The sequence below is a fragment of the Bradyrhizobium sp. BRP20 genome, from assembly GCF_020194215.1.
GTDB classification, from domain to species: domain Bacteria; phylum Pseudomonadota; class Alphaproteobacteria; order Rhizobiales; family Xanthobacteraceae; genus Bradyrhizobium; species Bradyrhizobium yuanmingense.
The window spans coordinates 1-51,623 of the sequence record NZ_JADYVY010000030.1 but is presented as its reverse complement, the minus strand read 5'-3'; the positions used below and the strand labels follow the sequence as shown (position 1 = coordinate 51,623).

The 51,623-nt window shown below is 62.4% G+C and carries 50 protein-coding genes and 1 pseudogene; 7 read left to right on the top strand and 44 right to left on the bottom strand.

The features are described 5' to 3' along the window. The 5 genes from I6F33_RS35865 to mdeB all read right to left on the bottom strand — a co-directional run. On the bottom strand, nucleotides 1–628 hold a 628-nt coding region (locus I6F33_RS35865), incomplete at its 3' end, for a biotin carboxylase N-terminal domain-containing protein (protein ID WP_225145643.1). Nucleotides 629–636: 8 nt separating this feature from the next. Beyond that, on the bottom strand, nucleotides 637–2,166 hold the full coding sequence (locus I6F33_RS35860) for an acyl-CoA carboxylase subunit beta (RefSeq protein ID WP_225145642.1): 1,530 nt from the start codon (nucleotides 2,164–2,166) through the stop codon (nucleotides 637–639). A gap of 17 nt (nucleotides 2,167–2,183) precedes the next feature. After that, nucleotides 2,184–3,899 (bottom strand): dihydrolipoyl dehydrogenase, encoded by a 1,716-nt coding sequence (gene lpdA / locus I6F33_RS35855; protein WP_225145641.1) that lies wholly within the window; start codon nucleotides 3,897–3,899, stop codon nucleotides 2,184–2,186. 8 nt (nucleotides 3,900–3,907) lie between these two features. After that, nucleotides 3,908–5,188, bottom strand: coding sequence for a 2-oxo acid dehydrogenase subunit E2 (locus I6F33_RS35850; RefSeq protein WP_225145640.1), 1,281 nt, complete (start codon nucleotides 5,186–5,188; stop codon nucleotides 3,908–3,910). A gap of 17 nt (nucleotides 5,189–5,205) precedes the next feature. Then, nucleotides 5,206–7,884 (bottom strand): alpha-ketoglutarate dehydrogenase, encoded by a 2,679-nt coding sequence (gene mdeB / locus I6F33_RS35845; protein WP_225145639.1) that lies wholly within the window; start codon nucleotides 7,882–7,884, stop codon nucleotides 5,206–5,208. Nucleotides 7,885–8,220: 336 nt separating this feature from the next. On the opposite strand from mdeB, the gene I6F33_RS35840 reads away from it, so the two are divergent. Next, nucleotides 8,221–9,081, top strand: a complete 861-nt coding sequence (locus I6F33_RS35840) for a helix-turn-helix domain-containing protein (protein ID WP_225145638.1) — start codon at nucleotides 8,221–8,223, stop codon at nucleotides 9,079–9,081. Between the two features lie 72 nt (nucleotides 9,082–9,153). Here the strand turns inward: I6F33_RS35840 and I6F33_RS35835 are convergent, their stop codons facing one another. From I6F33_RS35835 to I6F33_RS35780, 12 genes are all read right to left on the bottom strand, one after another. Next, nucleotides 9,154–10,377 carry an ABC transporter substrate-binding protein gene (locus tag I6F33_RS35835; RefSeq protein WP_225145637.1) on the bottom strand — a complete coding sequence of 408 codons (1,224 nt, stop codon included), beginning with the start codon at nucleotides 10,375–10,377 and terminating at the stop codon, nucleotides 9,154–9,156. 76 nt (nucleotides 10,378–10,453) lie between these two features. Next, nucleotides 10,454–12,319 (bottom strand): long-chain fatty acid--CoA ligase, encoded by a 1,866-nt coding sequence (locus I6F33_RS35830; RefSeq protein WP_225145636.1) that lies wholly within the window; start codon nucleotides 12,317–12,319, stop codon nucleotides 10,454–10,456. A gap of 1 nt (nucleotide 12,320) precedes the next feature. Further along, nucleotides 12,321–13,100 carry an enoyl-CoA hydratase/isomerase family protein gene (locus tag I6F33_RS35825; RefSeq protein WP_225145635.1) on the bottom strand — a complete coding sequence of 260 codons (780 nt, stop codon included), beginning with the start codon at nucleotides 13,098–13,100 and terminating at the stop codon, nucleotides 12,321–12,323. A 16-nt stretch (nucleotides 13,101–13,116) separates the two neighbouring features. Continuing rightward, complete coding sequence (locus I6F33_RS35820) at nucleotides 13,117–14,250, bottom strand: LLM class flavin-dependent oxidoreductase (protein ID WP_225145634.1); 1,134 nt, start codon at nucleotides 14,248–14,250, stop codon at nucleotides 13,117–13,119. A 168-nt stretch (nucleotides 14,251–14,418) separates the two neighbouring features. Next, entirely contained in the window at nucleotides 14,419–15,204 is a 786-nt protein-coding gene (locus I6F33_RS35815) for a creatininase family protein (RefSeq protein WP_225145633.1), read from the bottom strand. A 4-nt stretch (nucleotides 15,205–15,208) separates the two neighbouring features. Beyond that, nucleotides 15,209–15,973, bottom strand: coding sequence for an enoyl-CoA hydratase/isomerase family protein (locus I6F33_RS35810; protein WP_225145632.1), 765 nt, complete (start codon nucleotides 15,971–15,973; stop codon nucleotides 15,209–15,211). 101 nt (nucleotides 15,974–16,074) lie between these two features. Next, entirely contained in the window at nucleotides 16,075–16,794 is a 720-nt protein-coding gene (locus I6F33_RS35805) for an ABC transporter ATP-binding protein (protein ID WP_225145631.1), read from the bottom strand. After that, nucleotides 16,787–17,512, bottom strand: a complete 726-nt coding sequence (locus I6F33_RS35800; protein WP_225145630.1) for an ABC transporter ATP-binding protein — start codon at nucleotides 17,510–17,512, stop codon at nucleotides 16,787–16,789. The genes I6F33_RS35805 and I6F33_RS35800 overlap by 8 nt, the downstream gene beginning before the upstream one ends. After that, nucleotides 17,509–18,540: a branched-chain amino acid ABC transporter permease gene (locus I6F33_RS35795; protein WP_225145629.1), complete on the bottom strand. Its 1,032-nt coding sequence runs from the start codon at nucleotides 18,538–18,540 to the stop codon at nucleotides 17,509–17,511. The genes I6F33_RS35800 and I6F33_RS35795 overlap by 4 nt, the downstream gene beginning before the upstream one ends. Then, entirely contained in the window at nucleotides 18,524–19,393 is an 870-nt protein-coding gene (locus I6F33_RS35790) for a branched-chain amino acid ABC transporter permease (protein ID WP_225145628.1), read from the bottom strand. Before I6F33_RS35790 ends, I6F33_RS35795 begins: the two co-directional genes overlap by 17 nt. A 114-nt stretch (nucleotides 19,394–19,507) precedes the next feature. Further along, nucleotides 19,508–20,032 carry a flavin reductase family protein gene (locus I6F33_RS35785; RefSeq protein WP_225145627.1) on the bottom strand — a complete coding sequence of 175 codons (525 nt, stop codon included), beginning with the start codon at nucleotides 20,030–20,032 and terminating at the stop codon, nucleotides 19,508–19,510. Between the two features lie 90 nt (nucleotides 20,033–20,122). Continuing rightward, on the bottom strand, nucleotides 20,123–20,467 hold the full coding sequence (locus I6F33_RS35780; RefSeq protein ID WP_225145626.1) for a VOC family protein: 345 nt from the start codon (nucleotides 20,465–20,467) through the stop codon (nucleotides 20,123–20,125). 635 nt (nucleotides 20,468–21,102) lie between these two features. Between I6F33_RS35780 and I6F33_RS35775 the strand changes: the two genes are divergently transcribed. The 5 genes and pseudogenes from I6F33_RS35775 (at nucleotide 21,103) to I6F33_RS35755 (ending at nucleotide 24,938) form a co-directional block, all read left to right on the top strand. Continuing rightward, nucleotides 21,103–21,726: an Lrp/AsnC family transcriptional regulator gene (locus I6F33_RS35775; protein WP_028140604.1), complete on the top strand. Its 624-nt coding sequence runs from the start codon at nucleotides 21,103–21,105 to the stop codon at nucleotides 21,724–21,726. A gap of 144 nt (nucleotides 21,727–21,870) precedes the next feature. Then, nucleotides 21,871–22,083: pseudogene (locus tag I6F33_RS35770) on the top strand (3,4-dihydroxy-2-butanone-4-phosphate synthase); the annotation flags it as partial. A gap of 366 nt (nucleotides 22,084–22,449) precedes the next feature. Further along, nucleotides 22,450–23,178, top strand: coding sequence for a LuxR family transcriptional regulator (locus I6F33_RS35765; RefSeq protein WP_225145625.1), 729 nt, complete (start codon nucleotides 22,450–22,452; stop codon nucleotides 23,176–23,178). 84 nt (nucleotides 23,179–23,262) lie between these two features. Beyond that, complete coding sequence (locus I6F33_RS35760; RefSeq protein ID WP_225145624.1) at nucleotides 23,263–23,895, top strand: acyl-homoserine-lactone synthase; 633 nt, start codon at nucleotides 23,263–23,265, stop codon at nucleotides 23,893–23,895. An 83-nt stretch (nucleotides 23,896–23,978) separates the two neighbouring features. Then, nucleotides 23,979–24,938, top strand: a complete 960-nt coding sequence (locus tag I6F33_RS35755) for a LysR family transcriptional regulator (RefSeq protein WP_225145623.1) — start codon at nucleotides 23,979–23,981, stop codon at nucleotides 24,936–24,938. Here the strand turns inward: I6F33_RS35755 and I6F33_RS35750 are convergent. The 22 genes from I6F33_RS35750 to I6F33_RS35645 all read right to left on the bottom strand — a co-directional run bounded on the left by I6F33_RS35750 (nucleotide 24,905) and on the right by I6F33_RS35645 (nucleotide 43,936). After that, complete coding sequence (locus tag I6F33_RS35750; RefSeq protein ID WP_225145622.1) at nucleotides 24,905–25,150, bottom strand: DUF2274 domain-containing protein; 246 nt, start codon at nucleotides 25,148–25,150, stop codon at nucleotides 24,905–24,907. The genes I6F33_RS35755 and I6F33_RS35750 overlap by 34 nt on opposite strands. Nucleotides 25,151–25,153: 3 nt before the next feature. Next, nucleotides 25,154–26,359, bottom strand: a complete 1,206-nt coding sequence (locus I6F33_RS35745; RefSeq protein ID WP_225145621.1) for a TrbI/VirB10 family protein — start codon at nucleotides 26,357–26,359, stop codon at nucleotides 25,154–25,156. After that, entirely contained in the window at nucleotides 26,356–27,390 is a 1,035-nt protein-coding gene (trbG, locus tag I6F33_RS35740; RefSeq protein WP_225145620.1) for a P-type conjugative transfer protein TrbG, read from the bottom strand. The genes I6F33_RS35745 and trbG overlap by 4 nt, the downstream gene beginning before the upstream one ends. After that, the gene (gene trbF, locus I6F33_RS35735; RefSeq protein WP_225145619.1) at nucleotides 27,387–28,070 is read right to left on the bottom strand and encodes a conjugal transfer protein TrbF; all 684 of its coding nucleotides are present in this window, start codon (nucleotides 28,068–28,070) and stop codon (nucleotides 27,387–27,389) included. Before trbF ends, trbG begins: the two co-directional genes overlap by 4 nt. A 93-nt stretch (nucleotides 28,071–28,163) precedes the next feature. Continuing rightward, a complete protein-coding gene (gene trbL, locus I6F33_RS35730; protein ID WP_225145618.1) occupies nucleotides 28,164–29,390 on the bottom strand; it encodes a P-type conjugative transfer protein TrbL in 1,227 nt (408 codons plus the stop codon). After that, nucleotides 29,387–29,755, bottom strand: coding sequence for a putative entry exclusion protein TrbK-alt (gene trbK-alt / locus I6F33_RS35725; RefSeq protein ID WP_225145617.1), 369 nt, complete (start codon nucleotides 29,753–29,755; stop codon nucleotides 29,387–29,389). Before trbK-alt ends, trbL begins: the two co-directional genes overlap by 4 nt. Continuing rightward, on the bottom strand, nucleotides 29,755–30,486 hold the full coding sequence (gene trbJ, locus I6F33_RS35720) for a P-type conjugative transfer protein TrbJ (RefSeq protein WP_225145616.1): 732 nt from the start codon (nucleotides 30,484–30,486) through the stop codon (nucleotides 29,755–29,757). The genes trbK-alt and trbJ overlap by 1 nt, the downstream gene beginning before the upstream one ends. Continuing rightward, the gene (gene trbE / locus I6F33_RS35715; protein ID WP_225145615.1) at nucleotides 30,483–32,924 is read right to left on the bottom strand and encodes a conjugal transfer protein TrbE; all 2,442 of its coding nucleotides are present in this window, start codon (nucleotides 32,922–32,924) and stop codon (nucleotides 30,483–30,485) included. The genes trbJ and trbE overlap by 4 nt, the downstream gene beginning before the upstream one ends. A 10-nt stretch (nucleotides 32,925–32,934) precedes the next feature. Further along, complete coding sequence (locus I6F33_RS35710; protein WP_225145614.1) at nucleotides 32,935–33,198, bottom strand: VirB3 family type IV secretion system protein; 264 nt, start codon at nucleotides 33,196–33,198, stop codon at nucleotides 32,935–32,937. Continuing rightward, complete coding sequence (locus I6F33_RS35705) at nucleotides 33,198–33,524, bottom strand: TrbC/VirB2 family protein (protein ID WP_225145613.1); 327 nt, start codon at nucleotides 33,522–33,524, stop codon at nucleotides 33,198–33,200. Before I6F33_RS35705 ends, I6F33_RS35710 begins: the two co-directional genes overlap by 1 nt. 1 nt (nucleotide 33,525) lies before the next feature. Further along, nucleotides 33,526–34,440, bottom strand: a complete 915-nt coding sequence (gene trbB / locus I6F33_RS35700; protein ID WP_225145646.1) for a P-type conjugative transfer ATPase TrbB — start codon at nucleotides 34,438–34,440, stop codon at nucleotides 33,526–33,528. A gap of 200 nt (nucleotides 34,441–34,640) precedes the next feature. Then, nucleotides 34,641–35,066 carry a CopG family transcriptional regulator gene (locus I6F33_RS35695; protein ID WP_225145612.1) on the bottom strand — a complete coding sequence of 142 codons (426 nt, stop codon included), beginning with the start codon at nucleotides 35,064–35,066 and terminating at the stop codon, nucleotides 34,641–34,643. Nucleotides 35,067–35,073: 7 nt separating this feature from the next. Continuing rightward, the gene (locus tag I6F33_RS35690) at nucleotides 35,074–37,062 is read right to left on the bottom strand and encodes a conjugal transfer protein TraG (protein ID WP_225145611.1); all 1,989 of its coding nucleotides are present in this window, start codon (nucleotides 37,060–37,062) and stop codon (nucleotides 35,074–35,076) included. Between the two features lie 36 nt (nucleotides 37,063–37,098). Then, nucleotides 37,099–38,862, bottom strand: a complete 1,764-nt coding sequence (locus tag I6F33_RS35685; protein WP_225145610.1) for a DUF3363 domain-containing protein — start codon at nucleotides 38,860–38,862, stop codon at nucleotides 37,099–37,101. A gap of 385 nt (nucleotides 38,863–39,247) precedes the next feature. Beyond that, nucleotides 39,248–40,147 carry a lytic transglycosylase domain-containing protein gene (locus I6F33_RS35680; protein ID WP_225145609.1) on the bottom strand — a complete coding sequence of 300 codons (900 nt, stop codon included), beginning with the start codon at nucleotides 40,145–40,147 and terminating at the stop codon, nucleotides 39,248–39,250. Further along, nucleotides 40,144–40,656 carry a S26 family signal peptidase gene (locus I6F33_RS35675; RefSeq protein WP_225145608.1) on the bottom strand — a complete coding sequence of 171 codons (513 nt, stop codon included), beginning with the start codon at nucleotides 40,654–40,656 and terminating at the stop codon, nucleotides 40,144–40,146. Before I6F33_RS35675 ends, I6F33_RS35680 begins: the two co-directional genes overlap by 4 nt. Continuing rightward, entirely contained in the window at nucleotides 40,653–41,117 is a 465-nt protein-coding gene (locus I6F33_RS35670) for a DUF2840 domain-containing protein (protein WP_225145607.1), read from the bottom strand. Before I6F33_RS35670 ends, I6F33_RS35675 begins: the two co-directional genes overlap by 4 nt. A gap of 289 nt (nucleotides 41,118–41,406) precedes the next feature. Next, nucleotides 41,407–42,198, bottom strand: a complete 792-nt coding sequence (locus tag I6F33_RS35665; protein WP_249790046.1) for a replication initiator protein A — start codon at nucleotides 42,196–42,198, stop codon at nucleotides 41,407–41,409. Between the two features lie 114 nt (nucleotides 42,199–42,312). After that, nucleotides 42,313–42,594, bottom strand: coding sequence for an AlpA family transcriptional regulator (locus I6F33_RS35660; RefSeq protein ID WP_008561544.1), 282 nt, complete (start codon nucleotides 42,592–42,594; stop codon nucleotides 42,313–42,315). A gap of 132 nt (nucleotides 42,595–42,726) precedes the next feature. Beyond that, a complete protein-coding gene (locus tag I6F33_RS35655; protein ID WP_346657230.1) occupies nucleotides 42,727–43,203 on the bottom strand; it encodes a DUF2285 domain-containing protein in 477 nt (158 codons plus the stop codon). Nucleotides 43,204–43,303: 100 nt separating this feature from the next. Beyond that, nucleotides 43,304–43,498, bottom strand: a complete 195-nt coding sequence (locus I6F33_RS35650) for a DUF6499 domain-containing protein (RefSeq protein ID WP_225145606.1) — start codon at nucleotides 43,496–43,498, stop codon at nucleotides 43,304–43,306. A 165-nt stretch (nucleotides 43,499–43,663) separates the two neighbouring features. Then, nucleotides 43,664–43,936, bottom strand: a complete 273-nt coding sequence (locus I6F33_RS35645; RefSeq protein WP_172789212.1) for a DUF2285 domain-containing protein — start codon at nucleotides 43,934–43,936, stop codon at nucleotides 43,664–43,666. Between the two features lie 146 nt (nucleotides 43,937–44,082). Between I6F33_RS35645 and I6F33_RS35640 the strand changes: the two genes are divergently transcribed. After that, on the top strand, nucleotides 44,083–44,331 hold the full coding sequence (locus tag I6F33_RS35640; protein WP_172789211.1) for a helix-turn-helix domain-containing protein: 249 nt from the start codon (nucleotides 44,083–44,085) through the stop codon (nucleotides 44,329–44,331). Nucleotides 44,332–44,435: 104 nt separating this feature from the next. On the opposite strand, the gene I6F33_RS35635 is transcribed toward I6F33_RS35640, so the two are convergent. The 5 genes from I6F33_RS35635 to I6F33_RS35615 form a co-directional block, all read right to left on the bottom strand. Then, nucleotides 44,436–44,756: a DUF736 domain-containing protein gene (locus tag I6F33_RS35635; RefSeq protein ID WP_006018714.1), complete on the bottom strand. Its 321-nt coding sequence runs from the start codon at nucleotides 44,754–44,756 to the stop codon at nucleotides 44,436–44,438. 547 nt (nucleotides 44,757–45,303) lie between these two features. Continuing rightward, entirely contained in the window at nucleotides 45,304–45,786 is a 483-nt protein-coding gene (locus I6F33_RS35630) for a hypothetical protein (protein WP_225145605.1), read from the bottom strand. Between the two features lie 140 nt (nucleotides 45,787–45,926). After that, a complete protein-coding gene (locus I6F33_RS35625; RefSeq protein ID WP_225145604.1) occupies nucleotides 45,927–46,850 on the bottom strand; it encodes a DUF2493 domain-containing protein in 924 nt (307 codons plus the stop codon). Between the two features lie 333 nt (nucleotides 46,851–47,183). Further along, nucleotides 47,184–48,245, bottom strand: a complete 1,062-nt coding sequence (locus I6F33_RS35620) for a toprim domain-containing protein (protein WP_225145603.1) — start codon at nucleotides 48,243–48,245, stop codon at nucleotides 47,184–47,186. Beyond that, the coding region (locus I6F33_RS35615) for a strawberry notch family protein (protein WP_225145602.1) at nucleotides 48,245–51,623 on the bottom strand (3,379 nt) is incomplete at its 5' end. The genes I6F33_RS35615 and I6F33_RS35620, both read right to left, overlap by 1 nt.

Sequence of the window (51,623 nt, the reverse complement as noted above, 5' to 3'; positions counted from 1 at the left end):
CGATGTGGCGGGGATCGACGATGAACTTTTCGACGAAGACGCGGTCGTCGCCGAACGAGGCCTTTGCCTCCGCCTTGGCGAGGTTGAAGCCCTCGGCAACCTCGGCTTTGGAATGGGCGATGCGCATGCCCTTGCCGCCGCCGCCGGCGGAGGCCTTGATCATGACGGGGTAGCCGATCTCGTCGGCGATCCGCACCGCGTGCTTGTCGTCCTCGATGACGCCGAGATAGCCCGGCACGGTCGAGACCTTGGCCTTGGCGGCCGCCTTCTTCGACTCGATCTTGTCGCCCATCGCCGCGATCGCGCCCGGGTTCGGGCCGATGAAGACGATGCCGGCGGCCTCCAGCGCGCGCGGAAACGCCTCGCGCTCGGACAGGAAGCCGTAGCCGGGATGGACGGCCTGTGCGCCGGTCTGCTTGCAGGCCTCGACGATCTTCTCGATCACCAGATAGCTCTCGGCCGCGGCCGGGGGACCGATCAGCACGGCCTCGTCGGCCATCTCGACATGGAGGGCATCGCGGTCGGCCTCGGAATAGACCGCAACCGTCTCGATACCCATCAGGCGCGCGGTCTTGATGACCCGGCAGGCGATCTCGCCACGGTTGGCGATCAGAATCTTCTTGAACACAGCTCTTCCTACAACGGCATGTTGTCGTGCTTCTTGGCCGGAACTTCCATCTTCTTGTCACCCAGCATGGCCAGCGCCCGCGCGATGCGGCGCCTCGTTGCATGCGGCATGATGACGTCGTCGATGTAGCCTCGCTCGGCGGCGACGAACGGCGACAGGAAGCGGTCCTCGTATTCCTTGCTGCGGGCGGCGATCTTGTCGGGGTCGCCGATATCGCTGCGGAAGATGATCTCGACCGCACCCTTGGCGCCCATCACCGCGATCTGGGCGGTCGGCCAGGCGTAGTTCATGTCGGCGCCGATTTCCTTCGAGGCCATGACGTCGAAGGCGCCGCCATAGGCCTTGCGGGTGATGACGGTGACGAGCGGTACGGTGCACTGCGAATAGGCGAACAGCAGCTTCGCGCCGTGCTTGATCAGGCCGCCATATTCTTGGCTCGTGCCCGGCAGGAAGCCCGGGACGTCGACGAAGGTGACGATCGGGATGTTGAACGAGTCGCAGAACCGCACGAAGCGCGCCGCCTTGCGCGAGGCGTCGGAGTCGAGCACGCCCGCCAGCACCATCGGCTGGTTGGCGACGAAGCCGACGGTGCGCCCCGCAATGCGGCCGAAGCCGATGACGATGTTCTTGGCGAAGGCTTCCGCGATCTCGAAGAAGTCGCCCTCGTCGACGACCTTCAGGATCAGCTCCTTCATGTCGTACGGCTTGTTCGGATTGTCGGGGATCAGCGTGTCGAGCGAAAAATCCTCGCGCTCGATGTCGTCGAAGCTCGGCCATTCCGGCACGCCTTCGCTGCTGTTGGCCGGCAGATAGTCGAGCAGCCGGCGCATCTGCAGCAGTGTCTCGACGTCGTTCTCGAAGGCGCCGTCGGCGATCGAGGAGCGCGTGGCGTGCACCGAGGCGCCGCCGAGTTCTTCCGGCGTCACCACCTCGTTGGTCACCGTCTTCACCACATCGGGTCCGGTGACGAACATGTAGCTGGTGTTCTTCACCATGAAGATGAAGTCGGTCATCGCCGGGGCGTAGACGTCGCCGCCGGCGCAGGGGCCCATGATGACGGAGATCTGCGGGATCACGCCGGAGGCCTGCACCACGCGGCGGAACACGTAGGAGTAGCCGGCGAGCGCCGCGACGCCCTCCTGGATGCGCGCCCCGCCGGCGTCGTACAGGCCGATGATCGGCGCCCGCGCCTTCAGCGCCATGTCCTGCAGCTTGGTGATCTTGGCCGCGTGGGTCTCGGACAGCGAGCCCCCGAACACGGTGAAATCCTTGGCGAACACGAACACCTTGCGGCCGTTGACGGTGCCCCAGCCGGTGACCACGCCGTCTCCCGGAATTTTGGTGTTCTCCATCCCGAATTCGGTCGAGCGGTGCTGGACGAACATGTCCATCTCCTCGAACGAATGCTTGTCGAGCAGCAGGTCGATCCGCTCCCGCGCGGTGAGGCGGCCGCGCGCATGCTGCGCGTCGATGCGCTTCTCGCCGCCGCCGAGTTTGGCACCGGCGCGACGTTGTTCAAGGGCTTCGATAACGGACATTGATTGGGCCAACTGATCTACCGGTTTCTGGCGATTGGAGGCAGGTCGGTGCAAATGCCCTCATGGACTTCGGCAGCCATGCCGATCGTTTCGCCGAGGGTCGGATGGGGGTGAATGGTCTTGCCGATATCGATCGCGTCAGCCCCCATTTCGATCGCGAGACAGATTTCCCCGATCATATCGCCGGCATGCGGTCCGACGATCACGCCCCCGACGATGCGACCGGTTTCGACGTCGAACAACAGCTTCGTCAAGCCATAGGACGCGCCCGACGCGATGGCCCGGCCGGACGCGGCCCATGGGAATTTTGCCGAACGGATCTTCCCGCCGGATTCGGCGACATCACGCACGGACTTGCCGACCCAGGCGATCTCAGGATCGGTGTAGGCGACATTGGGGACGATCTTCGCCGTAAAGGCCGCCGGCTTCCCGGCAGCTACTTCCGCGGCGACGTGCCCCTCGTGAACGGCCTTGTGGGCCAACATCGAACCGCCGACGACGTCGCCGATGGCGAAGACGTTGCGCGCCGTCGTTCTCATCTGCTCGTCGACCTGAATGAAGCCGTTCGGATCGATTGCAACGCCGATCCGTTCGAGGCCGAGTTCGCCGCTGTTGGGAACGCGGCCCGCAGATTGCAGCACGAGATCGTAGGATCGTGTCTCAACTGACGCGCCCGTGATAGCAACCGTTACGCCGTCGGGCGTCACCGCGGCAGTCGATACGCTGCTGTCAAGGTCGATATGCTCGAAGCGATGCGCGTTGCGCGAACGCCAGATCTTCACCGCATCGGCATCCACGCCCGCCAGGATATCGGAAAGCCTTTCGACAAGATCGATCTTGGCCCCGAGCGCGCTGTAAACGGTCGCCATCTCCAGCCCGATGATCCCCGCTCCGATCACGAGCATGCGGCCCGGAATGCTTCGCAGCGAGAGCGCGCCGGTCGAGGTCACGATCCGCCCGTCCTTGGGAAGCACCGCCAACTGCACCGCGCGCGAGCCCGTCGCGATGATACATTGTCCGAAATCGATCTGCTGCGAGCTTGCCCCTTCGCCGGCAACCTCGAGCCGCGTGGCGGAGACGAATTTCGCGGTGCCGCGGATCACCGTGACGCGGCGCGCCGCCGCCATCTGGTTCAGCCCATCCGTCAGCCTCGTGACGGTGCCGTCCTTGAAGGCACGCAACGCCTGCAGATCGATCTGCGGCGCGCCGAAGCGAATGCCCATGTCGGCGATCCGCTCGGCTTCCTCTCTGACGGCCGCAACATGAAGCAGCGCCTTCGACGGGATACATCCGACATTCAGGCAAACTCCGCCCAAGGTGCCGTAGCGTTCGACGATCGCGGTCCTCAGTCCAATATCTGCGGCCCGAAACGCTGCTGAATAGCCGCCCGGCCCGCCTCCGATCACGACAAGATCGTAGCGTGTATGATCTGTTGCGCGCTGGCCAGCATCGGCCTGATCCGCCGAGACCGTCTCGCCTTGCGCGCCCGCTTCCTCCGACGCCGACGCCGTGCCAATCATGGAGCCTTGAGACACCTTGTCTCCAACGCGCAGCGAAATGCTCGTGATCACCCCTGCGATCGGCGACGGAATCTCCAGCGTCGCCTTGTCGGATTCCACGGTGATCAACGCCTGCTCTCGCCCGACGACGTCGCCCGCCCTGACGTGGACCTCGACGACTTCGACGTCTCGGAAATCCCCGATGTCGGGGACCCGGATCTCCTCTGTCCGCATCTGCGTCCTCACAATGCGAAGCGCCGCAGATCGGAGAGAACCGACGCGACGAAGCCCAGGAACCGGGCCCCGGCCACGCCGTCGACGACCCGGTGATCCCACGACAGACTCAGGAGAAGGACGAGCCGCGGTTCGAATTCGCGTCCATTCCAGACTGCCTCGGTGGCGGCACGACCGGCTCCGAGGATTGCCACCTCGGGCGCGTTGATGATGGGCGTAAATCCCTGACCGCCGACGCCTCCCAGAGACGACACCGAGAAACAGCCGCCCTGCATGTCGCCCGACGCAAGCTGCCCCGCGAGCGCCTTGTCGGCGAGCGAGCGCATCTCCGCGGCGATCTGCCGAAGGCCCTTCTTATCGCAGTCCCGGATCACCGGCACAACCAGACCTTTCGGCGTGTCGACGGCGAAGCCGATGTGGACGTAGTGCTTGAGGATCAGCTCATCGCGATCGAGCGACGAATTGAAGCGCGGGTATTTCTGCAGCGCCAAGGCCGCGGCCTTGATCAGCAGCGACACCATGGTGAGCTTCGCCGTGTCCTTCGCGGCCTCGGCATTGGCGAGCTGACGAAAGGCTTCGGCGTCGGTCACATCCGCTTTGTCGAAATTCGTCACATGGGGAATGACGTTCCAGTTGCGCGAGAGGTTCGCGCCGGTCAGCTTCTGGATCCGCGTCAGCGGCAGGCGCTCGACCGCGCCGTACCTCCCGAAATCCACCCTGGGCCAATCGACCGGCGCGTCGGACGCAGGCGCCATCGCCGGTCCCGATCGCACCAGTCCGTTGACGAAGGCCGCCACATCCTCGCGCAGAATCCGGCCCTTGGGGCCGGTGGGCACGACAGAGTCCAGCGCCACGCCGAGCTCACGCGCCAAGGCGCGGACCGACGGCGACGCATGCGCAGCCCCGCTGGGCTGCGGCTGCTGTGCCCGTGCTCGCGAGCCATCGACTCGAGCGGCGGGCGCCGGCTGTGACAGCGCCTCCTGCTGCGAGAACCGTCGCTCCAGCTGTGGCGCCGACGCAGCCGCCGGCGGCGGCGCGGTGGATTCACCGCGACCTTCGAGGATCATCAGGACCGAACCTTGAGAAACCCGCGCCCCGACGTCGATCATCAGTTTGGCCACCGTGCCTGCGGCCGGGGATGGGACCTCCATCGTCGCCTTGTCGGACTCGATCGACAGCAACGGCATGTCGATCGTGACCTCGTCGCCGACCGACACATTGATTTCGACTACCGGAACATCCTTGTAGTCCCCAATATCCGGCAGAACGACTTCAATTGAATGAGACATGCGCGCTCCGCCCTCTGTCAGCGAGACCAAGGCGATGCAACGCCGGTCGGCAATTCGTAGCTGGCGATGGCCTCGGCGACCTGCTCACGCGCCACTTCACCCAATTTTGCCAGCGCCGACAGCGCCGCAACGACGATCTGCTTGCGATCGACCTCGAAGAAAGATCTCAGCGCGGCGCGTGTATCGCTGCGCCCGAAGCCGTCGGTGCCCAGCACCGTATAGGGCGCCTCGATGTAAGAACCGATCAGTTGCGGATACGCCCGGACATAATCCGATGCCGCGACGATCGGCACCTTGCCGCCGAGGCATCGTGCGACGTGGCTCTCGACCGGGGGCGACAGCGGCGAGAGCCGATTGGTTCGCTCCACCTCACGCGCCTCCCGCGCCAGCTCGGAAAAGCTCGTTGCCGACCAGACTTCACTGGGCACTTTCCATTCGCTTTGCAGCATCGCCGCGGCGGCGAGCGCCTCCGGAAGAATGGCGCCCGAGCCGACCAGCCTGATCTTCGCCGGCCCGTCAGCGCTCGGCAGCACCCGATAGAGACCCTTGATGATGCCGTCGCGCGCATCGTCGGGCATCGAGGGCTGCGCATAGTTCTCGTTCATCGCCGTGAGGTAATAGAACTCGTCGTTGCCCTGCTCGAGCATCGACCGCATGCCGTGATCGACGATGACGGCCACCTCGTAGGAGAATGCCGGATCGTAGGCCCGGCAGTTCGGAACGGTCGCCGCCATCAGATGGCTGGACCCGTCCTGATGCTGCAAGCCTTCGCCGCCGAGCGTCGTCCGGCCGGCCGTCGCCCCGATCAGAAAACCACGCGCGCGCTGGTCCGCCGCCGCCCAGATCAGATCGCCGACCCGCTGAAAGCCGAACATCGAATAGTAGATATAGAACGGCAGCAACGGGAAGTTATGGATGCTGTAGGAGGTCGCCGCCGCGGTCCAGGACGAAATCGCCCCCGCCTCGGTGATCCCTTCCTCCAGCAATTGACCGTCGATCGCTTCCTTGTAGTACAGCATCGAGCCGGCATCTTCCGGCTCGTAGAGCTGCCCCGCCGGCGAGTAGATGCCGACCTGCCTGAACAGGTTCGCCATTCCGAAGGTGCGGGCTTCGTCGGCGACGATCGGAACGATGCGCGGGCCGAGCGTCTTGTCCTTGAGCAAATTGGTGAACAGCCGCACGATCGCCATCGTGGTGGACGTCTCCTTGCCGTCGCCGCGCAGCGCGAACTCCGCGTAGGATTGCAGCGGCGGCACCGGCAGCGCCGCCGAAGCGCGTCGCCGCGCCGGCATGTAGCCGCCGAGTGCCGCGCGACGGGCGCGCAGATACTGAATTTCCGCGCTGTCTTCCGCAGGCCTGAAGAATTCCAGATTCTCGACTTGCTCGTTGCTGAGCGGCAGAGCGAACCGGTCGCGGAACGCATACAGCGCGTCGACGTCGAGCTTCTTGGCCTGGTGCGACGTCATGCGCGACTCGCCGGCGCCGCCCATGCCGTACCCCTTCTTGGTCTTCGCCAGAATGACTGTCGGCCGACCCTTCATGTCCTTAGCGGCGGCAAAGGCCGCGAACAGCTTCTTGAAGTCGTGGCCGCCGCGCTTCAGGCCGTCGATATCCGCGTCCGACATGTGCGCAACCAGCGCCCGGACCTCGGGGTCCTCGCTGAAGAAGTTGGCGAGGTTGTAGGCCCCATCCTTGGCGCCGAGCGTCTGATATTTGCCATCGACGGTGTCGGCGAATTTGCGCAGCAGCGCATGCTTGCTGTCGCGCGCGAAGATATCGTCCCAGTCCGATCCCCACAGCACCTTGATGACGTTCCAGCCGGCGCCCTGGAAGAGAGATTCGAGTTCCTGAATCACCTGCCCGTTGCCGCGGACCGGCCCGTCCAGGCGCTGCAGGTTGCAATTGACGACGAAGGTGAGGTTGTCGAGATTTTCCCGCGCCGCCAGGGCGAGCCCGGCGATCGATTCCGGCTCGTCCATCTCGCCGTCGCCGAACACACCCCAGACGTGGCGACCGGCCGTCTGCACCAGGCCGCGATGCTGCAGATACTTCATGAACCGCGCCTGGTAGATCGCGCTGATCGGGCCGAGGCCCATCGACGCCGACGGCACCTGCCAGAACTCCGGCATCAGCCAGGGATGCGGATAGGACGACAGACCGGGGCCGCTCAGTTCCTGGCGATACAGCTTCAGATTTTCGTCCGACAGCCGGCCTTCGAGATGCGCTCGTGCATAGACTCCGGGGGACGAATGCGGCTGGAAGTACACCAAGTCCCCCTCCGACTCGGAGCTTGACGCGCGAAAGAAATGATTGAAACCGACCTCGAAAATCTCAGCGGCCGAGGCGTAGCTGGCGACGTGCCCGCCGAGTTCCCCATAGGCCTTGTTGGCACGGACCACCATCGCGAGCGCGTTCCAGCGAATGATCGCCGTCAGGCGGGTCTCGATCGCGATGTCGCCGGGGTAGGGCTTCTGCTGCTCGAGCGGAATCGAATTGCGATAGGGCGAAAACGGCGGAGAGTCCGGCAGAACGCCGAGCTCCTTCGCACGCCGATCGAGCGCAGCCAGGATGTATCGCACGCGCTCGGCACCGGCGCTGCGATGGAGCGATCCAAGCGATGCGAGCCAATCGGCGGTCTCGACCGCGTCCTGATCGGCGTTGACGGCCTTGCGTGGCGGATCGATGTGTGCGGTCATGCGACGGGCTCCCAGAAAGCCCGCGCTTGGTAGCATCGGGTGCTGTGGCACGTGCTGCTGAATACGGCCGCGTTCCGACGGATTGCCCGGCTCCGGAGGGACGCCGAGGTTCGCATCGCAGCATTCTCTGCTGTTGGTTTAATCAGGCAAGTGATCGAGCCGTGGGCCGCCTGACAGGCGCTTGGCGCTCACGCCGCAGTAGCGGGCATCTTGTCGCAGATCAGCGAACTCGACGGCTCGCCGCGACTAGTGACCTGACCTTTCAAAACAGCTAACCTCGTTAGCAGCAGGATCTGCATCAAGGCTTGACTGACTTGACGAATTGGCAGGATTGAAATGCCGCCCGAGACCGAGTTCGATCGCGATTTTGCGCGAATGGATCTGCCCGATCTTCGGATCAACTATGATCCGGTCGATCCGGACCAGTTCGATCGTCCCGTCACTTCATTCTGTCTCGAAACCAGCAAAGACAACGACGACCTGCCGCTGCACTCACACCGCAAAGGCCAATTGGTCGTCGCATCTCATGGCTCGGTGATGTGCCGGGCGCCTGGCGGCTTGTGGATCGTGCCTCCGCAAGGCGCGGTATGGATCCCGGCCGGCGTGCAGCACAGCAATTGCGTGGCCGATTTCGGCAAACTCTACACCGTGTTCATCGATCCGCAGGTCAGCATGCTGCCGCGGACCTGCTGCATGCTGATGATCACGTCGCTGGTGCGCGAATTGATCCACCGCCTCTCGGTGTTCCCACCGCTCTATCCGCTGGAAGGACCGACCAGCCGTCTCGGCCGGGTTTTGCTCGACGAACTCGTGCAGATGCCGACGACGGATGAAATGTATCTGCCGATCTCCCCCGACGCCCGTCTTCAACACCTCGCGACCTCCTTGTTGAATAATCCGGGCGACCGCAGCACGATGGACGAAGTCGCCTCGCGCTACGCGATGAGCGAGAGTACGTTCGCACGCTTCATCGCCAAGGAAACAGGGATGACCTTCGGGCGCTGGCGCCAGCGTCTCCACATTCTGATCGCCATGCAACGCCTTACGGCTGGCAGTTCGGTCCAGGCCGTGTCGCTGGAGCTGGGCTACGAAACGCCCAGCGCGTTCATCACGATGTTCAAGAAGACGATGGGACAAAGCCCCCGCCGCTTCCTTGCCGAGCGGTCGCGCCTGATCAATTCGGACAGTTTGTCCTAGCTCGCACGTCCCTGCCTCGGCATTTGACCACCGCGACCCCACGACGCTTTCGCGGGGCCGCACGTAACGACGTCAGCGTTTGCTGTAAGGCGCAAGCGGATACTCGAGCGACGCTTCCGCGATGGCCTTTGGAGCCACTACCCGCGGCCTGCCTTTCAAACCCTGCAGCATCACCATCGAACAGTGGATGTTCTGGCCGGTCTCGTCGAACTTGGTGTTGTCGCCGTACATCAGGAAAGGCTTCATGTCGGTCGTCTTGAGCGCGCCGTGAATCGCCGGCGATTCCGGCGACGCCGCCCGCGTCACGGCGTCTGCGACGATCTGCACCGCCTCGAACGCGCAGCCCGCATTGGCATCGAACCAGTCGTTCGGGTAGTCGGCCGCGAACATCTTCATGATCTTGTCGGTCTCGGCGCCCTTGGGATTGAGCCACAACGCCGACAGAACCGGACCGTCACCATACTTTCCGAGTGCGTCGTGATACGCCTTGTCCGACACGCCGTTGGAGTTGGGTGAAAACACCATCTTGGGATCCCAGCCCTGCTTGATGCATTCGCGCGCGATCATGATCGCGTCGTTGACGCGCGTGACCGAGATCAAAGCATCGGCACCCGACGCTTTCGCCTTGGCGACCTCTACCGACAGATCCTTGGCCTTCTCGTCATAGGCAACATACTGCGCGATCTTGAGCGGAACACCCACTTCCTTCCACGCCTGATCGATGCTGGCCGCCGTCGACTGCCCCATCGTGTTGTTGAGATGGAGAACGACGGCGCTGCTCGGCGGATCCTTCAGCGTGCCAAGCACGGACTTCAGCTCGGTCAGCGATTGCCGCACGATGGTCAGCGACGTGGGGTAATAGCGGAACACTTGGGTGAAGCCCTGCGAAGTCACCTGGGTCGCGCTCGCGATGTGGACTACCATCGGCACCTTGGCGGCCTCGCAGGCCTGCAGCGCCGAAATGGTGGCGCCGGAATCCCACGCGCCGATCAGCACGGTGCAGCCCTGCCGGATCAGGCTTTCGGCGGCAATCCGGCCGTTCTCCGGACGGCTTTGCGTATCGGCGTGAACGATCTCGATGTCGAGGCCGAACTTCTCACGCGCGAATTTGGCGCCGAGATCGATGCCGCGCACGCAGGCTTGACCGGGAAACGCCAGCACGCCGCTGCTGGGCATGATCGCTCCGACCTTCACCTTCGTGGTCGCCGCAAACGATGGCCTTGATACCAGGCCTGCCGCAATTCCCAACCCGCTTCCGACAATCGTCCGCCGCGTGATTCCGCTTCGCTTGGTCATCTCGATGTCCTGTTGCTGAAGGAGTGAACTCTATCTTGACTAGTAGCTTCGTACGTTTGGGGAGCGATCGCCGACGTCAAAGGCCCATCTCGGCCTTGATCAGCTTTTCCTCGGTTTCGTCGTAGAGCGACGCGATCAGCGACTGATAGCGCTCGTTGATCTGCTTACGACGCTTCTTCCGCGTCGGCGTCATCACGCCGTTCTCGAGCGACAGCTCCTCCGGCAGAATGCGGAACGCCTTGATCTGCTCGGCTCGCGCCAGCCTTCCGTTGGCCTTGCCGATCTCCGCCTCGACCAGCCGGTTGACGATCTCGGAGGCCGCCAGGTCGGCGTAACTCGCGATCTTGTCGTCGCGCGACTTCGCCCAGTCCATTGTGGCGGTGGCATCCACTTCGATCAGGGCGGTGAGATATTTTCGCCCCTCGCCGATGACCGCCGCCTCGGAGATGAAGGGGCTGTGCCTCAGCTCGTTTTCGATCTGAGTTGGGCTGATCGATTTGCCGTTCGACGTGTTGATGATCTCCTTCTTCCGGTCGACCAGCTTGAAGATTCCTTCCGGCGACACTTCGACGATGTCGCCGGTGTAGAGCCAGCCGTCGCGGAGCGCCGTTTTCGTCTCGTCCGGCTTGTTCCAATAGCCCGCGAACAATCCCGGTCCACGGACGATCATCTCGCCGTCCGGGAGCACGGCGGTTTCCCAAGCCGGATCCGGCAACGGGACCCCGACGTTGCCGGCCTTCGGCCACTCCGCCATCTGCACCAGATTGGCACCGACCAATTCGGTCTGGCCGTAGCACTCCTTGAGCTGCAAGCCCCACAGCTGCCACAGCGACATCAGCTCGGACGGCATCGCCGCCGACGAGGTGAACGCGACCTTCAGCTCGTCGAAACCGAGCTCCGCGAGCAGCGGCTGGAACACTTGCTCGCGGCAGGCCGCGAACAACTTCGAGACGAAGGCATCTTCGTGGCCGCCCTGACGGTCTTCGAGCGCCCTGCGCGCGATCGTCACGGCGAGCGCGTAGTTCTGATCTCCCGCACCGCCGGAGGGATGCACCCTGCTGAGAATTTGCGTGGCAAAACGCTGGTAGAACCGCGGCGGCGCCATGTAGTAGGTCGGCTTCACCTCTTTGATCGTCTGGGCGAAGTCCGCGGTCGTCTCGCCGAAATAAGGAACGGCGTCGGCGATCAGTGGCAACGTCGTCGCCTGCCCGCGCGCGACGGTGTGCGACATCGGCAAATGCACGACCACCCGGTGTTCCTCTTCGCGCATGCTGGGGCCGAACAGGGTGATGCAATGAGCGCCGGCGAGAATGGAGAGGTGCGTCAGCATGGCGCCCTTGGGGTTTCCGGTCGTCCCGGACGTATAGCCGATGCTGACGACATCGGACGCCTTTGCTGTCGCGCTCTCCTTCTGCAGATAATCATGCGCATCGACATGGTGTGCTCCGACAAAGTCGGCCAGCGACCTGATCGACGCCGTGGCCTCGCCGGCCCAATCCGGGTCGAGCACGATGATGCCGCGGAGCTGCTCGGCCCGACCGGAGGCGATCACGATGCGAAGCTGCTGCTCCCCGCCGACGAACGCGAACTTCGCGCCTGAATCCGTGAAGCAGTAAGCCACTTCTTCGGGTGACGAGGTGAAGTACACGCCCACCATAACGCCGCCGGCGCACATCGTGGCCATGTCGGCGATCAGCCATTCCTCGGACGAATCGCCCATGATCGCGACCCGATCGCCGCGCTCGAGACCGGCACGCCGCAGCGCACTGGCCAGGTTCACGACACGCTGCGCATAGGCGCCCCACGTCATGGCGGTCCAGGCGCCGTGACGCTTTTGTTGCAAGGCGATCTTGTCGGGCCGCTCCGCGAGTCGCGCTGCCAAAAGCTGCGCGACGGTCGTATCGGCCAGCTGAGCGCCGGATGTAATCGCAGCGACGTTCATCTCAGCGCTCCGCGAAACGCTTGCGCTTGGCCGCGAAGGCGGCAACCGCCTCGGCCCGCTCGGGCGACTTGAAGGTCAACATCTCCAGCGCCGCAGAGGTGTCGAGCAGCAAATGGGCGTACTGCTTGATGATCTTGTTGACGCTGTACTTGGTCCACACGATCGATTCCTTCGGCCCGCTTGCCAGCAGTTCGGCGTATTCGATCGCGGCATCGAGAACGTTGCCGTCCGCGACCACCTCGTTGATCATGCCGATAGCAGCCGCCTTCGCGGCGGAGATGAATTCGCCGGTCATCAGATAGTGCTTCGCGCGCACCGGCCCCATCAGCAGCGGCCAGATCACCGCGCCGCCATCGCCCGCGACGACGCCGGCATTGACGTGCGTGTCGGCGAAGCGAGCTGTCGAGCTCGCATAGATCACGTCGCAGAACAGCGCGAGCGTGGCACCCAGGCCGACCGCGACACCGTTGACGGCCGCGACGATCGGCACTTCGACTTCCAGCATGTTGCGGATGAGGTGGCGACCGCTGCGCGTCGGGGACGGCAGCGTTCCCTTATCCAGCGACTTCTGATCGCCTCCGGAGCAAAATCCGCGGCCTGCACCGGTGAGAACGATCGCGTTGACAGAACTGTCGCGATCCAGCTTGACGAAGACGTCTTCGAGCTCCTCGTGCATCTCCCAGTTGATCGCGTTGAGGATCTCCGGGCGGTTCATCGTGACGATCGCGACGCCGGTGGCGCGTTGTTCGACGATCAGGTACTTGTAGCCGTATTGCGACATTGACTTCACCGCTGCATTACTTGTTCTGGGTCCGCATCAGCCGGATCTGCCCGAGGATCTCCTCGGTCGGCCGCACGACGTTGTTTCTGTCGTTGAAATGCGGGATGACGTAGCGACCGACCATGTCGATCGCCTCCATGATCTTTTCGTGCGGGACGGAGTCCATGTGCAGCAGCACCTCGTCGATCCCCATGGCCTCGAACTTCTCGATCTGACGAATGACCGTATCGGGGCTGCCGCACACCGTCGTGGCCGACTCGTTGACCAGATAGTCCCAGTCGTTGGCGGCACGCTGCATCGACGGCACGCTCTCTCCCATGTATTTGTAGTCGTCGGCAATCGCCGCGAGACGCGGATAGGCATCGGTCGAGATCTTGGCATAGTGCATCAGCGGGCCGGCATAATCCGCCTTGGCCTGCTCGTCCGTTTTCCCGATGCCGATGAACAGCGGAATGCCGATACGCGGACGCTGCAGCGGTCCCTCCTCGTCGCGCTTCCAGTTTTTTTTATAGGCGTCGATCAGCTTCTGCTGAGCGTCCCAGCCCTGATAGATGTTGCTGCTCATCACGGCGAAGCCCTGCGCGGCGGCCCAGACGTGACTGCGCTCGCTGGTCGCCGCGATCCCGATCACCGGATGCGGCTTCTGCAGCGGCTTCGGAACCAGCTGGCGCGGAGGGATCTGGTAGTACTTGCCGTCAAACGTGAAGATGTCCTGGCGCATCGCCGTTTTCAGCAGCGCCAGTCCTTCTTCCATCTGCGCCAGCGTTTCGTTCGGATCGACGTTGAACGCCCGCATCGCGATGGTGGTGTTGGCGCGGCCGCCGTAGAATTCCATGCGGCCGTTGGACAGGATGTCGGTCACCGCAAGCCGCTCGGCCGAGCGCAAGGCGTGATTGATGCGCTGCGGCATCAGCGTCACCGCGGCGCGCAGCTTGACGCGCGACGTCACCGCGGCCAGATAGCCGAACACCACTTCGGGCGCCGAGCTCGAGATCCCGCCCAGCGCCACGTGCTGCTCGGAGAGCGCGACACAGTCGAAGCCGACCTTCTCGGCCAGACGGACTTCGTCGACCAGTTCGTGAAGCCTGCGCGAGTAACTGTGGCCGACCTGGGTTTCCTGTTCGGACCAGAACCCAAACGTAAGTGCCATGTCTCAATCCTTTTAGCTTTCGAGATGGCACAGGGTTTCATAGGCGGGGCGATATTTTCGCCCGAAAGCCGCCTTGCGTAGTCAAGCTTTCCGAATTTTATGCTGTCAGTATTCGCAACATGGCAGACGCCGCGGAAGGCTTCGCCCGTGCAGCGGACGGGCTGACCGTCAACGGCGGGCGTCTCCGGCCTCGCTATCGAAGGTCTTGATCAGCAACTCGGCGACCGCCGCGAGGCACGCTTCGCCGATGTTGTGGCTCGAGCCGAACGGACTTCCGATCACGCCATTATGCGAAACCGATCGGATGCCGTTCTTCCACATCAGCTCAAGATCAGCCTCCGACAAGCCGCCAAGATGGCCCACCTCGAAGCGGTCCGGTCTGACGCTGTCGGGCCGAACGACCATCATCAGCGACGTCTCGGCGATATCGGCGTGGCCGCCGACGGCCGACACGTCTCCTCCGGCTTCGCGCACCGCATCGCGCCACGTGTCGATCCATTTCGTCGAGTCGACGAACGCCAGGATCGCAGCATCCGAGGGGACGGCCTCGCGCAAGCGACCGAGCATGTCCTTCAGGACCGGAAAATTGCCGATATGGCCCGAGTGAATCAGGATGCGCTTGAAGCCGTGCCGCGCCAGGCTTGTGCAATAATCGACACAGATCGCTTCCAGCGTCTGCGGCCGTAGCGAGATCGTACCCGGGAATGGCAGATGGTGAGACGAGCAGCCGACCCTGATGGTCGGCGCCACCAGCGTGTTGCCGCGGCTCCGCGCGATCCGCTCGGCCAGAGCATCGGCATGATCCGCATCCATGCCCAAAGACAAATGCGGTCCATGCTGTTCGACGGCCCCCAGCGGGATCACCACCGTCGTGCACCCATCGGCCAGCGCCGCGGCGACTTCCTCGTGGCTCATCTGCTCCAGATAGATCTGATCGGGATATCCGCGCGCCATTGATTCAACCCTTGCTGTTCTTTGACAAAAACCTCGCACGCACGTTAATTGAACTCTCGGCTGTGACATAGGCGTCGAGGTCGGCCACGGTCATTTCTTCGAGCGCCTGATCGCTCATTTGCGCGGTGAGATTGAGCGATCGTTTGATGGCGTGGAACAGCTTGCGGTCTTTCTGCCGCAACGCGCCGCACACGTCTCGCGCACGGGACGCGACCTCCTCGGTCGCGACGATCTCGTTGACGGCGCCGATCGCCACGGCGCGCTCCGCGCCGACGAGCTCGCCCCAATACAGCAGCTCTTGTGCCGCCCGCACGCCGAGCTTCTCAACGGCCCGGCGCATGCCCTTGGTCACCGGCAGCAGGCCGTGGTTGATTTCCGGGAACCCGATCTTGCACGCCGCATCGGCCACGACGTAGTCCGCGTGCAGCAAAAACTCCAGGGCGCCTCCGACCGCATAGCCGCGGACAGCGCAGACGATCGGGGCCGGATAGTTCTCCATCGCCACGAGGAGTTCGTGGAAGAACCGGATGCGCGGCCTCGCGACATCGATCCCGACGACTTCCTTGATGTCGCCGCCTGCGCTGAAGAAGCGGTCGCCGCCTCCGGTGAGCACGATGCCGGGCGGATTCTCGTCGTCGGCAAAGCGCCGGATCGCCTCCAGCAACTCGACGATGAGCTGCGCATTCAGCGCATTGGCCGGCGGCCGGTTCATCGTGATCGTGACCAGGTCTTGATCACGCTCGATCAGGAGAGAAGTGGCAGTGTTCATAAGTAAGACCCAAGCGAGAGCGGCTGCAACAGCCGGGGAGCGGACAAAACGGCGGTGCGACGAGAGCGGCAACGCCCGACGCCTCGCCGAGACGGCGCACCTCACAATCCCAGATAGGCGCGCTGGACATCGGGGTTCTCGAGCAGATCGCGGCTCGATCCGTGCAACACCACGGAGCCGTTCTCGAGCACATAGCCGCGGCTGCTCAGCGCGAGCGACTTGGCGACATTCTGCTCGACGAGAAGGACCGTGATGCCCTGCTCGTTGAGGGATTTGACGACGCCGAACATTACGTCGGTCAGCGCCGGCGAAAGCCCGATCGACGGCTCGTCGAACATCACGATTTCTGGCCTCGACATGATCGCCCGACCGATCGCCAGCATCTGTTGCTCGCCGCCGGAGAGCGTGCCGGCGAGCTGGTCGCGGCGCTCGCGAAGTCGCCCGAACAGCTGATAGACGGAATCAAGCGTGTTTGCCCGGTCGTGCCTGGCCCGCTTCAGCGAGCCTCCGATCAGCAGATTGTCCTCGACAGAGAGCGCACCGAAGAGCTGGCGGCCCTCGGCGACCTGAGCGATGCCCATTTCGCAGATGTCCCACGGCGGTCGCCGGGAGATATCGACTCCGTTGATCCTGACGGAACCGCCCGACGACGGCACGATCCCCGCGATTGATCGGATCAGAGAGGTCTTGCCGGCGCCGTTGGCGCCGACCACGCAGATCAGTTCACCCTTGCCGATGCGGAGCGACACGCCGTTCAGCGCATTGGAGCCGTCATAGGCCACGCACAGGTCGTCGATGGCGAGAAGCGCGTCGTCAGGCATGGAAGCCGGCTCCCAGATAACTTTCCAGCACCGCGGGATCCCCCACCACCTCTGACGGCTTGCCCTCGGCGATTTTGGCGCCGTGGTGAAGCACCACCACGGTCGACGCCACCTCCATCACGATCCGCATCACGTGCTCGACCAGCAGGATCGTCAGTCCGCCCTCGACGAGCCTGTGCAGCACGCCGACAACGCGGGCCGCTTCGGTCGGACGCAGCCCCGCCATCACTTCGTCGAGCAGCAGCAGCTTGGGGCGGGTCGAGAGCGCCTTCGCCATCTCCAGCATCTTGCGATCGGGCAACGTCAACTGATCCGTCCGGGCATTCGCCTTGCCGGCGAGCCCGACATTTTCGAGCGACTCATACGCCTTGTCCCGCGCCTCCCTGACGTTCGTCGTCCAGCTGAAGGCGCCCACCATGGCATTCTCGAGCACCGACATATCTTTCATCGGCCGGACGATCTGGAAGGTGCGCGCAATGCCCATGCGGCACACCGCTTCGGGCGGCTCGCGCTCGAGCGAACGCCCCTCGAACAGCACCTGCCCGGCGGTCGGTCTCAGCGCCCCGGCGACGAGATTGAAGCAAGTGGTCTTGCCGGCGCCGTTTGGTCCGATCAGGGCGGTGATGCGGCCCGCCTGCAGTGAGAAGCTGACGTCATTGACCGCGACCAATCCAACGAACGCCTTGGTCAGGTTCTTCACTTCGAGCAGCGCGGTCATTCCTCGACCTTCCGCAGTTGTGGGATCCGGCCGCGCGCCGGCAGCTGGACCGCCCCGTAGAGCCGGACCATCGACGGCCAGATGCCGTCGGGCAGAAACCACACGACCAGGATCAGCACCGCCCCGTAGGCGACGCTGTTCAGTCCGGGAAGCCCCAGGGCGTCGCCGAGAGCTCCCATGGCATGATGCAGCGGGATTGCGGCCATCGAGCCGACCAGGGGGCCGAACGCCGTGCCCAATCCGCCGACCACGGGGCCGATCAGCACGTCGACCGAGATCGCCATGCCCATGATCGAATCCGGAAAGATCGCGCCCTGCACCAGGCCCAGCACGCCGCCGCCGATCGCGGCCGTCGCGGCCGATATCGAGACCACCAGCACCTTGTGGCGAAACGTCCGCACCCCCAGCGCGCGGGCGGCCTCGTCGTCATCCCGCATCGCCCGCCAGACATAGCCCCAATAGGACCGCGAGATCAGCTCCGTTCCCGCGACGCCGATGGCCGCAAGCGCGAGCGCGACGAAGTAGTAGAACCGCGCGTCACCGCGCAGCATCCCGAGGTCCATCGCGCCGCTCGGCGCCTGATAGAACAGGCCCTGCATGCCGCCGGCATAGTCCCACCCGCCGAACATGATCCGGGCGAATTCGGCGGCTGCGATCGTGAGCAGTGCGAAATAGATGCCACGAACCTCGAAGCGGAAGCTCAGCCACGCCAGCACCGCGCCGACGAAGCCCGCAATCACCGCGCCCAGCAGCAGACCGATCCACGGGGTGATGCCGTATTTGATGTTCAGGATCGCCACCGCATACGCACCTATTCCAACGAACAGCGCGTGACCGATGGAGAGCTGCCCGCCGATCCCGAGCATCAGGTTCCACGATTGTCCCATGAAGGTGAACAACAGGACGATCGTCAGAAGCGAGATGACGTAGGCGTTGGACATGCCACCCACCACGGCCAGGGCGGCGAAGACCAGAGCGCCGGCGCCCCAACGCTTGGTGTCGCTGGCTTGATCAGATGTCCTTTGCACCGAAAAACCCCCTCGGACGGAAAATCAGGATGATGATCAGGAGCGCGTAAGGGAGTGCTGTTTTCATCGACGGCGTGAACATCAAGGCCGCGATCGCTTCGGCGACCCCGATCGTCAGGCCACCCAGAAGAGCGCCGCCGAAGCTGCCGAGACCGCCGACGATCACCGTCACGAAGGCCAGCAGCGTGAAGTCGACGGCGAGATAGGGCTGCGCATCGAACAGCGGCGAGATCAATGCGCCGGCGACGCCAGCGCAGGCCGTTCCGATGCCGAAGGTCACCGCATAGACCCGAGGGATATTCAGCCCGACCACCAGTCCGCCCAGTCGATTATTGGCGGCGCCCCGCAGCGATCGGCCGAATGCGGAGTACTTCAGATAGGCTCCCAGTGCGGCGATTAGCAGTCCGGCCGTAGCGGCCGCCTGGATGCGGGCCCAATCCAAGGTGAGCGGTCCCACGGTCACGGTCTGGAAGGACAGCTGAGACGCCGTCGGTCGCGGATCCGGACCGAACGACATCAGCAATACGCCGCTGAAAAGCAGTGAGAGGCCGATGAAGACGATGAACTGATAGTGATGCGGCCGATTGACGAACCGCTTCACGACGAGCGTCTCCAGCAGATAGCCGAACACGAACATGACGACCGTGGCGATCGCGGCGGCTAAAGCGATCGGGACGTCCCAGATTCGAACGGTCCAGTATCCGATGTAGATCCCGAACACGACCATCTCGCCATGAGCGAAATTGACCACGCGCATGACGCCGAAGATGATCGTGAGACCGAGCGCGACGAGCCCGTAAACCAGCCCGATGAGCACCCCGCCGGCGATTACATTGAGCCAGAGCGACAGCATCAGCGACCGACCGCTGATGGATGCGCGATGGAAAGTCTTCGTCTTCCTTGCATGCTGATCGATTCCATCTTGGCTGTAGCGGAAACGTAGCGGCGTTGGACGTCGTCCCGTGTTTCAGACCGCCTTTGGCGCGGCGAAACTTCCGCCGATATAGACGAGCGACTCACATCCGGCTCTGATCGTCTGAGCCACCACCTCTCCGGTGAAGATGGTGTGACTAGCGTCGCTGTAAGCATTCACCACGCGGCAATCGAAGCTGCAGACCGCGCCGGCCAGACTTGGTGCTCCGGTTTTGAGATCGCACCACAAACCGTCGCCGAAGCGGATATCGCCCTTGCTGCCGTCCTGCCCGGAAAACTTGAGCGCCAGATCGCGATGCTCGACCCCCAGAATATTCCAGCAGAACGATCCACTGCTGAGAATGGTGTCGTGCGCACCGGCAGATCTATTGACGCAAACCAGCACGCTAGGCGGAGCAGTCGACAGCGAGCAGCCCGCTGTCAGCGTCAGACCATGGCGGTTCGGCGCCCGGCCTGTCGTGACGATCGACACGGTGCCCGGGACGTTGCGCATCGCAGCGCGGAATGCTGCGGCATCGAGTGGGCTCGGCTCGGGCAGCGGAGGTGTTGCGGACGACATGGCTACGACTCTTGGATTCATGGGATGGATGTGCCCTTTTTGTCTGGTTGTGAGTCCGGGCATGCAGCGCTGCACCGGTGAACGTCTGAGCTATCCGGCTGCTTGATAGAACTGGATGACGTTGCCACCGGGATCCCGCACCTTCACCGCACGGCCGTGACTGGCCATGTCCCGAACCGCGCCGACTTGCGCGCCCAAGGCTGCGGCACGCTCCATGGCGGCCTCGAGGTTGTCGACATCGAAGACGATAACGGCATCCTTGAGATGTTCCGACGCGGACTCCATCGGGTCGGCGACGCAGAACGCAGCCGCATCGCTCACGAACTGGATCCACTTGCCGGGATCAGCGAAGCGCACCTTCAGACCCAAACCTTCGTAGAACCCGGCCAGGCGTCCAGGATCGTTCGCTGTCAGATAGACTTGCTTCAGTTTCACGCTCGACAATCCAACGTTCCGCCGCCCTAGTGCGATCGTGGATCAATAGTCGCTCGAGCTTCTCAGCATTACTGCTTGAACAACGCGTATCGCAGAAGCTTCATCAGCATTTTATGCTGCAGCGACTTGTCGGGTCGCTTGATCCAGCTCTGCGTCCGGCCGATCCTTGCCATTTTCTGGTCGTCGAGGGTGGGCTGTCGTTCCTGCCGAACCACTTGTCACGCGCAACGCCGGCGGTGTGGTCAGCGACGTGGGACCACGGCCCCACGCGGCTAAAGGCGGTCGTACGAAACAGGGCCGCAGAGTTGCGACGCTCGACACCGAAGCTCTGCTGCACATCCCGTCAAGTGCCGGGGAGGAGCCACTCGATGAAGCGCCGGCCGTTACATCGTGATCGATCCGTTGGATCAACATCGGCCTGCATATCGCATGTGCAAAGAATGTATCGCAATTAGGCAACTAACACTCTGATCGCAATGCACAATCCGAAGATTGACGGTTTTTCGATACAAGTCGGCGATTTGTCGAAATCCCACAGGCGCAATTGCGGTTAGCGTTTACCACGCGATTGTCATCGCCCCGCAAACGATGGTGATAAGCGCCGCAAGAAGACTGCCAGATTTGGGAGACACGCGATGTCGACAACCTCTCTCGACAGAATAGATATCAAGATTCTCAACGAGCTCCAGCAGAATGCGAGCTTGACCAATGTCGAGCTCGCATCACGCGTCAATCTCTCGCCGTCGCCGTGTCTGGCTCGCGTCAGAACACTCGAAAAACTCGGCGTGATCGATCGACGGATCGCCCTCCTCGATCCCGCTGTGCTCGGCATTGGTGTAACGGCTTTCATCCAGATCAAGCTGGAAAAGCAGGTCCAGACGTCCCTCGAGAATTTCACCCGATCCATCGACCGGCTGGCCCAGGTAATGGAATGCTATCTCATGACCGGTGAGAGCGACTACATGCTCCGCGTCATGGCGGCCGACATCGAAGATCTCGAAGACCTGATTGTCAACAAACTATCCCGCATTCCCGGCGTCAGCAGCATTCGATCAAATCTGGCCCTCAAGCGCATTTCGCACAAGACCGTGCTGCCGATCGACGCCAATCGGCCGGTCACCGTCAAGGCTTGCGCCACCCCCTCGCGCCCTCTGGAGCGCTCACCAAGACCCCGATACGACCCAACCGGTCCTTTGCTGTCCGATGCGCCGATCGGGCTCGACACCAATCGTCCCAGCTACAGCGTAGAAAGACTATGAGGCGCTCCGCCATGGGCTCTGGCCAGTTACTAATAATGGTGAAGTCAAGATCGGCAGAGAGTGCTCGATCGGCGCTCCGAACTTGACAATCCGCACACGACCCAACGCGAGCACACGTCCGCTCCAGCGGACAGAGCGACCGAGATGACGACATCGATCGAAGCGGCCCTGCAGACGTTCGCCGGCGACGCAATCGTTGTGGTCACCGACGACGATCGCGAGGCCGAAGGCGACCTCGTCATCGCCGCCTCGCGGTGTACGGCTGAGGAGATGGCCTTCATCATCCGCTATACATCGGGAATCGTCTGCGCTCCGATTACCGGCGAAAGCGCGAGACGCCTGCGGCTTGCCCCGATCAACCAGGATATCGTTCAATTTAGCTGCACGGGTGAGCTAAACTGCATCAATAATGTTGTCAGGGGCCAAATCGTACCAATTTCCCCCGAGCCGATCTGTGGGCACGAACATCGAGCCCAGGCTGGGTCTGCTTATCCCGTCAGTCTTCTTCCTGGACGACAGCCATGAAAAGAGAATGTTTTGTGGTCACGCCCGCAGCGCAACTTCGATGCGCTCCTCAGCCATGTTCGGTACGCGGTAACGGCGGAAAATTTCAAGAGTTTCTGGAAACCTGCCGAAACCGGTTCAACTAATCAATGAACCAGTCGTTCAAATCAGCTGCCGGAGCATAGAGCTGGCGTCGCTGTAGCCGTCACACTGTTCTAGATGCACCGTATATTTCAAACTTTCATCGATCTACTGGCGAGCGCGGATAGCGCGGCCGATTTCGCGCAGGCCATGACGGTGGCTGCCACTGGCCTTGAATTATCATGCTTCGCATACTTGGCGCTTCCGAGCGAAGTACAGAGCAAGCCGCGTCTGATTTCAACATATCCAGAGAAATGGACCTCTCATTACTTGCGGAGCAGGTATGAGCTCGTAGATCCTGTCATCGCTCAAGCTCTTCAGACAGCCGAGCCGTTCCAGTGGGGCGTTGACATACAACCAAACCGAAGATCCGCCGTCCAACAACAGCTCCTCGATGAGGCGGCGGAGTTCGGAATTCGGGTCGGCTTTACTGTTCCTATTCACGACGGTCATGGCCCCGTCGCTGTCCTGACTTTCGCGGCGGCCAGACACAGTCACGCCTTCGAGATTTTCACCCATACACAGTCACGCTTGCTTCAGCTCATGGCCATGTATTTCCATGCTCACGTTCGTCGCAAACTCACAAGTGAGCATCGAATCGCGGGGGTGCTCTTGTCGCCCCGTGAACTCGAATGTCTGGAATGGGCCTCACAAGGGAAAAGTGCCTGGGAGATCGGGTGCATCCTTGGCATCTCGCGCAACACCGTCGCATCCTATCTAGAGAACGCGAAGGAAAAGCTGGGTGTTCGGACTGTAGTGCAAGCGGCGACGCTTCTAGCGGCTGCGAACAAAAGAAAGCAAAATTAGGACTCGCACCCCCTGCAGCTACAGGTAGTGAATTGAATCAAGAATCTTGCTTCAAAAGAGCTTCCGAACACTTTTGGAGGAACTATGATTCAACTGATCGCACCACGCGCGTATGGGGAGTTTTCCGGCACTCTGGTTGAAATGCATCGGTTGCGGTATCGTGTTTTCAAGCTCCGTATGGCGTGGGACGTTCAAATCAGCGGCGACATGGAGATGGATGATTTCGACGCACTGCATCCCTTCTACCTGACGCAAGTTTCCGAGAACGGCCGCGTGCAAGGCTCTGTTCGTCTCCTGCCCTCTCTCGGGCCAACCATGCTTCGAGATACTTTCCCGGTCCTTCTTGAAGATCATCCTGCTCCCTCAACGCCACTTATCTGGGAAAGCAGCAGATTCGCGATCGATGTTGCAGCCGATGCTCCCAAAGGAGATCACGGCATCACGCAAGCCGCATACGAGTTGTTCGCCGGAATGGTCGAGTTCGGGCTTTCACGGCAGCTCACAGATATTGTTACCGTCACTGATGTCCGGATGGAAAGAATCCTTCGGCGGGCCGGCTGGCCGTTGCGACGGATTGGTAGTCCTTCAACGATTGGCAATACCGTGGCCGTCGCGGGCTACCTTGCGATCTCAAGCGAGATCCTAACCGGGCTGCGCAAGGCCGGAGGTCTTTCGACGCCAGTTCTCTGGACGCCGGTCATGTTTGCCGCCGCCTAGGCCCACACGACCAGTGAGATAGAGGCCCTCTGCCTCGAAGCGGAGAGTCCCCCGTCTTGTGGTTTGCTATCGAGCTTTGAAAGATGACAGAAACCGGAATCAGGAGCGATCGGCTGAGCGCAACGAGAGCTATTGACCTACAGCAGCTTCGCCTGGCTGTTTTCGCTTGTGACTGCGGTAGCTTTCGGCGGGCCGCAGAAGCGCTCTCGGTCAAGCACAACGTTCTCAGCCGTTCTATCGGTCAACTTGAATATTTGATCGGCGCTTCACTGTTTGAGCGCTCTAGCGGTGGAATCAAGCCTACGCTTGCCGGCCAAGCGGTTCTGCGAATTGCGCGGCTGATCCTTGAGCAGGTAGATATACTCGTTGACACCGGCAGATCCGGTGGTCGCGGTGACACCGGCCATCTTGTCATTGGATTCTACACGTCCATGTCCACTGGCAATCTGCGAGCTACGATAGCTGAGCTCAAAAAGCTACTCCCGCAACTTGAATTGACAACGATGGAACGCTCTCGCTCCCGTCTGATGATCGCACTGCGTAACGGCACCGTCGATGTTGTCATCAGCCCAGGACGTCTGCCTTCAAAGGACACCAGATCACTACTGCTATGGAGCGAGCGTATCCTGATCACCCTGCCCAAGGATCATTGCCTGGCAGCACGCGAGATCATCTACTGGACCGATTTGCGTAACGAGAAGATCCTCCTGAGCGAGTATGACCCAGGACGAGAGCTTGAGGATCTTCTGATCTCGAAGCTTGTACGCCCGGACGACCGCCCCAAGGTGGAGCGCCACGATGTTAGCCGTGGCATCATCAAGAGCCTGACAAGTATGGGTATGGGGCTCAGTCTCGTAATGGAATCGGATATTGGTGCAAGCTTCGCTGGCCTCGTGTACCGGGAGTTGCAGGACGGATCGGGACCAAGCCGGGTCGACTTCCGTGCGCACTGGCGCGACGACAATGAGAATCCGGCTCTGAAGCGTTTCCTTGATATGCTGGCAGAGCGCTATCCCTCAACCCCGCCGGCTCTCGGGGAATGACCGGCTCGCCTTGCCTTTGCAAATCCGCGGTCCGTGGCCATGAAGCGGGCCAGCATGGGCGCGATCAGCTTTGCCGGATCGATCCGCTGCCCGCTTTCGCGGGCCATGGCCTCTGCATAGGCAACAAGATCTCGATGCACTGATGCCGGAAGTTCAGTGATGACCTTGACCGGCTTGTCGTCGGGCAGCGCTCCTATTCTAAGCTTTGGCATCTCCTACCCTCCGTAAGGCGTAAGTATGAGGTCACGATTGACGAGAACGCGGATCGGGAAGCCGGGTCGCACGGTCAGAGTGGGTTGGATGTTGAGGCTGCGCCGAACTACCTGCTGCCCGGTCTGGTTCAGTGAATCCGAGGCCCCGTGTCGCAATGCTTGGATAATTGCGCTCTCGTTGCTGTTGGTGTCCGAACCAGCCCCCAGTTCGGTCCCAACTGCCAGAAACGTCGATAACGCGGCGGCCTTGAACAGCTCACCCCAGTGATTGTCGACCTGATCTTCGAGACCTGCATACCCGGCAGCGTCACTGCCAGGCTGCCGCTCGAGAACGATAGAACGTCCATTTGGCATGATGAGCCGGGTCCAGACGAGCAGCACACGGGACTGGCCGAAAGTGACCTGGCTATCGTAGACCCCGATCAGACGCGCTCCCTGGGGCACCAACAGGAACCGACCGGTGGGCGTGTCGTATACGTTTTCGGTCACCTGCGCGGTGATCTGGCCCGGCAGGTCCGATCGTATGCCGGTGATCAGGGCTCCCGGGATGACCGTCCCGGCCTGCACGATATAGGGCGAAGCCGGCCTAGTGACACGATCAGGGCTGACCGTGCGACGGTCCGCCGAGGCGTTTACGAAGGCAAGCTTGCGGTCCTGACCGTTCTGCGCAAATCCGTCCTCATTGGCACTCATCGGGCTTGGTGATGCGATGCGATCGCCCCCTGCGGCCGCGGGCTCGCGCACTTCTCTCCCATTGGTCGAAGCGAACAGATGGCTGATGCGAGCTGCTTCGGTCTCTTGATCCCGGCGCTGTCGTTCCGGATCAGCGCCGATCGTCGGCGACTGGCCTTGGGCTGCAAGGATCGGCCGACCGAGGTCCCCCGGAAGCGGCGGACCAAGCTGCGGGATTGGCTGGCGCGGAACGCCAGCATAGTCCTTCGGCAGCGTCGTAATGCCGTCGGCAACATTATGGTAGTTAGTGCTGTAAAGCTCATTGGCTGCCTGATCTCGAGGGCGATTCTTCTGCAGCGACCACAGCACGGCTCCGCCCATGACAAGCAGGGCGACCGCGCTCACTCCCGCCAATACTTTCCGCGACAAGCGCGTCACGCGCGGATGCTCCGCTCTCAAGCGAAAGCTTTTGGACTGATCCTCTTGTGTTTCAGGCGGAGCCGCTTGCTGCTGACCGTTTCCACTCTGCGTGTTCATGACGACGGCCTCCCGTCGGTCCTGACAATCCTGACCTTCTGCTGGCGCTCACCGCCAAGCCGAAGTTCGGCGGCAGCAAACAGCCGATCGACGATCAGCACGTTGCCGTAGGCGCGATAGTTGACGAGTTCGGTCTTGCCGTCTGGACCAATGACGAAGAGCGGAGGCATCTCGCCTTGCACGATCCCCGCTGGGAATTCGATGTAGACCTTACGGCTATCGTCATATGCGGCTAGCGGGCGCCATGGAGGATTATCCCCTTCGATGGCGTAGCGGGAGATACGCTGGGCCGGATCCGGAAGAACGGGCTTCAGAGCGACCGAACGCGATCGTTCCCGTACAGTTTCTGGATAGTACCAGGCAACGGAGGGCATGTATGGCCGCTCCCGGGAGCGGAGTTCAATCAGGTAGGTGCGCCGATCGGTATTGACGATGAGGTTGGTCTCGATCGATGCGCGGGTTGGCTTGACCAGAATATGGACCCGTCGTGTGTCGCCGCTCCCGCTTTCGGTATCGCCCACGACCCAGCGTACGGTATCTCCGGCCGCGATCGGCCCTGTTCCCGTCAACTGTTCTCCCTCCTCGAGCGCGATATCCGTGATCTGCCCCGGTGCAGCGTAAATCTGATAGAGCGCCCCGGGACTGTACGCGTAGATTTGCGCCGCGTTGAAATACCCCCGCTTGCGTGGTTCGACCCGGGCCGCGCTGTTTGCCGTCTCAACCCGGCTCACGGGTTCAGGTTCTTCCTTCCCTCCCGGCTTGCCACCGAGGGCCGGCTTCCAGAGAGGCGGAACGTGAAGCGGTCGCGATCGGTCGTCGAGAGCCACTGGCTTCGCTGGCAGCGGAGGAACTTCAGCGTCATAGCTGATCTCCGGCGGAATGTAGGTCGCGCACCCACCGAGCACAGAGGAGCTAAGCAGAAGAGCGGATAAAAATGCACGTTTCGAACTCACGAACTCGGGACAAGCCGAATTGAATCTGCTTTGCTGGAAGGAACGCTTCGAATAAATGTGAGACGGCGTCTTGATCACTGACCCAACTCCTTTGACCAGCTGATAGCGTGGACGTAGACACCAAGTGGATTCTTGCGCAGGCGTTCGGCATCGCGGGGCGTTTCGATCACGATCGAGAGAATTGCAGTCCAGCGCTCAGTCGAGCTCAACGAACCGTTGTCGTAGGTGCGCTGCGTCCACGCGACGCGGAAGCTCTCCGAAGAGGCGCGAATGACGCTCGATACGTCGACGGAGATCTGGACCTTGCCCAACTTGGCAAAGGGATCGTTGTTGCGTGCGTAGTCATTGAGCGCAGCGGCGCCGCGATCGGTTGTAAAATCATAGGCCCGGAGCCAGTTTTGGCGCAGAACAATGCCGTCGGCCGGCAGACCTCTGACATCCTCGATAAAGCGCGCCAGATGGTACGCGATCTGGGCATCTGTCGGTTGATAGTCGATGTTGGCCGGCGCAACCCTTTGCGCTTGGCCGAGATGATCGACTTCGACCACCCAGGGTGTGATCGAGCCTTGGCTGGATTGCCAGACAAGGCTGCCAGCGAGACCGGCCGACAACATCAAACAGCCGAGCGCCATTAGGCGCCAGTTCTTGGCTTGCACGCGCGCTGATCCAATGCGTTCGTCCCAAACTTGCGCTGCCTTTTGATAAGGCGTAATCGGCTCGGGCATGCGCCCGTAGTGAACTGATGGTCGTTTGAACATCGATGGTCGCCCCTGATATCGAGTGATCGGTTTCAAGTCTTGCGAAGGTGGGATTTGAGGCGCTGGTGTGCGGCGGAGATGCAGAGGTGCATCTCACCGTTCTCCTTCGGACAAATCGACGGAGGAGCCGCTGCCACCATGATCGCCCGAACGGACGGCGTGGCCAGCGGCCGAGGCACCATGCCGAATGGTCTCGGCACGCTTCATGCGGCGAGCCCAATCAGGCTGCCCTTCGGCCGCGGGGCTCGCGCCCTGATCGCCCGCTTGGCTACGTCCGAAGGCAGTACCTGCTCGACGCAATGGACTCGTCGCAGCCGAGGCGCCAGCCTCCGCGACGCCGGCAAGGCCGCCCCTTCGATAGGCGGCTGTTGCCCCGGTTATGACAGCGCCGCCACCGCGCGCCGCGCCTGCAACCGCACCGCCAGCGAGACCGGCACCGCCAGCGGCAAGTCCCGCGCCAGCCGCAACAATGCCGCCGGCAGCAAGGCCTGTTCCGACCGCGGCGCCGGCGCCGAGTTGAGGTCCGCCCGACACCAGGCCGTTTGCGATACCCGGACCGAAGATGCCGAGGCCCAGCAAGGAAAGCGCCGCGAGCACCAAGGTCATCGCATCTTCGATGGTTGGCTGAGCGCCACCGAAACCAGAGGTGAACTGCGAGAACAGAGTCGAGCCGATGCCGACGATGACGGCCAGGACCAGGACCTTGATTCCGGAAGATATGACGTTGCCGAGAACCCGCTCTGCAGCGAATGCGGTCTTGCCAAACAAGCCAAAGGGAATGAGCACAAAGCCCGCCAGGGTGGTCAGCTTGAACTCGATCAGAGTGACGAAGAGCTGGATCGCCAGAATGAAGAAGGCGAGCAGCACCACGACCCACGCGAACAGAAGAACGACGATCTGGACGAAATTCTCGAAAAAGCTGATGTAGCCCATCAGGTTTGAGATCGAGTCGAGCAACGGCCGGCCGGCATCAAGCCCGACTTGAGCAATCTTTCCAGGTCTCAGGAAATCCGATGCAGATAGGCTTGCGCCCGATGCTTTCAGTCCAAGACCGGCGAAGCTCTCGAAGACGATGCGCGCCAGGCTGTTCCAGTCACCGATGAGGTAGGCAAAGACCCCTACGAAGAGCGTTTTCTTGACGAGGCGCGCGATGATGTCCTCGTCCGTTCCCCAACTCCAGAACAACGCTGCGAGCGTAATGTCGATCGCAGCAAGGGTCGTTGCGAGGTATCCGACCTCGCTCCCCAGCAATCCGAATCCGTTATCGATATAACGCGTGAACGTTTCAAGGAACTGGTCAATGATCCCCGTACCAGTCATGGCTTTCTCGCCTCAGGGGTCGCCAGGTCCGGATATCCCTGCGGGATCCGGCTTTGATCCTTTGGAGCTAGCGCCACGCCAGCGGCGGAATCGTCGCGGCCTGGAACTGCGGCACCGTCTTTCTTGCCGAAGAAGCGACGGCGGTTTTCGGCCCAAACTTGCTTGCAACGCTCATAACCCTCTGCGTGCTCCGCAGTGACGCTGCGGCACCGCGCGAGGTCTGAGCTGTTTGCGTCTGTCGTCTGCTCCGCTTTCGGCGGCGGAGGACCGTCTCCGCCTCGAAGCTGAATCGTGCAGGCCGTGACGACCAACACGCCAATTGTCGTAAGCAGCGACAACGCCTTGAATGCCCGGATGTCGGTCATCAGTGGAACATCTGCACGTTGGATGATTGATAGCCCCGCCCTGGCGTGAGAAACCGCCGGAGCTGTTCGCGGCCCTGGTCCTGGGCCGCCGCGCGCTGCGCCGCTTCAAGGCTCTGCGCCCTGCCCTGTGCCGTCACGACAGCCGTCAAGTCCGCCAGCTGCTGCGCGTTCAATGCCAGAATCTGATTGCCGGCCTGTGTCGCCTGCAAGGCACCGACAGCGCCTTGGCTTGAGCTAACGAGCGCGGAGGTCTGGACGCGGTTGGTGTCGAGGTTGCCAACGATGCCGGCCTGGACACGAAGCGCATCTTGCGTTGCGGCATACGAATTCTGCCAACGCGATTGAGCATTGGCGATCAGCAATTGATCCGACTGGCCGCTGGTAGCTGGCGCGTAGCTCGTCGAGAAGGCATGATCGATCTGCTGGACGTCGTAGGCAATGCGCTGGGCTTGGGCCAACAATTGCTGAGTCCGCCGGATCGAAGATTGCAGTTGCTGTAGCGACGAGTACGGCAGGTTTGCCAGGCTCTTCGCCTGATTGATCAACATCTGCGCCTCGTTCTGCAACGAGGTGATCTGATTGTTGATCTGCTGGAGCTCCCGCGCCGCGGTCAGGACGTTCTGAACGTAGTTGTTGGGATCGAAGACGATCCACTGCGCGCGCGTCGGCGCGGTGATGCCAAGCATGAGGGCGATGGTGCCGGCCGCTGCCGATAGGCCAAGACGCCTCATAGCGATTTCTCCAGGTTGACGAGATTGGGGATCAGATCGAGGGCCCAGGCGACGTCACGGTGCTGGAGCCAAGCCGGGACAAAGCCGTCAGGTCCATGTTCGGCATAGAGTTGCGTGATGACAGCCTGGTCGGTCTTGGAAGAAGCTGCCGTAAAGGCGAGCGCGACTTCACCAAGCCCAAGTTCGAACATGCGGTTGCCCCGGCGCGACTGGCAGTAGTAGTCGCGTTTTGGCGTTGCCCGGCTCAGAAGTTCGATTTGGCGATCGTTGAGTCCGAAGCGGCGATAGATCGCGGTGATCTGTGGCTCGATCGCCCGCTCGTTCGGCAGCAACAAGCGTGTTGGGCAGCTTTCGATGATCGCGGGTGCGATCGCGGACCCGTCGATATCCGACAACGACTGGGTAGCGAAGACGACGGACGCATTCTTCTTGCGAAGCGTCTTCAGCCATTCCCGGATCTGGCCGGCAAAATCTTCGTCATCGAGGGCAAGCCAACCTTCATCGACAATAAGTAGTGTAGGCCGACCGTCGAGACGGTCTCCGATCCGATGGAAGAGGTACGCCAGCACGGCCGGGGCAGCGCTCGTTCCGATCAACCCTTCAGTCTCAAACGCCTGAACCGAAGCTTCGCCGAGGCGCTCGAATTCGGCATCAAGCAACCGGCCTGAGGGTCCGCCCAGGCAGTAGGGTTGCAAGGCGCGTTTCAGAGAGTTCAATTGGAGTAGGACTGAAAGCCCGGTCAGGGTGCGCTCCTCCCTCGGCGCCGAAGCGAGTGACGTCAGCGCCGACCACAGGTGATCCTTGACCTCCGGAGTGATCTCGACCTTTTCCCGCGCCAGGATCGCGCTGATCCATTCCGTGGCCCATCCGCGCTCGGCGGAATCGTCGATCCAGGCCAAAGGTTGCAGCGCGACAGGGTTCTCGTCCCCGTCCGACAATCCACCGCCAAGATCATGCCAGTCGCCGCCCATGGCAATCGCGGCCGCCCGGATCGAACCGCCAAAATCGAACGCAAATACCTGGGAGTCCGGGTAACGCCTGAACTGTAGCGCCATCAGCGCAAGCAGGACTGACTTGCCAGCACCCGTCGGTCCCACCACGAGGGTATGGCCGACATCACCGACGTGGAGCGAAAACCGGAACGGCGTTGATCCCTCGCTCTTGCCGAACAGGAGCGGCGGCGCATTGAAGTGCAGATCCCTCGCTTCTCCCGCCCACACGGCCGACATCGGAATCATATGGGCGAGGTTCAGGGTCGAAACTGGCGGCTGCCGCACATTGGCATAGACGTGCCCCGGCAGGCTGCCGAGCCAGGCTTCGACGGCGTTCACCGTCTCGATCATGCAGGTGAAATCGCGCCCCTGAATGACCTTCTCGACCAGGCGCAGCTTTTCGTCGGCAGCATTGGGATCGCGGTCCCAGACGGTGATGGTCGCCGTGACAAAGGCTTGTCCGATCTGGTCCGACCCTAATTCCTGCAACGCCGCGTCGGCATCAAGCGCCTTGTTGTGGGCGTCGGCATCGAGCAGCGTCGACGCCTCGTTGGTCATGACCTCCTTAAGGATGGCGCCAATCGACTTCCGTTTAGCAAACCACTGCCGCCGAATCTTGGTCAGCAGCTTGGTGGCATCGGTCTTGTCGAGCATGATCGCGCGGGTCGACCAGCGATACGAGAATGCCAAGCGATTCAGGTCGTCCAGAATGCCCGGCGTCGTCGCTCCCGGAAAGCCGACGATCGTCAGGACCCTCAAGTTGGCTGAACCCAACATCGGCTCGAGCCCGCCGGTAAGCGGCTGATCGGCCAACAACGCATCGATGTACATGGGAATTTCGGGTACTCGAACGCGATGACGCTTGGTCGAGATCGTCGAGTGCAGGTAGGTCAGCGTGTCCTGATCATCGAGCCAGGCGCATTCCGGCATGAACCCTTCAACGAGTTGAAGCACGCGGTTGGTTTGATCGATAAATCCGCGGAGAACCTCGCGCGCGTCTGCTCCAACGGTGCGATCCCGGCCCTCGTAGAGAAGTCGTTCTGCCTTAGCCGCTCCTTCCTCCGGCGGCAGATAGAGCAAGGTCAGGAAATAGCTGGACTCATAGTGAGCGCCGGCCTCTTCGAACTGGGCCCTGCGTTCAGCATCGACCAGCGCCGATGCCACATCCGGAAAGGTGCTCGGAGGATAGCTACCGGAAAAATGCCGCTGCGCTTCAACGAACACGGCCCAGCCGGATCCCAGGCGACGCAAGGCGTTATTCAAGCGGCCGGCGACGGCGACAAGTTCAGCCGGCACTGCGCTGTCGAGGTCAGGCCCCCGGAACTTCGCCGTCCGCTGGAACGAGCCGTCCTTGTTCAGGATGATTCCCTCGTCGACCAGGGCTGCCCAGGGCAGGAAGTCGGCGAGCCGCGCGTTGGAATGGCGATATTCGGCAAGGTTCATCATGACCGAGAGCTCAGGTGTTGAGATGTCCGGGAATGCGCAGATGTCGGCGCACCACATCGACAAAAGCGGGGTCGCGCTTGGCGGCCCAGACGGCGGCCATGTGGCCGATGAACCAGAGGACCAGACCCGCGATCCAGAGCCGCAGCCCTAGACCCAGGGCTGCCGCAAGCGTGCCGTTGACGATCGCTACCGATCGCGGCGCGCCACCCATCAGGATGGGCTCGGTGAGTGCGCGATGAACAGGCACAACAAAGCCTGTGACAGATTCATCCATCAGATCACCACGCCACCGCCGAAAGAAAAGAACGACAGGAAGAAGCTTGAGGCGGCAAACGCGATCGACAGACCGAACACGATCTGGATCAGTCTGCGGAAACCGCCGGAGGAATCCCCGAATGCGAGCGTGAGCCCGGTCACGATGATGATGATGACGGCGATGATCTTCGCGACCGGCCCCTCGACCGATTGCAAGATCTGATTGAGTGGTTGCTCCCACGGCATGTTCGAGCCGGCCGCCCATGCTGGCGCTGTCGTCAGAACCACCGGGCTGGCGATCGCCAGCAGAGCAGCTTCTCGAAGAATACGAAATCGTGGACCCATGTCAGTCTCCTGCTGGTGAAAGGCTGTAGTCGCCGGCGGACCCGAGCCCCGTCACGAGAGCGAGTTCTGCGAGGCGACGGTCAGCGCCGCGACCTGCGAGCACGGCGATGAGGTTGATGGTCTCCGCTATCAGGGCGCGCGGCACCGTGATGACCGCTTCCTGGATCAGTTGCTCGAGACGCCGCAGCGCGCCGAGCGCACTGCCCGCATGAATGGTGCCGATGCCGCCGGGGTGGCCGGTGCCCCACGCTTTGAGAAGGTCGAGAGCTTCGGCTCCGCGGACCTCGCCGATTGGGATGCGGTCAGGACGCAGTCGGAGTGACGACCGAACGAGATCAGACAAGGTGGCTACGCCCTCCTTGGTCCTTAGCGCCACGAGATTGGACGCCTTGCACTGGAGTTCGCGCGTATCTTCAATCAGGACGACGCGGTCAGCGGTCTTCGCTACCTCTGCCAGAAGCGCGTTGGTCAAGGTGGTCTTGCCGGTCGATGTGCCACCGGCCACCAAGATATTCTTGCGATCGGCGACCGCACTCCTCAGGGCCTCGGCTTGCCCGCAGGTCATGGTGCCGGCGGTGACGTAATCGTGCAGCGTGAAGACAGCGACCGCGGGCTTGCGGATGGCGAAGGCGGGGGCAGCAACGACCGGGGGCAACAGGCCCTCGAAGCGCTCGCCGGTTCCGGGAAGTTCGGCCGACACGCGCGGTGAGCTGGCGTGCACCTCCGCGCCTACATGATGCGCCACCAGACGAACGATGCGCTCGCCGTCCGCCGCAGACAGGGTTTCGCCAGTGTCAACCAAGCCACTCGACAGCCGGTCTATCCAAAGCCGCCCATCGGGATTGAGCATGACCTCGACGATAGCGTCGTCTTCCAGGTAGCCTGCGATAGCCGCCCCAAGTGCGCTCCGCAGCATTCGCGCACCGCGCGAATTCGCTTCTGATTGAATGGAATGGATTGCCACCGCCGCCCCCACCGAATGAGGACGTCTGGAGCGTCCTCAGATGGGTTGATTAGAAAAAGCACCAATGGATTTGGCGCAACAAGCGCTTAGGGTAAGCGTAGATTGGCGTGGAAAAAGAAAGATCAGCAAAATCCCTCACCCACGTGGCTCAATCAGGTTTGACTGTCCGTCTCCTGACGAACGATATCCTCTGGAAGCTCTCGCAGAAAGCTCTGCCCCTTCTGCACCCGGCGTCCGAGCGCTTCGACAAATCCTTCGAAACGCTCCCGACCCTTCAGTTGTGCCGCCGCCTGGGCTTCGTTGGGTAAGGGTGGCGTGATCGTCAGCCAGAAACGGATGAAGAGGGCAAGGGTCTCAGCCGTCACACCAACGTCGCGCTCAAGCCTTTGGATCTGACGCGACAGCCGGTCCAGGCGACGGGCAAAGGCGGCTTCCCGCCTGTCCTCTCCGTCCGGTGACAGAAACGAAGCAACAGCGGCTTCCACGATCGCAGACCGGGAAAGCTTTTTGCGATCCGCCAGATCCGTGATCTGCCTCAGCATTTCTGGCGGGAAGTACACGTTCATCCGGTCGCGCATATCTGCCTCACAGGTCCATACCGTCATTCGGGTCCATGGCGACCTGACGGGCGACACCGCGCATCTGTTGGCGAATGAGCCGGGACTGGCGGACCGCATCCTCGTCATCGTCAAGAACGGCCGCAAATTCCTCTGCCGGCGTCGGTTCGGTCGTCTCCTTGGCGATCGCAACGTGATCGGGAAGTTCGGGCTCACGACGCAGCCCGCTGTTCGCCGTGTCTTCCTCGGTGTCAGCAGCTTTGTCAGTTGGACCCGCCGTTGGCTTCAATGGTCCGAGCCCTGACCAACCGTCCGTTCGCGATGATCGGCCGGCGCTCGCCGGATCTGGCGGCGGCAGAACCCGCTCGGTGAACCGCCTATCCTCGTAGTAGCGGACCTTCTTGGCCCGGATCGGCGGCGTGCCCGCCACCATGACGATCTCATCCATCGGAGGAAGCTGCATGACTTCGCCCGAGGTCAGTAATGGCCTCGCCGTCTCCTGCCGCGAGACCATCAGGTGCCCCAGCCACGGGTTCAACCTGTGACCGGCATAGTTCTTCATCGCCCGCATCTCGGTCGCCGTGCCCAACGCGTCGGAAACCCGCTTAGCGGTCCGCTCGTCGTTGGTCGCGAAGCTGACGCGGACGTGGCAATTGTCCAGAATGGCGTTGTTGGGCCCGTAGGCCTTTTCGATCTGATTGAGCGACTGAGCGATCAGGAAACTCTTGATGCCGTATCCCGCCATGAAGGCGAGCGCGGACTCGAAGAAATCAAGCCGCCCAAGTGCGGGGAACTCGTCGAGCATCATCAGAACGCGATGCCGGCGGTCGCGGGCGTGCAGATCCTCGGTCAGGCGGCGACCAATCTGGTTCAGCACCAGGCGGATCAACGGCTTGGTCCGTGAGATATCCGACGGTGGCACGACGAGGTACAGCGTCGTAGGACGGCCATCTGCGATCAGATCGGCGATCCGCCAGTCGCAGCGGCAGGTCAGCTGGGCCACCACGGGATCCCGATAAAGTCCGAGGAACGACATCGCCGTGGATAGGACGCCGGAGCGTTCGTTCTCCGACTTGTTGAGCAGTTCTCTCGCGGTCGAAGCGACCACGGGATGGGCGCCCTGCTCGCCAAGATGCGCGGTTGTCATCATCGCCTTCAGCGTCGCCTCGATGGGCCGCTTCGGGTCGGACAGAAAGCCCGCCACGCCGGCCAAGGTCTTGTCCGCCTCGGCATAGAGGACATGGAGAATGGCGCCGACCAGGAGCGAATGACTGGTCTTCTCCCAATGGTTCCGCTTGTCGAGGGAGCCTTCGGGGTCGACCAGGACGTCGGCCACGTTCTGGACGTCGCGAACCTCCCACTCCCCGCGCCGCACCTCGAGAAGCGGATTGTAAGCCGAGGATTTCGGGTTGGTGGGGTCGAACAACAGGACGCGGCCATGCCGCGAACGGAAGCCCGCGGTCAGCTGCCAGTTCTCACCCTTGATGTCGTGCACGATGGCCGAGCCTGGCCATGCCAACAACGAGGGAACGACGAGACCGACACCCTTGCCGGACCGGGTGGGAGCAAAACACAACACGTGCTCCGGCCCATCATGGCGGAGGTAGTCGCGATCGAGCTTGCCTAGCACTACACCGTCCGGACCAAGAAGTCCGGCCGCTCGAGCCTCTTGCGCGTTAGCCCAGCGCGCCGACCCATAGGTCTCGACATTCTTGGCTTCACGTGCCCGCCACACCGACATCCCGATCGCCACCGCGATCGAAACGAAGGTCCCCGACGCCGCGATGAAGGCCCCCTCCACAAAGACCTGAGGCGCATAGGCATCGTAGACGAACCACCACCAGAAAAAGACCGGCGGATAATAGATCTTGAAGCCCAACAGTTCGAACCAGGGTCGCCCAAGCTCCGGTTGATAGGCGAGCCGCCACGCCGTCCACTCGGTTGCTCCCCAGATGGCCAGCAAGACGATTAGGCCGACAACGATCACCTGCCCCCAGAGTATCTTGGTTCCGGACATTCCGAGCGTCCTTCCGCAACTGAATTGGTGAGATAGCTAGAGGCCAAGGTCGCGCTTCCGGCCAAAGCCCCATTCGATGCCACCGCCGTCCTTCACGACGCCGGCCACGTGCTGGCCAAGCCTCTTTTCGAGCTCACGCGACCAGGGCACGAGCTGGAAGCCGAGGCCATTATCGATCATGGCGAAACGTCCCGAGGCGAGCGTCAGCCGCTCGCGATACGTGCCGGCCACATGCTCCCCGGAGGCGACATTCACGCGAGGCAGGCCGGTGCCGGCCGAGACCCTTGCTGCCACCTCGTCCAGTTCGCGTCTGCGCAACGTGTCCAGGAGATCGCGCTGCAGGATGATGCGTTGGCCCTGCCGTCGCGCCAGGCCCTCCCGGAACAGATGCTCGGTACGGGCTTCCATCGCGTCGCGGGTCTCGCGGCCGAAGCCGCCCATGGCGAGCGGCATGGCGTCGCGTTCGACAAGCCTGTGGTCGAGCCAGGTGGCTCCTTTTGCAGTGACCTGCCCACCGAGATCGAGATCGGAACGGGTCGCCAGCACCAGGGTCGGTCGCGGATCGCCGGCTTGACCCAAGCGTCGGACCTCGACGATGCCGCCGATCGGCGGTGCATGTTCGAAAGCCTCGAGCCCTCGAAAGCGCACATGGTGCGCCCGTCCGTCTGTTCCGTCGATCAGAGCGTAGGCCTCGCCGGTCAGTTCGTCATGCAGTCCACGGTCGACCAGTCGTCCGACAAGCTGGGATGTCGGCTGGCCGCCCTCGATGACGAAATCGGCAACGCCGCGGGCTTGTCCACGCTCGGCAAAGGCGCGGTGCATTGTCTTGATGATGCCGCCGCGCATACCGAGGTCGCGCAAGCTACGCTCGGCCTCGAGCCCGACCATCCATTCCCCTGGCGCGGCGGGTGCGGCAAGGCCCATCTTCTCCAAGTGTTGAAGGCGACCAACCATCAGGCGCCGGATCTCGGGATCGGACTTACCGGGATTCTCCGGGCGAAGATCGATCGAGCCAGTCTCATCTGCCGCCAACCGAATCTCCCGGTCGAGCCGCGTCCATCGTTCCGCCGTAACTTCCTTCTCCAGCGAATTGCGGATCTCGTGCTCCGGTTTTGGACCCAGTTCGATGGCGACCAGTTCCTCGGCGCGTGAGCGCAGGCCCTGGCTGATGTAGTCGCGGGAGATCACGAGATCCGCCCCTTCCTCATCGACTCCCCGAACGAGAAGATGGACGTGAGGGTTGTCGGTATTCCAATGATCGACAGCCACCCAATCGATCCGCGTACCAAGGTCGATTTCCATCTGCCTGGCGAGATCGCGGGTGAAGGCCTTCAAGTCGGTCATATCGCCGGCATCCTCTGGCGACACGATGAACCTAAAATGATGCCGGTCATCCTGGCACCGTTCTGCGAAAGCCGCGCTGTCGGCACGGTCGCCGCGGGCATCGAACATCTCAGCCCGCTCACCATTCCGGGCCACGCCATCGCGCTTCAGATATGAGAGGTGGGCGGTCATCGGCGCTGAACGGAACGCTCGTCCCTTGTGACGAACAACGCGCGCCTTCACCATGACACGCCGCGTCGGGCTGAACAATCTAGCGCGGCCAAAGGCGAGCCGGCCGCGGCCAAACGTCGAGCGCCCATAGGCCGCAGCACGCCTGCCAGCTGCGCCCTGCCCCGAGGTGTGTCCTGCCTTCTTCGCCGCCCGCAGCACCTGGTTGAAAAAGCTCTTCGGCTTAGGCGCTCGGGTACTGCGGATGCGCCCAGGCCGAATGCGCAGGTCGCTGTCGCCCACGCTCACGGAAGGGCCTCCCAGGCACCAAAAGCACGCACGGTGCCGAAAACGCCTTTGATTGCATTAAACAAAATGCAAGGCGCGGCACGCGCCCCGACCGACCGGCACGCCGGAACCCAAGCCATGTCAATGGCTTGCGGTTCGACCGGCGAGCCCCTTTTATCTCGCCGTCCTGCCGTCGTCGTCTCCCGGTCGTCGGTTCCCGAAAGAGCCACCGCGACTTGGCAGCCAACTCGCGAAGCCTCCACTGCTTCCGAGTGCTTGCGATAGCGATCGTTACCCGAAGGGCCGAGACACCCGAAGGGTGGCTCGGTGAGGAGCGAAGCGACGAGTAGAGCGCGGGCCGAAGGCATCGCCCATACGCCATCAGCTTGCGAACAAGCACACCTGGTCATTGCGATGACCCCGAATCCGATCGAGGGACGAACATGCCAATAGGCCGGGGGACCATGTGCGAAACATCGGGTGCCGAGATTGCGGTCGTGACACCGCTCGACGGCACGAGCGCCAGCAACCGATCGCGCGGTTTCACCAGATCGGATCGTGTGACGAATAGCGTCGCAGCTGCTGGTGACTGTCCGCTGGACGTCCATCTCGGCGGCAGTTCAATGGCAAGCAGATTTGCAAGCTTTGCGACGTATGCTCGCGTCTCGTCTGGCAGAGAGCCGCCTGCGAGATGCTCTTCATAGCGAGATGGTCCCGCGTTGTACGCAGCAAACACGCCAGGCGAGCCATACCGATCGAGCAGTTCGCGCAAGTACGCCGTGCCGGCCAGAATGTTGTCGTGCGGGTCGTAGGGGTCGTTCCCGAGATTGTAGCGCTCGCGGAGTTCCACCCAGGTCGCCGGCATGATCTGCATCAGGCCCATTGCGCCTCTGGGCGACCTGGCGTGCACGTCTCCGGCGCTTTCGATGTTGATGACCGAACCGATCCAGTTCATCGGAATTGAAAAGCGCTTTGAGGTTTCATCGACGAGGCCTGCAAATGGTTCGCTCGTTTGAGTGACCACTCGAACAGCGGACGCTCCACTCTCGGCGACGGCGGCTCCGAGCGGCACAGGGCAGAAGAGCAGCAGCGAAACGACAACCCAAACACCCGTGCCCGGCCGACCCAAGCATGCCGCCGTGCTCCCCCCCGTCCAGGGTAAAGCTGGTTCGCGCCAGCCCTTCGGCCGTCCCGGAGTGCCGCTGCGCGCGCCAGCCTTGCAGACATCGAACGAGACGGAGGAATGATCCCGCAATCGATCGAACACGGGAACGGCGAGCAGAACACGCCGAATACGCACGATCACTCCTCCCACGTCCACACGGGCAGCGCACGGCCGATCACCGCTGACGCAGGCAAGAATCCAAAATATCGGCCATCCAGGGAGTCGTCGGACTGCCAGTTCATTAGGAACAGCTCGCCGTCGCCGAGGACGCGGCAGCCCTCCCATTTCGGCAATGGCCGCCCGCGTCCGTCGCGATCCTTCGCCTCGCCCACCGCGACATCGTCGACTGAAATCATGAGGCCGGTTCTGCAAACGCTTTGCCCCGGAAGGGCAAGCACGCGCTTCAGCATCGGGACGCCAATGGGCAAATAGCCGTTAAGGTCGAGGAAGGTCGCGAGCGGCTCCGGCGGCTGTACGGCGACCAATTCAGTGACCTGGAATTGGTCCGCCGGCCGGAGCCGGTAGAGACCGATCGGCACGCTCGCAGACGCGTTCCAGATGTAAAACGGAAACGGCTCCAGCACGATCGTCGCGATGAGCGCAGCAGCGACCCCAATCGTCACGGCCAGCATCATGAGGCGGCCCGTCATCGCATCACCTTTTGACGATAGAGCCAGGCCTGGTGGCGTGCTTTCGTATACGGGCGCGGGTTTTCGTTGACGGACAGGCGGTTATGAACGTGATGCCAATGATCAGGCGCGACATCAGTTGGATCGATGCCGAGTGCCTCAATGGCATCGATTATCTGGAGCACGCGCTCGACCTTCGGCCAGCCTGAAAGCCGCAGCAGAATCTCACCGCCGGGTGTCACATACGGTACAGTCGAACAGCGCTGTCCCGGTGCGACCGCGCGCAAAATGTCGATGCGCGAAATGATCGTCCCAAAGTCGTTGGAGGTCCAACGGACGAAGGCAAAGATGCTGCCGGGCGCAAATGACAGGACACGCCGATGGCGATCAAGCTTCCGTTCCTTGACGATACGACCGAACCGAATGCGGTTTTCGATGCGCTTCTCGAGCCACAACACTTCCACTTCCGTGAGATCGCTCATACCGCAGCTCCCCGACGCTGGAGCTGCCAGCCGTGAGCGTGGCGTTCGACTAAAAGCGTATGCGACTTGGAGAGCCAAACAGGACTGGCGGCCTGCAGCTGCCGGTCGCCTCCAACGCAGTTTTCGGCCTGGTGCGTTAGAAGAAATCCGAAGGATTTCTGGTTAGTAAAGTTAGAGCGGCCGGAAAGCGAGGAGAAACAATCTCTTAATCTCGATTCTGGTCCCCGATAGCACGAGGATCGGGTCCCCGATAGCACGAGGGTTGCGGTCCTCGATAGCACGAGCTGATTCACAGGTTGTCCTCCGAATTTGGGATGAGACCGCGCCGACGCAGGCGTGCCGTTAAGGGATGAACAGACGTTGGCGCGAAGTTCAGCCGCTCGGTGCCATCAGGATCGCGCGTGAGCACGAGCTGATAGCCCGGCAATGTCTGACGCTGGACGATCTGACGTATGTCGTACGCAAAATGCTTGAGCGGCGAGAGGATGCCCGACTTGGCATGGAGGTGCACAAGGTCAAAGCTCCAGCCGCCGTCCTGCCGACCGCCGTGCTTGCGTACAAGGCGGTAAAGCCACCGCTCGAGTCCGCCCGTCAGATCGAAATATGCACGGTCGATCGTCAGCACGAGTGCGTCATCGATGACGCCGGCATAGAACCAGTCTGGCAGGATCAATTCGAGCCCAAATGGACGGCCATTTGCATCGGCCGTCTCCTTCCACTCATTGATCCAGGAAAAACGATGCCGTCGCCGCTCTGCCGGCTGGCGGATCGACGTCAGCACCGTCGTTGACTGAAGTCTGTCGAGGCCCGCCTTCAGGCGATCATAGTCGCGCGCGCTGGTGCCGCGTCCGACGAACGTCAGAAGCTCGTATGGCGTTGCAGCCATCAGGCGCGACGTCTTCAGGCCTGCGTCACGAGCTTCGACGATTTGAGACGCAGCCCAAATCAGAACGTCTGCATCCCAGATGGTCGCCAAGCCGTGTTCCGGCACCGCTTCGACCCGAATTGCAATCGCGCCGGCACGGAAATCGATCGGCACGATCCGCTTCGTCTTAGCGAGCGAGAAGAACGGATAGGCCATCAGATCCTGCGCATCTCGGGGCGCGAGATCGCCGGGCAGCGCCCGAAAGAGCTCAAGCTGGTCGCGCTCGGGGAATGGTGTTTGCGCCGCATAGTCACTGCTCTCGCAAGGCGGTCAGCGACGTTCCTGGCCCGCATACGGGCGCAGCGCGGGATGCTTCTTGGCGGGCAGCACGGTCCCCTTGCCGGGATCCGATGTCGACGTCTTGGCGCCCCGGTCGGCCCACGCTTTCAGGTCATCGACGGCGTACACGACACGTCCGCCGATCTTCCGATATGTCGGTCCAGTACCGTACGTGCGGTGCTTCTCCAGCGTGCGACCGGACAGGCCAAGGTAACGCGCCGCCTCAGGTGTACGCAGGAATCGCGGGGGAAGACCGGCCATCGGATCGGGCATTTGAGAACTCCAGGAGGACAGCGCACCACGCCTGGCTAGGCCGGCGTGTGTGCGGTCATCATGGAGAAGCAGGATCTCGGAGGGGGATGCTGAATGTTGAGGGTACGATTTTCGATACCCCGAGTGGAAGGGCTACTCGTCCTTGCGCCCGGGCCGCAGAAGTTTGCGGTAACCTCCGCGCATCAACGCAAGCCCGGCTTGTACCAAGCGTATCGTTCGATTGCGCAGATCATGCGTCTTCCAAGCGCGATCGGGGACGCGCTTCTTGCCGAACAGTACTTCTGCGATGACGCGATAGCTTGCGCCCGCGCCGTGCGCGTCGAGCGCACGGATCGCAGCCCTCAAGCGCTCGCGCCGCTGTTTCGACAGTTGATGAAAGCCAGGACCTGGCGCGCGTCCACTGATCGCGCGCCACAGCCGGCGCGCTGCATACGCACGCGCGTCGAAATCGCCATCAAACGGCAATTCGGCTGCGTATGACGCGCCGAGCACCGGCGGCTCTTTGGACCAGACACGGTGATCTATCGCACCGATGCGCAGCACGGCATGCCAGCCGTCGACAGCGCGGCGCACCTGACCCGCTGCAAAGTCAAGCAGCGGTTGAGGCACTGAACTGCGATCGGTGGCCCAAGTAATCTTGACCGGAACGACCGCCGCTAGAACCTCAGGCGCCCAAAAAATCGTCTGCTCGTCGAACGACCGCTGCGGGTCATGGGCGAAAGCAGATGCCCCACCTCCTCCTGAATTCCTCGGTCACTGCACCATCTGGGCTGCTTGCGATCATCGCTTCGTACTCACGCCGATAGTCGGCGTTGCGGCGGAGACATTCCCAGGCGATGTCGGTGATTTCGGCGTCTTGTAGGCTCTTGTAGGATTCCGGCGACCGCCAGTCGAATTCAGGCATTGCTTCCGCCCCATTGCACGCTGCTAACAACGATTGCGCCGCAATAGGTATGAACGAGGCGGTTGTAGGAAGCCCCTAGTTTGGCACCACGTGGTGCACTGGAATGACCACCGGTCAGCCAAAGAAAATAGTTCTGCCGGCAAGTCGGCAGCCGGCGGCTTTCTTCTATTTTGAGCCGGTGCCGCGCAAGAGGCGTCCCTGCTCGGTCACCCATTTGGCGCGCGCGAGATGACTCTGATATGCGCTTCGCGCACGGTCCGGCTCCCGCACCGGATCGATATGCAGCACCACTCGAGCGACTTCCATCCAGTCAGCCCCTTGGCTTTCGGCCTGCAGAAGGCGCATGTAGGTCACGACATGCTGCTCATCGTAGACAGTGAGAATTTGATCTGCCGGCGCAGCGTCGGCGACGTCTGGGTCGAGCGGCGGCTTCCTCATAAGTCTCCACGCCTTAGTTTAGACAATTTCTAACACGCGGGCAGGAAGGAGCAGAAGCGCCAAAATTGTCGCGGGAGCCGTCCGGATCGCGTTTTGTCGAGAATACTCCGTGGTGAAATACTCTTCAAGGACATGCCCTCTCGCGTATGGATATACGCGAGATACTTGCAATTAATTTGCGGAAGCTCCGGCAGGCCCGTGGCTTGTCACAGGAGGAATTGGCTCATCGTGCTGAAATCGACCGCACTTACATCAGCGCACTCGAGCGAAGCGTTTATGCGGCAGGTATCGACGTTGTCGATCGGCTCGCGCGCAGCCTTGGTGTTGAGGCCGCCGATCTGCTCACGCGCCCGTCCGCAAGCGCCAAGAAAAGGACTCGGGGGCAGGCCGAATAATTGAATGTCGAGCCGCTCGATCCGGCGGCCCTTTATCGCTCACTCATGCCCGGGAGAATGAGAAGCCCCGCCCGGCGGACCGGACGGGGCTTGGTGGGGCGCTCTTACTCGCCGGTTTTGCGCGGCCGCGACCAGAGGAGCGTGTAGCCTTCACCGCCTTCGTCGTCGAACAAGTTCGCGTAGATCGGCGCGTTGAACGAGGGGTCATCGAGCTTGAGCGAAAGGTAGTCGCGGCCCTCTTCGGAGCGCTTCGACCAGGCCGCGCCGATCTCCGCGCGACCCACATAGATGCGGTGGCTGGGAGCGTTGTCGTTGGAGCGGTTGGTCTCGGCGACGATGCGGACGCCCTTGGCCTTCAGGCTCAGGGTCACGATCTCGCCCTGGAACTCGTTGCCGACCTTCTTGAAAGAACCGATGTTAGCCATGTCACTACTCCTGTTGTGTTTCGAGCCCGCGACCACCACGGCCTCGATGGCGATCTGCAGGCCGAAGACGATCGGCGACGCACCCGCTCGCGGGCCGAAGCGCAGCGGAGGACGCCGTTGTGGCGACTTTCTTGTCTCGCGAGGAATGGGCGAAGCCCAGGGGAAGAAAGTCGCATCAACGACGTTGCGGCTCAGACGATCGAGGCGAAGCCGGTCTTCGGCCAGATCAAGCCATCAACGAGGCCACGTGCGTCCGCGTGCTGAACCACAATCTCTGGAGAAGCGTGGCTAACTCGGCTTTGATGAACAAGAGGTCGGAACGATTCAGCGCGGAAAGAGAAACAATCTCCTGCAAAGGGCGGTATCGTCTCCGAAGAAACGATCGAGACATCGCCGCTCCGCCGCAGCTTTAGTGGGCCCGGCAGAAATGGGGCGACCTGGTCGAGGCGCTCCGAGCAGGTCTGCCCCTCCCCACTTGGGTTTCGATCATCCCTCCTTCGATGCGCCGATCTACGCGAACCTGCCCGATGACGAGGGCGGTGAATGGTCATCGCTCGCGCGTGGCGGCCGGAAGAATTGAGGTTGACGGATTCTCCACCATCCCAGCCACTTCGAACGGGCGGGGCTCCGCAAAAACCGTCAAGCGTGTCCATGCTGTGCCGCCAACACAGATCGCGCCCAGGCAAGCGAAGATCTCACGCCAAGCCAGCGACGTCGTCCCGATCCGGGACAGGGCGAATGCCACATGATAGCCGGCGACGGCAGCGGGGACAGCAAATGCGGTCGCGATGGCGATGCGCAAGGTCAAGGACCGAGTAATGGCGGCGGCGGCTTGACCGGCGGCAAGCGTCAACGCGCCACCCGCCGTTCCGATAAGCAGCGCGCCGACCACGCCAGCGCCGCTCTGAAACGCCGTGATCCCGAGAGTCAGCGCGACGAAAAACGGCAGGGCATACACAGCGAGCGCAAAGATCGCCCAGCAGAACAAGCCGATGCCGAGTGTGTTGAGAACAAGCCCAATGGCGAGCATGGTGGTGGCTCCATGTGCATAGATCTACCGATTGCGCCTTCCACCACCACCACGGCGCAACCTGGACATAGGGTCGAAACCAGGCAGAGTTGCGGCGTATACAACTCCGCTCTGATGACTTGGAGGCGAGAAGACAGCGCTCACGCGCCGCCGAACCTCCAGATGGGGATGCCGAGCCGTTTCGCCTTGTCCGCCAGGTTGTCCTGGATTCCCGTGCCCGGGAAATGCATGACACCAATCGGCAGGAGTTCGAGCATGACGTCGTTGCGCTTGAACGGCGCCGCCTTGGCGTGCTTCGTCCAGTCGGGCTTGAAGGCGATTTGAGGCACCTTGCGATTGGTCGCCCATTTGGAGGCGATCAACTCAGCCCCCTTCGGTGAGCCGCCGTGGAGCAGGACCATGTCCGGATGCTTGGCGTGGACCTTGTCGAGGCAATCCCAGATCAGACGATGGTCGTTGAAGTCGAGCCCTCCGGTGAGCGCGATCTTCGGCCCAGCGGGAAGTATGACCTCGGTTTCAGCGCGACGCTTGGCTGCGATGAATTCGCGGGAGTCGATCATTGCTGCGGTCAGCGTGCGGTGATTCACCAGTGATCCCGATCGAGGGCGCCAGGACGATCCGGTGTGAGTCTCAAAGCGTTCGATGGCCTGGTCGCGGAAGAGCTCCAGGCAGTTGCGGCGCTCGATCAAGGTGATGCCTTCGGCCGTCAAGCGCTCGAGTTCGACTGATCGAACCTCGGAGCCATTCTGCTCGCGTTGGCTCTTCTGTTGCGCCTGTTCGTTGTCGTCGAGTTGGCGACCGATGCGGTCGACGGCACGATGGAACAGGTTGACAGTCGACCAGAGCAGATCGTTGAGGTCCGGCTCGAGCCGCGTGTCGCTCAACGTGGCGACCAGAGCATCGAAGATGTCAGCGACGGCACCGGCAATGATCCTGCCCTCGGGAAGCGGCCGTGGATCGGGCTGGTCGTCGAAGGGGCGGTAACCGAAGAGCTGCAATTCGGTAAGGGCATGGTCGGTTGGAGACGTGGCGTGCGGCGGTTCGATGTCGTCATGGTCGGCCATGAGAGAGGTCCTTGTCGGATCGGCCGCGTCCATCGCGGCCTTCGTGGCGATCACTCAGACGGCAGGCGGGAGGGCCAGAACCCGGAGCAGAGCGGAGGGCCGAAGCGCAGCGGAGGATGGCGGAGGCCGGCTATTTTGCTTCGCGATGCAAAGCGCGCTCGCCAGATGGCTCATGTGTCTTCTCGTCGCCCGCGCGCGGCGGAAAATAGCCGGACGCAGCCATTGCCGGCCCGAACCGCTTGCCGTCCGATCGCCCTCTAGAAGGCCGTGGTCGCGTCCTCTTCCGGCAGTGGCCGCACCGACCGGCCTGTCGACGCCATCGAATTGCCGGGGCTATTCCGCGGTCGCCATCGACGAATGTAGGAATCGGACGACGTCCTCCGGTACGAGTTGAAATAGCAATGCTGCTCGGAGGGCCTCGCGGCCGAAGATGTGCAGATCTTCATTGAAGTCGCCCAGCCGGGGCGACAATGTGATCGCTTCAATGCCGGCGGCTTCTGCGCGCTGGGTGAGAATAGCCTGTACGGCATCTCCGGCGGCGTCTGTGTCACGGGCGATATAGAGTCGGCGTAGGCCAGACGGCAGCAACATGGCTGAGAGGTGATTGGCCGAGAGAGCAGCAGTCATGGGCAAGGTCGGCAGTACATAACGCAGCGACAGCATGGTCTCGATCCCCTCGCCCGCAGCGAGCACGTCGTCCACCACGCCGAAGCGAACGGCGTTACCAAGCAGGTCGCCCATGGCCCGTCGTGGCGTGTCGATCGGGGCCTTGCCGAGCCGCACGCGATCAAAGCCGTGTGGATCTAGCCAGGTGCGATGCACGCCGGTGATCCGTCCCTCGAGGTCCGTGACAGAACCTATCATCGCCGGCCAGGTTTCAGTCGGCAAATGCTTGTCCGGTCGGTAGTAGCAATGTGGGTGGAAGCGCAGGCTACCGCCATGGTGGATTTGGCTTATTCCGCGACGCTGCAAGTATGTCTCGGCTAACGTCCCTTCAATCGGGCTGGATATCGCAAAGAGCCGACGGGCGGCTTCCTGCGATCCGGCCGGCACGACTGGACGAATGGTTTTCGGAGCGAATTGCGGCTCTGAACGAGGCAGCTTTAGAAACCGCCTCGCTTCCTCGGCGACCTCGCGAAAGTCTCGCAACGCCATAGTTTCGCGGATAATGTCGAGGAGATCGCCATGCTCTCCGGTCGCAGCATCGGTCCACTTGCCGGCGGGCCCCTTCGGCGATTCGTGCAGCCGCACGAACAACGAGCGGCCCGGCGTGTTGTGAACGTCGCCGACCACCCAGTACCGCCCCGCCCGCTTGCCATTGGAGAGATAGTATCGGCACACTGCTTCGGCCTCGCGCGCGAGGCGGCGTGCCAGTTCGCAAGGCGCGGGGGACATCACGCGGCCTCCCGCTCACTGATGCGCGCTACCGGATAAGTGTCGAGCACTTTCGACAGGACCTCGACGCCGCTCGCGTCCGTGGGCACGAACATCCGCAGCCTCCAGGAGATGATCTCCCCAAAGAGGCCGTAAGCACGGAGGCGATCGCGCATTATGTCGTTGAATCCCGACAGCTCGATGCGATATGCACCCATCACCCGGACGCGGCGAAGCTGGAGCCCCTCCGCAAGATCGATAACAGCCCGTCCCCCCATCAGCGCGGCAAAGGCAGCGCCCGGCGTCAGTGAAGGCGCGTCCGTCGCAAGGACGCTTGCGACCCACGCGGCAGAAACCTTGCGCCCGATGATGCGTTCGCCCGCATCGGTCTGGAGCCGATAGACGCGGGTCGATTCGTTCGGTAATCGCTTCCAGATTGGTAGCAGCAGTCCCGCAACGACGTGGATCGTGCTTTCCGTGAAATCAGGCACCTCGGCGAGCTCCGCCAGCCAGGACGCGGCAAAACGTTCGCGATCCGCTTCAACCCAATGGCTCTCCGCCATCATGTTCAAGGGGACCTGGTGCTGCTCCATAGGCCGGATCAGGCGGACGCGGCGCTCGATCTCGCCGTCGTCGAGCATGATGCTCGGGGCCGGAACCTGCACGGCGGCCCGTCCCGAGCGCTCGTTGATCAGCAGGACTGCATGATTGGAAAGACGAGCAAGGGCGTCATCCAAGCCAACAGGGTGGTTACGCTGGCGCTGGGCGATGGTGAGCAGCCGCGTCTCAGCGCCTGTCCGCGGATGGACATAGATCGTCCGCCGGCCGCTGACGACAAAGCTTTCGGCACGGAGCGTTTCCAGACCGAGGTCGTAGGTGCCCGACGCGACAGCGCCCTCGATCCGACCGGTCAAGAGCTGCTCGAAGGCAGTGAACAGGACATTCTGCAGGTCGATAGTGAGCGCTAACAACCTGTTCAGGAAGGTCGTGATCGGCGGCAGGTCATCCCTGAGCCCATTGGCATCCGTCAGTTTCAGGCCGGTCGCATCCTCAAACCGCTCGAGCGAGCAGCCTTCGACCTTGCCACGCACCAACAGCGTGTAGAGTTGACGCAAAGCGTCACGCCCATACTGGCTTTCGAGATTGTCCTCGGGCCGGAACAGCCCCTGCCCTCCGGTCTGACGCTGGCCGCGCGTAATGGCTCCCAATGTATCGAGCCGCCGCGCAATGGTGCTGAGGAAGCGCTTTTCCGCCTTCACGTCGGTCGCAATGGGCCGGAACAGCGGCGGCTGCGCCTGATTGGTCCGGTTGGTCCGGCCGAGCCCCTGGATCGCAGCATCCGCCTTCCAGCCGGGCTCAAGCAAATAATGGACCCGCAAGCGGCGATTCCGGGCCGACAGTTCGGCATGGTAGCTCCTTCCCGTACCGCCTGCATCGGAGAACACGAGGATGCGCTTGATGTCGTCCATGAAGGCCGACGTCTCAGCGAGATTGGCCGAACCGGCTCGGTTTTCGACCACCAGCCGGTCGCCCTTGCGAATGATGCGCCGCGAGCGGCCGGTCACTTCGGCAACCATGTCGGTGCCGAAGCGCTGCACGATTTGATCCAGCGCGCCGGGTACCGGAGGCAGCGAGGCGAGTTTCTCGATGAGGCGGCCGCGCCGTGCTACGGCCTCCCGGCTCTCTACCGGCTGGCCATCACGATAGACAGGCCGGGAGCAGAGATTGCCCTCCGAGTCGGTAAAGGGCTCGTAGAGCTGGACCGGGAAGGAATGGGCGAGATAGTCGAGCACATACTCGCGTGGGGTGATGTCGACCTGAACATCGCCCCAGTCTTCGGTGATCTCGGCGAGCCGGCGCTCCATCAGCGCTTCGCCCGTCGAAACAATCTGGATGACAGCGGCATGGCCGGCGTCGAGATCGCGGTCGATCAATTGGATGAGCGACGGCGTCTTCATCGAGGTCAGCAGATGACCGAAGAAGCGCTGCTTGGCGCTCTCGAAGGCGGATCGGGCCTCGGATTTTGCCTGCCCGTTCAGCGTTCCGGTTTCGCCGGTGATGTTGGCGGCCCGCATCGCCGCGTCGAGATTGTTATGGATGATGCTGAACGCATTGGCATAGGCGTCGTAGATGCGAACCTGTTCCGGCGTAAGCTGGTGCTCGACGAGCTCGTACTCGACGCCCTCATAAGACAATGAGCGGGCAGCGTAGAGACCGAGCGCCTTGAGGTCGCGCGCCAGCACCTCCATCGCTGCGACCCCACCCTCCTCGATTGCCTCGACGAATTCGGCGCGTGTGGCGAATGGGAAATCGGCACCGCCCCAAAGTCCGAGGCGTTGCGCATAAGCGAGGTTGTGGACCGTGGTCGCGCCCGTCGCCGACACATAAACCACGCGTGCATTGGGCAAGGCGTGCTGGAGCCTCAGGCCCGCCCGCCCCTGCTGAGAGGCCGCTTGGTCGCCGCGCTTGCCCTTGCCGCCGACCGCATTCTGCATGGCATGGCTCTCGTCGAAGACGATCACTCCATCGAAGTCGGAGCCCAACCATTCAACGATCTGCCTGACACGCGAAAGCTTTTCGCCACGCTCGTCGGTGCGTAGCGTGGCGTAGGTCGCAAAAAGGATGCCTTTCGAAAGCCGGATCGATGTGCCCTGGCGAAACCGGGACAGAGGCGTAACGAGCAGTCGCTCCATGCCGAGCGCGGACCAGTCGCGCTGGGCATCTTCGATCAGCTTGTCGGATTTGCTGATCCAGAGCGCACGGCGGCGGCCCTTGAGCCAGTTGTCGAGCAGGATCCCCGCGACCTGCCGCCCCTTGCCCGCCCCGGTGCCATCGCCCAAGAACCAGCCGCGGCGAAAGCGGACGGCATTCTTAGCGTCGTCGCGCGCGGCGGCCACAACATCAAAGGTCGTGTCGACCGTCCAGGAGCCCGCGAGAAATTCGGAATGCGCCTCGCCGGCATAAATGACGCTCTCGATCTGGGCGTCCGAGAGAACTCCATCTGACAGGAGATTTGAAGGCAGGTGCGGACGGTAGGACGGCTTCGGTGGCGCAACGGACGCCATCGCCGCGGACTGTACGAGCTCGGTCGGATGCGCGAACGATCCGGGAATACGGATCGACTGCAATCCGTATTCCTCATAGAGCGCATCGGTAAGGCGGGCGCCTTCCGGCGGCGACCATTCGACGGTCTCGTACGCGAGTTCCACACCGTCTGGTGCGCTCCCCGAAGTGGACGATGGACTTGGTGCAATGGCGACGGCCGATGGGGACATTGCAGGGCGGCTAACGATGTCGGCCACGACCGGCGCGGCGACGGGTAGCCTCGGAGGCACGTACTGGGTCACCCAATTGAGCAAGATGGCAACATCGCCGGCCATGCCCTGCGATGCAGGAAAA

Excerpts from the sequence above, each read along its gene's own strand:
- I6F33_RS35760 (WP_225145624.1), top strand. The coding sequence starts at position 23,263 with ATGATTCAACTGATCGCACCACGCGCGTATGGGGAGTTTTCCGGCACT.
- trbF (WP_225145619.1), bottom strand. The coding sequence starts at position 28,070 with ATGTTCAAACGACCATCAGTTCACTACGGGCGCATGCCCGAGCCGATT.
- I6F33_RS35675 (WP_225145608.1), bottom strand. The coding sequence starts at position 40,656 with ATGACGGGCCGCCTCATGATGCTGGCCGTGACGATTGGGGTCGCTGCT.
- trbJ (WP_225145616.1), bottom strand. The coding sequence starts at position 30,486 with ATGAGGCGTCTTGGCCTATCGGCAGCGGCCGGCACCATCGCCCTCATG.
- I6F33_RS35745 (WP_225145621.1), bottom strand. The coding sequence starts at position 26,359 with ATGAACACGCAGAGTGGAAACGGTCAGCAGCAAGCGGCTCCGCCTGAA.
- I6F33_RS35800 (WP_225145630.1), bottom strand. The coding sequence starts at position 17,512 with ATGACCGCGCTGCTCGAAGTGAAGAACCTGACCAAGGCGTTCGTTGGA.
- I6F33_RS35650 (WP_225145606.1), bottom strand. The coding sequence starts at position 43,498 with ATGCCTGAATTCGACTGGCGGTCGCCGGAATCCTACAAGAGCCTACAA.
- I6F33_RS35690 (WP_225145611.1), bottom strand. The coding sequence starts at position 37,062 with ATGTCCGGAACCAAGATACTCTGGGGGCAGGTGATCGTTGTCGGCCTA.
- I6F33_RS35765 (WP_225145625.1), top strand. The coding sequence starts at position 22,450 with ATGCACCGTATATTTCAAACTTTCATCGATCTACTGGCGAGCGCGGAT.
- I6F33_RS35840 (WP_225145638.1), top strand. The coding sequence starts at position 8,221 with ATGCCGCCCGAGACCGAGTTCGATCGCGATTTTGCGCGAATGGATCTG.
- lpdA (WP_225145641.1), bottom strand. The coding sequence starts at position 3,899 with ATGCGGACAGAGGAGATCCGGGTCCCCGACATCGGGGATTTCCGAGAC.
- I6F33_RS35705 (WP_225145613.1), bottom strand. The coding sequence starts at position 33,524 with ATGGGTCCACGATTTCGTATTCTTCGAGAAGCTGCTCTGCTGGCGATC.
- I6F33_RS35785 (WP_225145627.1), bottom strand. The coding sequence starts at position 20,032 with ATGTCGTCCGCAACACCTCCGCTGCCCGAGCCGAGCCCACTCGATGCC.
- I6F33_RS35695 (WP_225145612.1), bottom strand. The coding sequence starts at position 35,066 with ATGCGCGACCGGATGAACGTGTACTTCCCGCCAGAAATGCTGAGGCAG.
- I6F33_RS35830 (WP_225145636.1), bottom strand. The coding sequence starts at position 12,319 with ATGAACGTCGCTGCGATTACATCCGGCGCTCAGCTGGCCGATACGACC.
- I6F33_RS35645 (WP_172789212.1), bottom strand. The coding sequence starts at position 43,936 with ATGAGGAAGCCGCCGCTCGACCCAGACGTCGCCGACGCTGCGCCGGCA.
- I6F33_RS35630 (WP_225145605.1), bottom strand. The coding sequence starts at position 45,786 with ATGCTCGCCATTGGGCTTGTTCTCAACACACTCGGCATCGGCTTGTTC.
- I6F33_RS35810 (WP_225145632.1), bottom strand. The coding sequence starts at position 15,973 with ATGAACACTGCCACTTCTCTCCTGATCGAGCGTGATCAAGACCTGGTC.
- trbE (WP_225145615.1), bottom strand. The coding sequence starts at position 32,924 with ATGATGAACCTTGCCGAATATCGCCATTCCAACGCGCGGCTCGCCGAC.
- I6F33_RS35835 (WP_225145637.1), bottom strand. The coding sequence starts at position 10,377 with ATGACCAAGCGAAGCGGAATCACGCGGCGGACGATTGTCGGAAGCGGG.
- I6F33_RS35620 (WP_225145603.1), bottom strand. The coding sequence starts at position 48,245 with ATGTCCCCCGCGCCTTGCGAACTGGCACGCCGCCTCGCGCGCGAGGCC.
- I6F33_RS35755 (WP_225145623.1), top strand. The coding sequence starts at position 23,979 with ATGACAGAAACCGGAATCAGGAGCGATCGGCTGAGCGCAACGAGAGCT.
- I6F33_RS35860 (WP_225145642.1), bottom strand. The coding sequence starts at position 2,166 with ATGTCCGTTATCGAAGCCCTTGAACAACGTCGCGCCGGTGCCAAACTC.
- trbK-alt (WP_225145617.1), bottom strand. The coding sequence starts at position 29,755 with ATGACCGACATCCGGGCATTCAAGGCGTTGTCGCTGCTTACGACAATT.
- I6F33_RS35640 (WP_172789211.1), top strand. The coding sequence starts at position 44,083 with ATGGATATACGCGAGATACTTGCAATTAATTTGCGGAAGCTCCGGCAG.
- I6F33_RS35710 (WP_225145614.1), bottom strand. The coding sequence starts at position 33,198 with ATGGATGAATCTGTCACAGGCTTTGTTGTGCCTGTTCATCGCGCACTC.
- trbL (WP_225145618.1), bottom strand. The coding sequence starts at position 29,390 with ATGACTGGTACGGGGATCATTGACCAGTTCCTTGAAACGTTCACGCGT.
- trbB (WP_225145646.1), bottom strand. The coding sequence starts at position 34,440 with ATGCTGCGGAGCGCACTTGGGGCGGCTATCGCAGGCTACCTGGAAGAC.
- mdeB (WP_225145639.1), bottom strand. The coding sequence starts at position 7,884 with ATGACCGCACACATCGATCCGCCACGCAAGGCCGTCAACGCCGATCAG.
- I6F33_RS35825 (WP_225145635.1), bottom strand. The coding sequence starts at position 13,100 with ATGTCGCAATACGGCTACAAGTACCTGATCGTCGAACAACGCGCCACC.
- I6F33_RS35665 (WP_249790046.1), bottom strand. The coding sequence starts at position 42,198 with ATGGCCTATCCGTTCTTCTCGCTCGCTAAGACGAAGCGGATCGTGCCG.
- I6F33_RS35775 (WP_028140604.1), top strand. The coding sequence starts at position 21,103 with ATGTCGACAACCTCTCTCGACAGAATAGATATCAAGATTCTCAACGAG.
- I6F33_RS35815 (WP_225145633.1), bottom strand. The coding sequence starts at position 15,204 with ATGGCGCGCGGATATCCCGATCAGATCTATCTGGAGCAGATGAGCCAC.
- I6F33_RS35670 (WP_225145607.1), bottom strand. The coding sequence starts at position 41,117 with ATGAGCGATCTCACGGAAGTGGAAGTGTTGTGGCTCGAGAAGCGCATC.
- I6F33_RS35660 (WP_008561544.1), bottom strand. The coding sequence starts at position 42,594 with ATGCCCGATCCGATGGCCGGTCTTCCCCCGCGATTCCTGCGTACACCT.
- I6F33_RS35820 (WP_225145634.1), bottom strand. The coding sequence starts at position 14,250 with ATGGCACTTACGTTTGGGTTCTGGTCCGAACAGGAAACCCAGGTCGGC.
- I6F33_RS35625 (WP_225145604.1), bottom strand. The coding sequence starts at position 46,850 with ATGGCCGACCATGACGACATCGAACCGCCGCACGCCACGTCTCCAACC.
- I6F33_RS35805 (WP_225145631.1), bottom strand. The coding sequence starts at position 16,794 with ATGCCTGACGACGCGCTTCTCGCCATCGACGACCTGTGCGTGGCCTAT.
- I6F33_RS35750 (WP_225145622.1), bottom strand. The coding sequence starts at position 25,150 with ATGCCAAAGCTTAGAATAGGAGCGCTGCCCGACGACAAGCCGGTCAAG.
- I6F33_RS35635 (WP_006018714.1), bottom strand. The coding sequence starts at position 44,756 with ATGGCTAACATCGGTTCTTTCAAGAAGGTCGGCAACGAGTTCCAGGGC.
- I6F33_RS35850 (WP_225145640.1), bottom strand. The coding sequence starts at position 5,188 with ATGTCTCATTCAATTGAAGTCGTTCTGCCGGATATTGGGGACTACAAG.
- I6F33_RS35790 (WP_225145628.1), bottom strand. The coding sequence starts at position 19,393 with ATGCTGTCGCTCTGGCTCAATGTAATCGCCGGCGGGGTGCTCATCGGG.